This is a genomic window from Marmoricola endophyticus, assembly GCF_014644415.1.
GTDB lineage: Bacteria > Actinomycetota > Actinomycetes > Propionibacteriales > Nocardioidaceae > Marmoricola > Marmoricola endophyticus.
Genome location: NZ_BMKQ01000001.1, coordinates 798,877 through 854,471, shown reverse-complemented (window position 1 = coordinate 854,471; position 55,595 = coordinate 798,877). Strand labels below are relative to the sequence as shown.

The following is a 55,595-nucleotide window of genomic DNA, read 5'->3' as shown; positions in this document are numbered from 1 at the left end:
GAGGTCGCGCTGGCCTCACGTCCCGACCACGTCTCGGCGTACTCGCTGATCGTGGAGGACGGCACCGCGATGGGCCGCCAGGTACGTCGTGGGGAGCTGCCGGCGCCCGACGAGGACGACCTCGCCGACAAGTACCTCGTCGCCGACGACGCACTCGCCGCCGCAGGACTGGGCTGGTACGAGGTCTCGAACTGGTCGACCGGGCCGGGTACGCGCTGCGAGCACAACCGGCTGTACTGGACCGGCGGCGACTGGTGGGGCATCGGGCCGGGCGCCCACTCGCACGTCGCCGGCACCCGCTGGTGGAACCGCAAGCACCCTGCGGCGTACGCCTCCCGCCTCACCGCCGGGCTCTCCCCGGGGCAGGGACGTGAGGTGCTCTCGGCCGAGGACCGCCACGTCGAGCGCGTCCTGCTGGAGGTGCGCCTGGCCGATGGGCTGCCGCTCGACGCCCTCGACGACGCGGAGCGTGGACGCGTTCCCGGACTCGTCGCCGACGGCCTGGCCGAGCCGCGGGAGGACGCGGTCGTCCTGACCCGCCGCGGCCGGCTGCTGGCGGACGGCGTGGTCCGCCGGATCCTCGGCTGACCTGCCGCGGCCCCGTGGTCGCGGTGCCGCGCGGGTGGCGGTGGTCTCGACGTCCCCCCTCGCTTCGCTCGGTTCGGGCTCGACCACCCGTGGGTGGTCGAGCAGCGAGCGCGTCGAGGCCCGGTGGGGTGCGCACCCACCGCGACCACGGCCGTCGCCCTAGGCTGCCCCTCGTGCAGCGACCCGGCGAGACCCTCGACCTGGTCGTGGCCCGCGGTCGTACGTCGATGGGCACCCGGCTGCTGCGGCTGCGGCTGCGGTCCTGGCAGATCGGGCAGTGCGCGGTCGCGGCCGGCGTGGCGTGGTTCGTCGCCCACGACCTGATCGGCCACCCGATGCCGTTCTTCGCGCCGATCGCGGCGGTGGTCGGGCTCGGCACCTCGTACGGCCAACGACTGCGCCGGGTCGGCGAGGTGACCGTCGGCGTCGCTGTGGGGGTGTTCCTCGGCGACCTGCTCTCGCACGCGATCGGCACCGGCTACTGGCAGATCGCGCTGATCGTCGCGCTGTCGATGACCACGGCGCTGCTGCTCGACGCCGGCAACCTGCTGGTCACCCAGGCCGCCGTCCAGTCCGTGGTGGTCAGCGTGCTGTCGGCGAACTCGCAGTACGCCTTCACCCGGTGGCTCGACGCGGTGGTGGGCGGGGTCGTCGCCCTGGTCGCGGCGAGCCTGGTGCCGCGGGCGCCGCTGCGCCGTCCCCGCGAGCAGGCGGCTCTCGTGGTGGACAAGGTGGCCGACCTGCTCCGTGCCACGGGGGACTGCATGGACGACGGCGACGTCGAGCACGCGATGGACGTGCTCGCCGACGCGCGGTCGACGGACCGGTTCGTGCGCGAGCTGCAGTCCGCGGCGGACGAGGGGCTGTCGGTGGTGGCGTCCTCGCCCTTCCGTCGTCGGCACGCGGCCGGCGTACGCCGGATGGCGGACCTGGTGGGTCCGCTGGACAACGCCCTGCGCAACACCCGGGTGCTGGCCCGGCGGGTGGCGATCGCGGCGTACCGGCGCGAGCCGCTGCCGGAGGGCTACCCCCAGCTCGTCCGCGACCTCGCCGCCTGCGCCGACGCGGTGGCCGACGAGCTGCGCGCGGGTCGGCTGGCCGAGGCGGCGCGACCGGGTCTGGTGGCGCTGGGCCACGCGAGCTCGGCGGTCGCCCGGGCGCACGGGCTGTCCGGCGAGGTGGTGCTGGCCCAGGTCCGCTCGGTGATCGCGGACCTGCTCGCGGTCAGCGGGATGGATCCGATGGAGGCGACCGACGCGATCCCGCCGCTGGCCGAGACCTGAGGTCAGGCGGGAGCGCCGAGGCGCGCGGGCAACCGGTCGTAGCCACGCAGGATCCGGGTCGTACGACGCCGCGCGCCCGGCTGCAGCTCGAGGTCGGGGTAGCGGTCGAAAAGCGTCCGCAGCCCGACCTCGCCCTCCATCCGGGCGAGCGCCGCACCGAGGCAGTAGTGGCGGCCCGAGGAGAACGACACGTGGTCGCGGGCGTTCTCGCGGGTGACGTCGAACCGGTCCGCGTCCTCGAACACGTCGGGGTCGCGGTTGGCCCCCGCGAGCATCGTCGTCACCAGCGTGCCCTGACGTACGGGGACGCCGGCGACCTCGGTGTCACGGGCGGCGAGCCGTCCGGTGAGGAGCACCGGCGGGTCCACGCGCAGCGCCTCGTCGGTCGCGTTGGCCCACAGGTCGGGGCGCTCGCGCAGGACCGTCAGCTGGTCGGGGTGGGCGCGCAGCAGCGCGATCGCGTTCCCGAGCAGGTTGACGGTGGTCTCGAACCCGGCGGCCAGGACCAGGCCCGCGGTGGCCTTGAGCTCGCGCATGTCGAGGCCGACCCCGTCGTCCTCGGCGGCCACCAGCCGGCTCATCAGGTCGTCACCGGGGTCGCGGCGCAGCTGCTCGAGGTGGTCCTCGAGGTAGTGGTCGAAGTCGTGCAGGCCCGCCTCGACCCGCCGGAAGCTCGACCAGCCCAGGCCGGTGTCGAGGCTCGGGGCCGCCGCGGCACCGAAGCCGAGCACGCGGTCGCGGTCCCCGGCCGGGACGCCGAGGATCTCGGCGATCACCGTCACCGGCAGCTGCGAGCAGTACGCGTCGACGAGGTCCACCGGCCCGGTGGTGTCGAGCGAGTCCACCAGCTCGTCGGCGATCGCCTGGGTGCGCTCGCGCAGCGCCTCGACCGCGCGGGCGGTGAAGACCCGGGTGACCAGCTTGCGGTAGCGCGTGTGGTCCGGCGGCTCGGTGGCCAGCAGCGACGGCGGCTCGAGCGGCCCGAAGCGGTGCTCGGGGTCCTGCGCCCAGCGGCTCAGGTCGGCGATCCGGCCCTCGCCGGGGTCGAAGATGCCGGTGCGGAAGTCGTTGCTGCTCAGGACCTCCTTGACCACCGGCAGCGAGGCGGTCATGTAGGAGAAGAACCCCTTGTGCACCGCGCCGGAGGCCCGTACCTCGTCGGCCACGTGCCCGACCTCGTCGGGGGTCATGCCCACGGACCCGACCATCAGCCGCCCCTGCAGGTCCCCGCGCCTGGCCGCACGGGTGGCCATCAGGTTCGGCAGCGCGTGGTTGAGCACCCACCGGGTCGGCTGGCGCAGTGGCGCCGCGAGTGAGGAGACCGGACCGCCGGTCGGACGGGTGAGCAGTGCCATCGGGGTGCCTCCGAAGTGCGAGACGTACGTGGTACGCAACCGTACCAGTCGGGTCCGGGTGGCAGGCTGGCCTCATGAGTGAGCAGAGCGCCGCCCCTGTCGTGGTCGTGACCGGAGCGAACGGGCTGGTGGGCGCGCGGACCTGTGCCGCGCTGCTGGCGCACGGAGCCCGGGTGCGGGCGGTGGTCCGCCGGGAGGGCGCGGCCCCGCAGGACGTGAAGGGGATCGAGGAGGTCGTCGGCGACTTCGCCGACTCGTCGTTCGCGGCGCAGGTGGTCCGCGGCGCGGACACCGTGGTCACCACGGTGCACCCGATGGGTTCGGACCGGTCCGCGCAGGAGGAGGTGGGCCTCACGGGCACGACGACCTTCCTGCGTGCCGCGGTCGAGGCCGGCGTCGGACGGCACGTGCACGTCTCCACGGCGGGGGTCTACGTCCGCGATCCCGGGACGGGCGACGTCGACGAGGCGGGCGCGCTCGTGGGGGACGGCGCCGGGACGTACCCCGAGGTCAAGCGGGACGTCGACGCCGCGATCGCCGAGATCGGCGGGATCACCCGGGTGCTGGTCCGTCCGCCCGCGATCCTGGGCGCGGCGGAGTCGTCGGTGTGGAACACGCTGCGGCCCGCCGCACTGCGCGACGACCCCGAGCAGCGCCACGGCATCGCGGACAAGACCTTCGCCTGGGTCCACGTCGATGACCTCGCCGACCTCGTCGCACTCGTCGCCGGCGGTGCGATCGCCGACTCCGAGGACCCGTCCCGCGGTCCGGTCCCCGGTGGGTGCACGCCGGTCAACCTGGCGGGGGAGCCGGCCACCGAGGAGCGCTACCTCCGTACCGTCGCCGACGCCCTCGGCGTCGAGATCACCTGGGACGACGAGCCCGCCTGGACCGGCCAGCTGCTGACCGGTCGTGCGCGCGGGTGGGGCTGGACGCCGCGCGTCACCCTCGACTCGGCGATGGCCGAGCTGGCGTCAGGCGTGCGGGGCGGCCCCGAGGACCGCGAGGGCTGACACCTCAGCTCCGGCGGAAGCGTGCCAGCCACCCGTGCGCCGTGGCCGAGTCGAACGGCGGCTCGCCGGCGCGCATCGCCGCCTCGATGCTGGTGCACGACTCGCGGGCGTGCTCGACCACGTCGATCGGGTAGCCCAGCGTCCGCCGGTGCTCGGCGAACTCGTCCTCGTCGTCGACCCAGATCCGGCCCGTGGTCCCGCGGATGACATCGAGGTCCAGGTCGACGGCGCGCAGCACGGTGTCGGTGAGCCAGTACGACGGCGTGGTGATGTCGACGTACGTCGCGAACGGGCGCCCGGCGTCGGCCACCGGGTCCGCGCCGTAGAACGTCGCCAGCCACCAGTCGTCGTACGGCGCCAGCGTGACGTGGTCGGCCACCGCGGTGATCGCGGCGCCGGGGCGGGTCATGACCGTGCCCTTGCGGATCCCGCACCACACGCCGTGCTCGTCCATCCCGAGCCGGTGGGCGTCCATCTCCCAGTGCGGTGAGTCGGGCCACTTGCGGCACTCGATGCGCACGGGGGTCACGAGGCGCCACGCTACGACGGAGGAGTACCCGGCGGGCGGGTGCCCGGTCGGGCTACCGGTCGGTAATATCCGGCGCATGAGCGATGCCGAGAACGGACCCGCCCCGAGCTTCGACCTGACCGAGGACCAGCAGGAGCTGCGCGGCTGGCTGCACACCTTCGCCGCCGACGTGATCCGTCCCGCGGCCGCGGAGTGGGACGAGAAGGAGGAGTTCCCCTGGCCGGTCCTCGAGGAGGCCGCCAAGGTGGGGATCTACTCGATGGACTTCTTCGCGGCGCAGAGCTTCGACCCCACCGGGCTCGGCATGCCGATCACGATGGAGGAGCTCTTCTGGGGCGATGCCGGCATCGGGCTGGCGGTCGTCGGCTCGACCCTGGCCGCCGCCGGTGTCGCGGCCAACGGCACCCCCGAGCAGGTGGGGGAGTGGGTCCCGGAGATGTTCGGCACCCCGGGCGACCTGCGTACGGCCGCGTTCTGCTCCTCCGAGCCGGACGCGGGCAGCGACGTCGGCGCGATGCGTACCCGGGCGACGTACGACGAGGCGAGCGACGAGTGGGTGCTCAACGGCACCAAGACCTGGGCGACCAACGGCGGGATGGCCGACGTGCACGTGGTCACCGCGGTCGTCGACCCCGAGCTGCGGACCAAGGGTCAGGCCAGCTTCGTCGTCCCGTCCGGCACCGCGGGACTCTCGCAGGGGCAGAAGTTCGCCAAGCACGGCATCCGTGCCTCGCACACCGCCGAGGTGGTGCTGGACGGCGTCCGCGTCCCCGGTCGCTGCCTGCTCGGCGGCAAGGACAAGCTCGACGCCCGCCTGGCGAAGGCCCGCGAGGGCGCGAGCAGCCGTGGCAACGCCTCGATGGCGACCTTCGAGCGGACCCGCCCGGCCGTCGGCGCCCAGGCGGTCGGCATCGCGCGGGCGGCGTACGAGTACGCCCTCGACTACGCCCGGACCCGCGAGCAGTTCGGCAAGCCGATCATCGAGAACCAGGGCATCGCCTTCCAGCTCGCCGACATGGCCACCGCCGTCGAGGCCTCCCGCCTCCTCGTGTGGCGCGCCGCGTGGATGGCGTCGGCCGGCAAGCAGTTCGAGTCCGCCGAGGGCTCGATGTCCAAGCTCTTCGCCGGCGAGACCGCCCGCAAGGTCACCGACCAGGCGATGCAGATCCTCGGCGGCAACGGCTTCACGCGCGAGTACCCCGTCGAGCGGATGGCCCGCGACGCCCGGATCTACACGATCTTCGAGGGCACCTCGGAGATCCAGCGCCTCGTCATCGCCCGCACGATCTCCGGGGCTCCCATCCGCTGACGCCGCTGCAGGTTCCCCACGGTATGCAGGGTCGTTTCGGGTGAAACGGACACGCCGAGACGCTTCCCACGACGAAGTCGCACTTCCCACGGCGTACCCACCGTGGGAAGTGCGACTTCGTCGTGGAGAGGACGGTGCTCAGTCCTCGAGCGGCGCGCCGGCCGCCTTCCAGCGGCGTACGACCTCGTCGCGGTGCTCGGCGTCGGTGACGAGGATGACGTCGAAGGGAACAGCCGGGCGATCCCAGTACTCGCCGAGCTCGATCGGCTCGGCATAGGTGTCGACGGCGGTCTGCAGCAGTTGCACTAGGGCCGACCGCTCGGCGTCTGGCGATTCGTGGTTGTCTTCATCGTCGGTGAGAACCTGCTCAGGGTTCACAATGATCAAGACGTATCCCTTGTCGGTCGGGAGCCAGTCAAGGTCGCACAGGCACTCGTCCAGCGCGGGGTAGTTCTCACCGAAGTAGTCGCCGAACTGGAGCGCGGCCCCGAACTCGTCCATGAGTGCCGGCCAGGCCCGCATCTTGCGTCCACGCAGCTTCCGGACGACGCGTCCTGTGCTCCGCAGCACGTAGTTCCAGTCCAGCTCTTTGGTCAGAACTGCCACGGTGCACCACTCGTCGCGCTCGAGTTTCGACAGCAGCTGCCTCGTCCCGGCGGCGACACGAGCGTCGATCTCCTCGATGCTCTCCGTCATCGGATTCTCACTCCCGTCCTGTAGTGGTCGTCGGTGTACCACAGTGAGCCGTCTGACCCCGTCAGCAACCGGTCCCCAGGGCGGGGGTCCCCGCGCCTCTTCGCTTGAATGTCGTACTCCTTGTAGCTGATCGACTGCCCGTCTGGCTCGAACGCAGGGAACCGAGCCTCGCCGCCCTTCTTGGTGGGCTGATTGGCGTAGACCTTGTTCCCTCTGAACCTCAGCGGTGTCGCACCACCGTGGCGGCTGATGTGGTGCCACGCCTCGAACGCAGCCGGGGGAGGGACGGGGGCATCGCTACGCAGCATGGCGCCCGATCCACGGACGACGACGAGCTCACGCTCAGGCCCGAAGACGTAGTCCGTGGGCCGGTCCCCAAAGCGCACCCGGTACGTCGATTGCGCCACCGGGTTCGCCAACGCCCGGGCAGCGACCTCCTCGGAGGCGAAGACGTACGTCGAGGAGTCGCCGACACGCGTGCCGAGTGCACGGAGCTCACGCGCCTCGCGAAGTCTGCGAGTCGCCGCGACACCGGCAACCAGCCGCTCGATCCCGGCGCCCTCGCGCGCGGCCCCGGCGCCCTTGGTGAGGCCCTGGCCGCCGAGGAACACCTCGAACGCGCTCTCGGTGCCCCGGCCGACGGCACGGCCGTACTCGCCGCGGGCCCAGTCCTCGCGGAACGGGTCGAGGAAGGAGTCGAGGAGCAGGGTGTCGGTGCCGACCGGGTCGCGCAGGTACGTCCAGCCCAGGCGCGCGACGCCCTCGAGGGTGTCGATCGGGTGCCGCAGCACCTCGCCGGTGCCGGTGATGCTGCCGGTGAGCAGGGTGGTGAACTCGTCGAGGCCGCCGAGGACCTGGTACGTCGTGCTTGCGTGCCACTCGCGGTAGTCGTCGTCACCGACCTCGCCGTACGCGTCGCGCATCGCGGCCCAGGCGTCGTCGGTCGTCGCCGTGCCGTCCGAGAAGCGACTGCCGAGGGCACGGAGGGGGGAGCCCAGGGCGGCCGACGCGAGCGCGGCGGCCGGGACCTCGGACCACGCGGGGTCGTAGCCGGTGATCAGGCTGCGGATCTCGCCGACCAGTGCGGCACGCTGCTCGAGGAGCGCGCGTTTGAGCTCGCTGCCGCGCGCCTCGGCGTCCTCGCGGGTACGACGTGCACGTTCCGCGTGGAGCGCGGCGGCAGCGCCGGCGTCGGGGGAGGCCGCCACCTCGGCGGCCGCGGACTCGGCCGCGGCGGCCGAGCGCCGTACCTGCGCGCGCAGGTCGTCCAGCTCGTCCTCGACCCGCCCCCACGCACGGGCGTGCTCGGCGAGGACACCGGCGGCGCGGGTGCCGGAGGACTCGAGGCGGGCGTACTCCGCCTCGACCCCGCGCAGACCGTCGGTGAGTGCGGTGCTGCGCAGGGCCGAGCTCGAGCGCCACAGTGCCGTGATCGCCAGCCGGGATCCCTCGTGGAACCGGGTCGCCTCCGCGCGTGCGGCGGCCGCGACCGAGCCGAGCCGCTCGGCCGCCCCGGCCAGTGCGGCGGGGTCGCCGGGCAGCGGCGCGAGGGCGCCGGTCACCGCCCGTCCGCCCGGTCCAGGTCGTCGCCGATGTGCTCGGCCAGCCACCCGGTGGCGCGCACGTGGGTGGCGAGCGCGTCGGAGAACAGCGACGTCGCCGTGGCGAAGCGGATCAGCTCCTGGGCGAGGTCACCCTCGAGGGCGCTCGCGCAGGCGCGAGCGCAGGCGTCGAGCGACCTCCCGGCCGCGGTCGTGGCGCTCGACACGGCCACGAGCGTGTGCCCTTCCCGTGCCAGTCCTGCGGTCTCGCCACCGACCAGTCCCATGCCGACGATCCTCGTCGGGACGGGCGCCCGGCGGAACCGGGCGGCGGCGATCTGTGGACAACCGCTCGCTACGGCCGCTTCGGCAGCAGCCCGGAGCGCCCGGCGACCTTCACCACGATGTCCTGGTAGCGCGCACCGACGACCTTGGCGAACGTGTGCAGCGCGTGCGCGTCCGCCCCGACGAGGATGCGGGGCTTGTCGGCCAGCACCGCCTTCACGATGATCTCTGCGGCCTTCTCGGGCGTCGTCTTGGCGAGCTTCTCGTCGAAGGTGCTCGCGATGTTGCTCATGCTCTCGCCGGAGGTCGCCCGGCCGTTGCGCGCGATGCCGGTCTTGATGCCGCCGGGGTGCACGCAGGTCACGCCGACCGGGTGCTTGGCCAGGAGCATGTCCTCGCGGACCGACTCGGTGAAGCCGCGGACGGCGTACTTCGCGGCGTTGTACGTCGACTGGCCCGGCATCGAGAGCAGGCCGAACAGCGAGGAGATGTTGACCAGATGCCCGTCGCCGGACTCGATGAGGTGCGGCAGGAACTCCTTGGTGCCGTTGACGACACCCCAGAAGTTGATGCCCATGATCCACTCGAAGCCCTCGTAGTCGATCTCGTCGATCGGGCCGGTGTAGGAGACGCCGGCGTTGTTGACGATCACGTTGACCCGGCCGAACTGCTCCTTGACCGCCGCGGCGTACGACGTGAACGCCTCGCGGTCGGCGACGTCGAGGCGGTCCGAGCGGACCTCGCGCGCACCGGCGGCCTTGACCAGGTCGACGGTCTCGGCCAGACCCTCCTCGTTCACGTCGCTGAGCGCGAGCAGCGCACCGCGCCGGGTCACGTCGAGGGCGAGGGCCCGTCCGATGCCGGAGCCGGCTCCGGTGATGACGACGACCTTGTTGTCGAAGGACTTCATGCGGCGTTCTCCTTGGTGTTCCGGGGGGTGGTGACGTAGGCGTCCTCGTCGAAGCTCGACAGCAGCCGACGGAAGGTGAACGTGGCACGCGGCCACAGCGTCGTGTTGTTGCCGTGCTCGTCGAGGTACCAGCTGGCGCAGCCGCCGGTGTGCCACACCGTCGGCTTCATCCGCCGCTGCATGTCGGCGCTCCACTCGGCGACCTTCTCCGGGCGCGGCTCGACGGCGCCGAGCCGCCGGGCGTCGATGGTGCGCAGGGCGTCGAGGACGTACGCGATCTGGGCCTCGATGACGAACACCATCGAGGTGTGGCCCAACCCGGTGTTGGGACCGACGATCTGGAAGAAGTTCGGGAAGCCGCTGACCGTGGTGCCCTTGTAGGCCCGCATCCCCGCCTCGCCCCAGGCGTCCGCGAGCGTACGACCGTCGCGGCCCTTGATGTGGTGGGCGATCGGCTGGTCGGTGATGGAGAACCCGGTGGCGACGATGAGCACGTCGACGGGGCGCTCGGTGCCGTCCGCGGTGACCACGCCGGTGGGCGTGATCCGCTCGATCCGGTCGGTGACGACGTCGACGTTCGACTGCGCCAGCGCGGGGTAGTACGTGTTCGAGATCAGGATCCGCTTGCAGCCGATCTTGAAGTCGGGGGTCACCGTGGCGCGCAGCTCCGGGTCGGCGATGCCCTTGGCGATGTTGGCCTTGGCGATCTCCTGCACCGGGCGGGCGATCGCCGGCTTCCACGTGAAGGCGGGCACGTACGTCTCCCGGCCCCAGTAGATCGCGGTGCGGTAGAGCTTCTGCAGGCCGGGGACGTACTTCAGCGCGGCCCGCTCGAGGGCGGGGTACGTCCGGTCGTGGCGCGGCATGACCCAGGGCGCGGTCCGCTGGTAGACGTCGAGGTGCCCGACCGTCTTCGCGATCTCGGGCACGATCTGGATCGAGGAGGCTCCGGTGCCGATGATCGCCACCCGCTTGCCGGTCAGGTCGTAGTCGTGGTTCCACCGCGCGGAGTGGAAGGTCTCGCCGGCGAAGTCCTCGATGCCCTCGATGTCGGGCAGCTTGGGGGAGGACAGCCCGCCGGCGCCCGAGACCAGTACGTCGGCGGTGACGGTCCCGGCCGACGTGGTGACGCTCCACCGCTGGTCGGCCTCGTCGTACGCCGCGTCCTCGACGGTGGTGTCGAAGACGAACCGGTCGAGCACCCCGGCCCGCTCCGCGGTCCGGCGGATGTAGGCCTGGATCTCCGGCTGCTGGGAGAACGAGCGCGACCAGTCCTTGTTGGGGGCGAACGAGAACGAGTACAGCTGGCTGGGCACGTCGCAGGCGGCGCCCGGGTACGTGTTGTCGCGCCAGGTGCCGCCGACGTCGGAGCCCTTCTCGACCACGAGGAAGTCGGTCTGGGCGCTCTCCTGCAGCTTGATCGCCATGCCGAGACCGGCGAAGCCGGCGCCGACGACGAGGACCTTCACGTGCTCGGGGAGAGATGTTCCGGAAGTCATGGGACGAACCTAGCGACCGTATTGAACGAGCGTCAATAGCGTTGTTGAACAAAGTTCAGTAGGCTGCGTCACGTGAGCACGGTCGACACCCCGCGGGTACGGATGACCCCCGAGCGCCGCCGCGAGCAGCTGCTCGACCACGGCGTGCGCCTGCTCTCGACCCGGAGCCTGGACGAGCTGTCCATCGAGGCGCTCGCCGAGGAGGCGGGGATCTCGCGCGGGCTGCTCTACCACTACTTCGGCAACAAGCAGGAGTTCCACCGGGCCGTCGTCGCGCGCGCCGTCGACGACCTGGTCGCCGTCACCGCGCCGCGCGAGGGGGAGGACCTGGTCGAGATCCTCACCGAGTCGCTGGAGGCGTACGTCGACTACGTGGTCGCCAACCGCGTCGGGTACGCCTCGCTGGTCCGCACGGCGCACGGCGGCGACGAGCACCTGCGCGAGCTGTACGAGCAGGCGCGCTCCGCGCTCACCGGCCGGATGTTCGAGCGCGCCGGCGAGACCGGCATCCGCTCACTCGGCTACGACGACACCCCCGCCACGCGACTGATGGTCCGCGGCTGGGCCTCGCTGGCCGAGGAGGTCGTCCTCGGCTGGGCGAACGACCCCACGGCGATGAGCAAGGACGACCTGCTCGCCAGCCTCGCCGGCTCCCTCTTCGGCGCCCTCGACGCCGCCACCTGATCCCGCGCGCCCGGGCGGGTCGGGTTTCGACGAGCTCGACCTCCGGTGGTCGCGGTGGTTGCGGTGGTCGAGCCTGTCGAGACCTGGTGGTGCGCGCCGACCGAAACTGTCGGAGGGTCCTGCCAGCCTCCTGGGCATGACCACTTCCCCGATGCTCGACCCCACCCCGGACGCCGCCGCGGCCCGCGCCGACGCCCTCGGCCTCAGTGAGCTGGCGCTGGCGATCCTCGACTTCGAGGGCCGCTGGTGGCAGACCCCCGAGGCCAAGGACCGCCAGATCCGCGAGACGTTCGACCTCACGGCGGTCCGCTACTACCAGCTGCTCAACCGGCTGATCGACCTGCCGACGGCTCGTGAGGCGGCGCCGCTGGTGGTGCTGCGGCTGCGCCGGCTGCGCGCACGTCGCGCGCACGGGCCCGCAGCCCGGCTGGGGTGAAGACCCACACCCGCATCAGCACGAAGCGCATGACGGTGACGAACAGGTTGGCGGCCGTCAGCGCGACCACCTCCACCGTGTGGTGGTCGGTGCCGGTGCGGTCGACCAGCCAGAGGGTGCCGCTGGTGACCCCGAGCCCGGCGGCGAAGATCGCGAACCCCTGCGCCTGGTGACGCAGCCGGTTGCGTGGCCCGCGTACGCCGAACGTGAACCGACGGTTCGCCGCCGTGTTGGCGACGGCCGTGATCACCAGCGCGAGCAGGTTCGCGACCTGCGCCGACGTCCCCTGCCGCATCCAGAGGTAGAGCAGCGCGTACGCCAGCGTGGAGGCGACGCCGATCAGCCCGAAGACCAGCACCTGCATCCGCAGCCGCCCCTGCCCTGCCCGGGCGCTGGCCCGGCCGAGCGCCGCGGCGACCTCCGCGACGGGGATGCGGCCGGTGAGCAGGCCGGTGCCCACCCGGGCGATGCCGCGCAGGTCGTCGTACGCCGTCCGGACGATGTCCACGCGGCTGTCCGGGTCGTCGACCCAGTCGACGGGCACCTCGTGGATGCGCAGGCCGGCACGCTCGGCCAGCACCAGCAGCTCGGTGTCGAAGAACCACGCGTCGTCCTCGACCAGCGGCAGGACCGCCCGGGCCACGTCGGCGCGGATCGCCTTGAAGCCGCACTGCGCGTCGGAGAAGCGGGTGCGCAGGGCACCCTTGACCAGCAGGTTGTACGTCCGCGAGATCAGCTCGCGCTTCGGCCCGCGCACCACCCTCGAGTCGTGGCGCAGCCGACTGCCGATGGCGAGGTCGGAGTGGCCGCTGATCAGCGGTGCCACCAGCGGCAGCAGCGCCTTGAGGTCGGTGGACAGGTCGACGTCCATGTAGGCCAGCACGTGCGCCGGGGACTCGGCCCACACCTGCTTCAGCGCCCGCCCCCGACCCTTCTGCTCCAGGCGACGCACGTGGACGTCGTCGTACTCCTCGGCCAGGCTCCGCGCCACCGCCGGGGTGGCGTCGGTGCTGGCGTTGTCGGCGATCGTGATCCGGAACGAGTACGGCAGCGTCGACAGGTGCTCGTGCAGCCGACGGACGGCCGGGCCGAGGTCGGACTCCTCGTTGTAGACCGGCACCACGACGTCGAGGGTGGTGGACACGTGCGCCTCCGAGGATCCGTCGCGGCCGGGTGCGGTGACCAGGGCGCTCACGAGGTGGCTCCGCTCAGGTCGTAGACGGTCACGCCGTCGACGGTCGTCGCGGTGTAGTTGTCCTCGACCCAGCTGCTGATCGCGCTGCTCGTCGACGACCCGCTGCCGCCCGGACCCCCACCCATGCCGCCTCCGGCGATGAAGTAGTGGATCTCGCCGGCGGCGACGTAGGCCTTGAACTGCGCCAGCGTCGGGTACGGGTCGGTGCCGTTGAAGCCGCCGATCGCCATGACCGGCTCCTCCGAGGCCAGCTGGTAGCCGGAGGCGGAGTTGGAGCCGACGGCAGCCGCGGCCCAGCGGTAGTCGCTCGCGTCGGCCTGCAGCATCGCGGTGATCCGGGTGCTCGAGGTGCTGCCGTTCAGCAGTCCACCGACCCCGCCTGCCCCGCCGCCACCGGTGCGACCCTGCCCCTGGGTGGCGTTGCCGCCCTGGGCCTGGCCGCCGCCGGGCGCCTGCCCCTGCTGCTGACCGCCGGCACGCTGGCCGCCGAAGCCACCCGGCCGTCCCGTGCCGCCCCCACCGGGACCGCCCTGCCCACTGGTCGGGCCCGCGCTGGGGATGGAGCCTTCGTGGCCGGTGGTCGTGGTCTGCACGGCGTACGCCGCGGGGCCGGCGAGAACGGCCAGCAGGCTCAGGCCGGCGATGCCCAGGGCCAGCCGGCGCGGGAGCACCCGAAGGAAGACGATCGCGGCGGCGACGGCCAGCCCGCCGATCAGCACGACCCAGCGCAGCCAGGGAACGAAGTCGGCCGAGCGGCCCAGCAGCGCGAAGGACCAGGCGCTGGTCAGGGCGACCGTGCCGGCGGCCACGGCCAGGACGGCCACCGAGCGGCGGTGCGTCCAGGTCAGCCAGGCTCCGATGCCGACCATGGCGCCGATCATGGGGGCCAGGGCGACCGTGTAGTAGGCGTGGAAGATCCCCGCCATGAAGCTGAAGGTGAGTGCGGTGGTCACCAGCCAGCCGCCCCAGACGAGGACGGAGGCGCGCAGCAGGTCGGTACGCGCGGCCCGGCGGGTCAGCCAGAGCGCGGCGACGAGCGCGATCAGCGCGGCGGGCAGCAGCCAGGCGACCTGGCCGCCGATCTCGGACCCGAAGAGCCGCAGGATCCCGGTCGAGCCCCACATCCCGCCGCCGTTGCCGCCCCCGCCGCCGACTGAGCCGGTCTCGTCACCGGTGATCCGGCCCAGGCCGTTGTAGCCCAGCGTCAGCTCGAGGATCGAGTTGTCCTGCGAACCGCCGATGTAGGGGCGGCTCGCCGCCGGCCACAGCGACACGATCGCGATCCACCAGCCGGCGCCGACGACCATGGCGACGAAGGCGACCAGGAGGTGGCCGATCCGCTTGCGCAGCGGCACGGCGGCCACCACGAGGTAGACCAGCACCAGGGCGGGGAGGATCAAGAACGCCTGGAGCTGCTTGGCGAGGAAGGCCAGGCCGACCAGGGCGCCGGCGAGGGCGAGCCAGCGGACGGGGTGGCCGACGTAGCCACGGGTACCGGTACGACCGGCCTCCAGGGCGCGCAGCGTCGCGTACGCCGCACCGACCAGCAGCAGCGCGAGCATCGCGTCGGGGTTGTTGAACTTGAACATTAGCACCGCGACCGGGGTCAGCGCCATCGTGGCGCCGGCGATCAGACCCGCGGCGGGCGAGCCGGTCCAGCGGCGGACGCCGGCGTAGAGCAGGCCGACCGTGGCCATGCCCTCCAGCGCCTGCGGCAGCAGGATCGCCCAGCCGTGCAGGCCGAAGATCCGGACGCTGAGCGCCATCGGCCACAGGGCGAGCGGCGTCTTGTCGACGGTGATGGCGTTGCTGGCGTCGGAGGAGCCGAAGAAGAACGCCTTCCAGGACTCCGAGCCGGCCTGGACGGCGGCGGAGTAGAAGGAGTTCGCCCAACCGGAGGCGCCCAGGTCCCACAGGTAGAGCAGCGCCGTCAGGGCGAGCAGCCCGAGGAGCGCCGGGCGGACCCAGGCGGGGTCGTCCGGGCGGCCCCGCACCAGGCGGGCGGGGGACGGGCCGACGCGCGGGCGTGTCGCCCGCCGGTCGGCTGACGTCTCGGCAGTCACGTCGTGCGCTCGGAGCGCGGTCGGGGAGGTCATGTCCCTCAATCTCGGCGACCGGGCTGCGAGGAGACCGTGTCACCTCTGTGCCCCACCTGTGAGGGTCGTCGCCCGTCGGTCTCGCCAAGACCGTGCGAAGACGGCACGATACTCGCGAGGCGAGGAGGGCCGATGATCCGACGTACAGGCCGGGCAGTGCTATGCCTTGTCGCGCTGGTCGTGCTCGGTCTCGTGCCGCCCGCGCTCGCCGTGGCCGGCCAGGCGTACGCGTCCTGGGAGCCGATGCGTGGCTCGGCCGGCGACTTCGCGGGAAACGTGCAGCTTTCGCCGAGGTTTCCCGCCGCCTCGTACACCTCGGACTCGCGCGGCGGCCAGGTGGGTGTGCAGAGCGGCTCCAGCACCTGGCTGCCGGACTGGACACCCGTCGGGCAGCGGTACGGCTCGAGCCGTGGGAAGTCCTACCTCAACCTCCGTCCGCGCGCCGACCGCGCGGACGAGCCCTCGACCACGACCTACACCTTCGACCGTGCGACCCCGCAGGGGTGGACCTTCGTGCTCGGCGACGTCGACGCCGACGCCGTGCGGGTCAGCGCGCTCACCGAGGACGGACGCGAGGCCAGCGGCACCCAGCTCGGATTCCGCGGCACCTTCAACTACTGCGGGCAGAACCCTCGGCCGAGCGTCTGCAGGACCCTGCAGAGCGACGAACCGACCTGGAACGGCTCGGCACGGACGCTGACCGGCAACCGTGCCGCTGCGGATACCACCGGGGCGAGCGGGTGGTTCGAGCCGACTGTGCCGCTGCGGACGCTGACGTTCGAGTACACCCGACGCTCGGGCTTTCCCGTCTACCAGACCTGGTTCGCCGTCCGGACCCAGGACCTCGCCGGCACGGTGAGCGACTCCAGCCCGGCCGGCAGCACATGTCCTCTGGGTGGCATCGAGGTCGAGGTGCGCGACGGCACAGGTGCAGTGGTGGCGACGACGCGCACCGCCGACGACGGCACGTACGACGTCGCCGGCCTGCCCGCCGGGCCCGGGTACGCCGTCGCGATCGGCGACGTGCCGCAGGCCTGTCGGATCGACGGGCCGTCCCGGCGCGTCGGGGTCGACCTGTCCGGCGCGGACGGGACCGCCGACTTCGCCGTCCGGGCGCTGGTCCCCGCGGCGATCACGGGCAGGGTCGCCGAGCAGGGCTCGGGCCAGGAGCTGGCCGGCGTCACGGTCACGCTCACGCCGATCGGGGGCGGGACCCCGACGGTCACCACCACAGCCGAGGACGGGACGTACGTCTTCGACGGCAACGACCCCGGTGACTACACGGTGAGCGTGTCGCCACCACCGGGCTACACAGCGGCAGACCCGGCTTCGACCGTGGTATTGGTGCCGCAGGGTGACGACAGCCCGCTCAATGGCAACGACTTTGCGCTCGTGCCCGCCCCGGACGTGTCCGGCACGGTGACGGCGGGAGGCGGACCGGTCGCCGGGGCGGCGGTGCAGCTGACCGGCATGGGCGTCACCGAGCGCGCCGTCACCGACGAGAACGGCGCTTACCGCTTCGAGCGGGTCCCTGCGGGGGGCTACACCGTACGCGTGTCCGACCCGCCCCCTGGCTATCAGGTGCCGGGCCCGCAGACCGTGACGGTCGGCCGTCAGGACCGGGCAGGGGTCGACTTCGCGCTCAGCCGCTTCGGAGCGGTCGGTGGCGTCGTCGCCGGTGAGGGCCCGGTCGCGGGGGCCACGGTGACGGTCACCGGCCCGGACGGCTACCGGCAGAGCAGCAGGACCGATCAGCAGGGCCGGTACTTCGTCGACGGCCTCGGGGCCGGGACGTACGCGATCAGGCTCACCCCTCCCGCCGGGACCACGGCCGCAGTGACGACCCGCGCGGTGACGGTCACGGACGCCGGGGAGGTCTTCGACGGCGAGGACTTCACCGTCACCTGGGTTCGGGACACTCCGAGCCCGACTCCGACTCCGACCCCGGGCCCGGCTCACGGCCAGCGGGCCGGCGGCGCCTTCCTCCGATCGCCGCGAACCTCCGGCACGGTCGGGGCGGGCACGGTCGCGCTGCCCGACACCGGAGGACCGTGGTCCGGCTGGCTCTGGCTCGGCGGCGGGTGCCTGCTCGTGGGAACGCTCGTGATGCGCCGCGCCCGACTGCGACCTCCCGGCCGTCCCTGACCGCAGCGGCTCAGGGCAGACGCAGCGTGAACGTGGTGTCGCTGGGCCGGCTGTCGACCTCGACGGTCCCGCCGTGGGCCTCGGTGATGGCGCGCACCAGGGACAGGCCGAGCCCGGCACCCTCGCCCTGGGCCTCGTCGCGGGTACGCCCCGCGTCGCCGCGGGTGAACCGCTCGAAGGCGCGGTCGGCCAGACCGTCCGGCAGGCCCGGACCGTCGTCGTGGACGCGTACGACCGTGGCCGTGTCGTCCCGCAGCGCGGTGACCGTGATCGTCGTCCCGGCAGGGGTGTGCCGCCGCGCGTTGCCGACGAGGTTGCCGAGCACCTGGTGCAGCCGCAGCTCGTCGCCGGCCACGGTCAGCGGCTCGTCGGGCAGCTCCAGGCGCCAGTCGTGGTCCGGCGCCACCACGCGGGCGTCGACGACCGTCTCCAGCAGCAGGTGGGTCAGGTCCACCTCGGCGCTCTCCAGCGGCCGCCCGGAGTCGAGACGGGCGAGCAGCAGCAGGTCCTCGACGAGGGCGGACATCCGCGTGGCCTCGGTGCCGACCTTGCGCATGGCGGTGTCGAGGGCCGCGGCGTCGTCGGGCGTACGACGGCTCAGCTCGGCGTAGCCGTGGATGGTGGCCAGCGGCGTGCGCAGCTCGTGCGAGGCGTCGGCGACGAACTGGCGTACCCGCTGCTCGCTGCGGTGCCGTTCCGAGAGCGCATCCTCGACGTGGTCGAGCAGGGTGTTCAGGGCGCTGCCGACCTGGCCGACCTCGGTCGTCTCGTCGGTCAGGCGGGCGTCGACGCGGGTCTCGATCACCGCGTCGCCGGAGTCCAGCGGCAGGCCGGTGACGTCGTACGCCGTGGCGGCGACCTGCTGCAGCGGCCGCAGCTGGCGGCGTACGAGGTACGTCGCGGTGCCCGCCGCCAGGAGCGTCCCCGCCAGCGCCAGCAGCAGCGAGAGCAGCAGCAGCCGGTGCGTGGAGGAGTCCAGCTCATCCTCGGGGAGCCCGATCGCCACGAGAGCCCCGTCGCTGCTCCCGCCGTCGGTGAGCAGGACGAGGACGCGGTAGTCGCCGCGCCCGTCCAGCGAGACCGTCGTCGGGCGGCCGGGGGAGACGTCCGCGAGGCGCTGCATCGACGCGCGGGAGACCGAGTCGAGCGGCCCGCCCGACTCGGGCACGACGCCCGAACGACTGTCGCTCGAGCCCGAGGCGGAGCCGTCGTCGATGACGGCGAGCAGGGTGCCGGGGCTGAACGGCCGTCGGAAGCCGTCGGGCGGCTCGCCGCCGAAGCCCCGACCGGGATCGCCCCCGCTCCCCGTGCTGGGCCCGCCTCGCGCCGCCCGCTGGGCGACGTCGACCAGCTGCTGGTCCAGCCGCGAGGTGAGGTAGCGGCTCATCACCAGCGACGTGACCAGGGCGACCAGCACCAGTACCACCGCCACCAGGCCGACCACCGTCATCGTCAGCCGGGCCGCGAGGGTGCGGGGGAGTCGGTCCCTCAGGTGCGCCCGCATGCTCACTCCGCGGGCTTGAGGACGTACCCGGCCCCGCGCATCGTGTGGATCATCGGCGCGTGGCCGGCGTCGACCTTCTTGCGCAGGTACGAGATGTAGAGCTCGACGATGTTGGCCTGCCCGCCGAAGTCGTACGACCAGACCCGGTCGAGGATCTGGGCCTTGCTCAGCACCCGCTTCGGGTTGCGCATCAGGTAGCGCAGCAGCTCGAACTCCGTCGCGGTGAGCGTGACCTCGGTCCCGGCGCGTCGTACCTCGTGGGAGTCCTCGTCGAGCGTGAGGTCGCCGACGGTGAGCAGGTTGTCCTCGTTCTCGACGAGCGCGCCGGTGCGCCGCATCAGCCCGCGCAGCCGGGCGACGACCTCCTCGAGGCTGAACGGCTTGGTGACGTAGTCGTCCCCGCCCGCCGTCAGGCCCGCGATCCGGTCCTCGACCGAGTCGCGTGCGGTGAGGAAGAGGACGGGGACGTCGTCGCGCTGCTCGCGCAGCTTGTGCAGGACGCTCATCCCGTCGGTGTCGGGGAGCATCACGTCGAGCACGACGGCGTCCGGCCGCTGCGCCTTCGCCGCCGCGACCGCCTTGCCGCCGGTCCCGGCGACGTCGACGTCCCAGCCCTCGTACCGCAGCGCCATCCGCAGCAGCTCGGCGATGTTCGGCTCGTCGTCGACCACGAGCACGCGCAGCGGAGACCCGTCGGGCCGGGTGAGCGGAGGCAGGTTCGTCGCAGGCACGGCACCACTGTGACCCACCTGTGTGCGTTCGTGCTGTGCCGCTCCTGTGCGGTTCCTGTGAGGTACGCCGACCGAGGGTGCGGTGGGTGCGGTGGGTGCGGTGGGTGCGCGGGTGGCGGTGGTCTCGACGTCCTCCCTCGCTGCGCTCGGTTCGGGCTCGACCACCTTCCGACAGGTGGTCTCGAGGTCCCTTCGACGCGCTCCTTCGTCGCTGCTCAGGACATCGCCTCCCTCGCTGCGCTCGGTTCGGGCTCGACCACCTCTCCGCCGTGAGCGTGGGAGGGCCCACGGAGGTGGTCGAGCAGCGAGGGAGCGCCAGCGACTGAGCGCGTCGAGACCCGGCGAGGCGCGCACCGACCTCGGCCACAGTCGCAGCCGCCCCAGAGGGACCGCACAGCCTGCCCACAGGTGCGCGACCCACGGTGTGCGGCATGGACGAGAACACCACCTCCTCCCGGACCTGGCGCGAGAAGGTCTGGGCCCTGCGGGTCACCATCGCGGCCTCGCTCGCCGCCGTCATCGTCGGCGGTGGCGCAGGCGCGGCCCTGGCCGTCGCGTCGAACGGCGCCGACTCCGGGCGCGGCGGGCCCGGCGGCTTCGGCCGCCACGGCGGCCCTCCCGGCATGAACGGCATGCCCGGCATGACCGGTCAGCGCAACGGACAGGGCCAGCAGGGCCAGGGCCAGGGCGGGCCGGGTGGCGGCACGCCGGGGGCGCCGAGTGCCGGCGTACCCGGCAACAACGGCCAGTCCACGCCGCCGAGCGGCACGAGCCGCCGCTCGGACCGCACCACGTGAGACCGTACGTGAGGAGCGGGCGTCGGCTCACTATCGTGGAGCCGTGACCAAGGCGCTGCTGCTCGAGAACATCCACCCCTCCGCGACCGAGACGTTCGCCCGCTACGGGATCGACGTCGAGACCGTCTCCCACGCGCTGGGCGAGGACGCCCTCATCGAGGCGGTCCAGGGCTTCGACGTCCTCGGCATCCGGTCGAACACCAACCTCACCCAGAAGGTCCTCGACCACACCCCGGACCTCCTCGCGGTGGGCGCCTTCTGCATCGGTACGAACCAGATCGACCTGCCGGCGACGACGAAGCGCGGGATCGGTGCGTTCAACGCGCCGTACTCCAACACCCGCAGCGTGGTCGAGCTGGTCATCGGCGAGATCATCTCGCTGGCTCGGCGGCTCCCGGAGAAGACCGAGAACATGCACGCGGGCGTCTGGGACAAGTCGGCCAAGGGCAGCCACGAGATCCGCGGTCGGGTGCTCGGGATCGTCGGGTACGGCAACATCGGCTCGCAGCTGTCCGTGGTCGCCGAGGCGGTGGGACTGCGGGTCATCTACTTCGACACCAACGACCGGCTCGCGCACGGCAACGCCGAGCGGGTGAACAGCCTCGAGGAGCTGCTGGGCCGCGCGGACGTCGTCACCCTCCACGTCGACGGCCGACCGGGCAACGCCGGCCTGTTCGGTGACGAGCAGTTCCGCCAGATGAAGCCGCGCTCGATGTTCATCAACGCCTCGCGCGGCATGGTCGTCGACGACCAGGCGCTGCGCGAGCACATCGAGTCCGGCCACCTCGCCGGCGCCGCCCTGGACGTGTTCCCCGTCGAGCCGAAGGCGCAGGGCGAGCCGTTCGAGTCGGTGCTGCGCGGCCTGCCCAACGTGATCCTCACCCCGCACGTGGGCGGCTCGACCCAGGAGGCGCAGGAGGAGATCGGCCGGTTCGTGGCCGGCAAGCTGTCGTCGTACCTCCAGGAGGGCAGCACCGCGAACTCCGTCACCCTCCCCGAGCTCCAGCCGGCGCCGCTGGAGAGCCACTTCCGGATCGCGCACCTGCACGTCAACGTCCCCGGCGTGCTCGCGGAGATCAACCGCGTGCTGCTGGAGGAGAACGTCAACGTCGTCTCGCAGAACCTGGCGACCCAGGGGGAGCAGGGGTACGCGGTCACCGATGTCGCCGGCAACGTCGACGACGCCGTGGTGGAGAAGCTGCGCGCGATGTCGCAGACCATCTGGCTGCGGACCTACGCCGGCTGATGGCCGGCGTGCCGGGCTTCACCGGCTGGCTCGGTGTGGTGCTGCAGAGTCCGGACCCCCGCGGACTCGCTCGGTTCTACGAGCGGCTGCTGGGGTGGGGGATCGCCACCGACGAGCCGACGTGGGTCACGATGCAGATGCACGACGGGGACGGACGACCGTTGCCTGCGAACCTCGCCTTCCAGCTCGACGAGGCGTACGAGCCGCCGACCTGGCCCAGCAGCCCGGGTGAGCAGCAGATGCAGCTCCACCTCGACGTCGAGGTCACCGACGTCGCGACGGCCACGCAGTCGGCGCTCGACCTCGGAGCGAGACTTCACGAGCACCAGCCGCAGGACGACGTCCGCGTGCTGCTCGATCCGGACGGGCACGTGCTCTGCTTGTACGCGAACGGTTGATCAGCCGCTGCGCGTGTTGGTCGAGCCCGTGAGGTCGGTGGTGCCGTCCCTCGTGAGACGAGAGCCGTCAACGTCATACGAATTGGGCGCTGGGGCGACCAGCTCGCATGACGTCCCGCGCGTGCTCAGGACGCGTCGAGGCGCGCCAATTCGTCGGCGCTCAGCTTCAGGTCAGCGGCGGCGGCGGAGTCGCTGACCGACTGCGGCCGCTTGGCGCCGGGGATGGGGATGACGCACGGCGACTGGGCGAGCTCCCAGGCCAGGGCGACTTGCTGCGGGCTGACCCCGCGGGAGGAGGCGACCTCGGCGAACGCGGGGTTGTCGGACCCCAGACCCTTCGCGCTGCTCAGGCCACCGAGCGGGCTCCACGGCAGGAACGCCAGCCCCAGCTCCTCGCACACCTCGATCTCCGGTGCGCTGGAGCGGAAGGCGGGGGAGAACTGGTTCTGCACGCTGACCAGCGCGCTGCCGAGCACGTCGTGCGCCGCCCGGATCTGGTCCGGGTCCGCGTTGGACAGCCCGATCCGGGCGACCCGGCCCGAGTCGTGGATCTCCTTGAGCGTGCCGATCACCTCGGCGTACGGCACGTCCGGGTCCGGGCGGTGGTGCTGCCACAGCGCGATCCGGTCGACGCCGAGCCGCTGCAGGCTGCCCACGACCGCCTCGCGCAGGTGCTCCGGCGAGGAGTCGGTGTCCCACCCGCCGTCGTCGGTCCGCACGTGCCCGCCCTTGGTGGCCAGCAGGACCTGGTCGCGCACGCCGAGCTCGTCGAGCAGCCCGGCGATCAGGCGCTCGTTGGCGCCCATCGCGTCCGGGCCCAGGTCGCCGTGGCCGTAGGCGTCGGCGGTGTCGAAGAGCGTCACCCCCGCGTCGAGGGCGGCGGTGATCGTCGCCTTGAGCTGCTCGCGCGGAGCCGCGCCGTCCTGGTCGAAGGTCATCAGGCCGAGCCCGATCGCGCCGACGGAGGTGGTGCCGATGCTGCGTGTCTGCATGAGGGGGCGATACCCGTACGAGGGCTGTGCATGCGGTCGGTGGGTCCGTGGTGGTGGTCTCGACGTCCTCGCTCGCTGCGCTCGCTTCGGGCTCGACCACCTAGGTCGCGTTGGGCTCGACCACCTGGGCTGGGTCGGGCTCGACCACCTGGGCTGGGTCGGGCTCGACCACCTGGGTCGCGTTGGGCTCGACCACCGTGGGCTGGTTCGCCATGAGCAGGTGGTTGAGCAGCGAGCGCCAGCGAGCGCGTCGAAACCACCCCGACGGCGTGCGGCAGAATGGATCGCGCTGTGCAGATCACCTTCCCGCCCGACCTCCCGGTCTCCGAGCGCCGCGACGACATCGCCGCCGCGATCCGGGACCACCAGGTGGTCGTCGTGGCGGGGGAGACCGGCTCGGGGAAGACCACCCAGCTGCCGAAGATCTGCCTGGAGCTGGGCCGCGGGAGCGACGGGAAGCTGATCGGGCACACCCAGCCGCGGCGGATCGCGGCGCGCAGCGTGGCCGAGCGGATCGCCTCGGAGCTGGGCACCGAGCTGGGCGAGGAGGTCGGCTACCAGGTCCGGTTCACCGATCGCACGTCCGCGGCCAGCCGGGTCAAGCTGATGACCGACGGCATCCTGCTGGCGGAGCTGCAGCACGACAGGGAGCTGCGCAAGTACGACACGATCATCATCGACGAGGCGCACGAGCGCAGCCTCAACATCGACTTCATCCTGGGCTACCTCGCGCAGCTCCTCCCGCGCCGCCCGGACCTCAAGGTCGTCATCACCTCCGCCACCATCGAGACCGACCGCTTCGCGCGGCACTTCGCCGGCACCGACGGCGAGCCGGCCCCGGTGATCGAGGTGTCGGGGCGGACGTACCCGGTCGAGGTCCGCTACCGGCCGCTGGTCCAGGAGGACGAGGCGGACGAGGAGGGCGAGACCGTCGTCCGCGACCAGACCGAGGCGATCGTCGACGCCGTACGCGAGCTGGGCCGCGAGGGGGACGGTGACGTGCTCGTCTTCCTGCCCGGCGAGCGCGAGATCCGCGACACCGCCGACGTGCTCGGCAGCCTCGCCACGGAGCCGCGCTCGCGCGGCGGCGGCTTCGAGGTGCTCCAGCTGTTCTCCCGGCTCTCCGCGGCCGAGCAGCACAAGGTGTTCAGCACCGGCGGGCGCCGGCGCGTCGTCCTCGCGACCAACGTCGCAGAGACCTCGCTGACCGTCCCCGGCATCCGGTACGTCGTCGACACCGGCCTGGCGCGCATCTCGCGCTACTCCCTGCGCACCAAGGTGCAGCGCCTGCCGATCGAGCCGGTCAGCCAGGCGAGCGCCGCCCAGCGAGCCGGTCGCTGCGGGCGCGTGGCGGACGGGATCTGCATCCGGCTGTACTCGGAGGAGGACTTCGAGGGCCGGCCCGCGTTCACCGACCCCGAGATCCTGCGCACCAACCTGGCCAGCGTCATCCTCCAGATGACCTCCCTCGGGCTCGGCGACGTCGAGCGGTTCGGCTTCGTCGACCCGCCCGACGCGCGCAACGTGCGCGCCGGCGTGCAGCTCCTCGAGGAGCTCGGGGCGCTGCGTACCGGCAGGTCCCGCAGGGGTGGCCGGCTGACCGGCACCGGCCGCCGGCTGGCGCGGCTCCCGGTCGACCCGCGACTGGGCCGGATGATCCTCGAGGCCGACCGGCTGGGCTGCCTGCGCGAGGTGCTCGTGGTGACCGCCGCGCTGTCCATCCAGGACCCGCGCGAGCGGCCCGTCGACGCGCAAGCGCGTGCCGACCAGCTGCACGCACGCTTCCGCGACCCGACCAGCGACTTCCTGGGCTGGCTGAACCTCTGGCGCTACCTGCGCGAGCAGCAGGGGGAGAAGGGGTCCAGCGCCTTCCGCCGGATGTGCCGCGAGGAGCACCTCAACCACCTCCGCGTCCGCGAGTGGCAGGAGCTGGAGTCCCAGCTGCGCCAGATCGCCAAGGGCATCGGGATGAAGCCGGGGCGCCCCGCGTGGGAGGACGACCGGGAGATCGACGGCGACCGTCTCCACCAGGCTCTGCTGTCCGGACTGCTCTCCCAGATCGGGCTCAAGGAGGTGCAGGACAAGAAGCAGGCCCAGCGCGGGCGGCGGCCGCTCACCGAGTACCTCGGTGCCCGCGGCACCCGCTTCGCGATCTTCCCCGGCTCCGGGCTGGCCAAGAAGCAGCCCGACCTCGTGATGTCCGCCGAGCTGGTCGAGACCTCGCGCCTGTTCGCCCGCCAGAACGCGGCGATCCAGCCCGAGTGGGCCGAGCGCCTCGGCGCGCACCTGGTGAAGCGGACGTACGCCGAGCCGCACTGGTCGGCCAGGCGCGCCCAGGTGATGGCCCGTGAGCGCGTGACGCTGTACGGGGTGCCCCTCGTCGCCGACCGCCTGGTCGGTCTCGGCAAGCACGACCCGGAGCTCGCGCGCGAGATGTTCATCCGTCACGCGCTCGTGCAGGGGGAGTGGCACAGCCGGCAGCGGTTCCTCGTGGACAACCGGCGTCTCCTCGAGGAGGCGGAGGAGCTCGAGCACCGTGCCCGGCGTCGGGGGATCGTGGTCGACGAGCAGACCCTCTTCGACTTCTACGACGCCCGCGTCGGCGCCGAGGTGGTGTCCGGCGCCCACTTCGACACCTGGTGGAAGGCCGAGCGCCGCGAGCACCCCGACCTGCTCACCTTCGACCCCGCGATGCTCGTCCACGACGGCGCCGAGGTGGATGCGGGCGCCTACCCCGACACCTGGCAGGAGGGGGCGCTCGACCTGCAGGTCGGGTACGCCTTCGAGCCGGGTGCCGATCACGACGGGGTGACCGTCGACGTCCCCGTCGCGACGCTCAACCAGGTCGGCCCCGCGCCGTTCACCTGGCAGGTCCCGGGCCTGCGGCACGAGCTCGTCGTCGCGCTGCTGCGCAGCCTGCCCAAGCCGCTGCGCGTCCACTTCGTGCCCGCCCCGGACGTCGCACGAGAGTTCCTGGCCACCGTGCCGGTCGGCGAGGAGCCGCTCACCGAGGCGCTGAGCCGGCACCTGCGGGCGAGGACCGGCGTCCACGTCCCACCCGAGGCGTGGGACTGGGACAAGGTCCCCGCGCACCTGCGCGTCCGCTTCCGCGTCCTCGACGCCGACGGGTCGGTCGTCGCGCAGGGCCGCGACCTGGTGGCGCTGGCCGCCCCGCTGCGTCCGAGCTTCGACGCCGCCGTCGCCCAGGCCGCCGAGGCCTCCGGTCTCGCGCGCACCGGCGAGACCGCCTGGGTCTTCGACACGATCGAGGAGTCCTTCACCCAGGTCCGCGCGGGTCACGAGGTGCAGGGCTTCCCCGCGCTCGACGACGAGGGTGACAGCGTCGGACTGGTCGTGGCCGGCACAGCGGAGGAGCAGGAGGCACGGCACCGTCTGGGCGTACGACGTCTGCTCGCGCTGCAGGTGCCGAGCCCCGCCCGGCGCATCGTCGACGGCCTCGACAACGCGGGCAAGCTGGGGCTCGCGGGGTCGCCGTACCCCTCGGTCGCCGCGCTCGTCGACGACTGCGTCCTCGCCGCGCTCGGCGACCTCGTCGACGCGCAGGAGCCGGTCCGCACCGAGGCGGCGTACGAGGAGCTGCGCCGTCGCGCCGCCGCCGAGGTCGGGCAGCGCAGTGACGAGGTGGTGGCCCGCGTCCGCGACCTGCTGGTCCGCTGGCGCGAGACCGACAAGGCGCTGAGCGGGCGGGTGGAGCTGCCGATGCTGCCGGCCCGCAACGACATGGCCGCCCAGCTCGCCGATCTCGTGCACGAGGGCTTCGTCGCAGGTGCCGGGACCACGGCGCTGCAGAGCTACCCGCGCTACCTCACCGCGCTGCGCGAGCGTCTCGACCGGCTCGCCGGGGACGTCGACCGGGACCGGCAGCTGATGGATCAGGTCGTCCCGCTCCAGGAGGCCTGGCAGCACCGGGTCGACGCGCTCCCGCCCGGCACCCCGCCCGGACGGGCGCTCCGCGAGGTGCGCTGGCTGCTGCAGGAGTACCGCGTCAGCCTGTGGGCCCAGCGCCTCGGCACCGCCCAGCCGGTCTCGGACGCGCGGATCCGCAAGGCGCTGGACTAGAAGGAGGGCGCCGGGCGGGGAGCGCCTCACGGCGCGTGGCCGCTCGTAGCGGCTTCATGTTGGGACCCGGGGCTGCCACCGCCCGGCGCACTCTCGATTTTACAAGCCGGGCAAGGACCGCGCGACTACCCGAGGCGTCCCTCCAGCTCCAGGTGTCCGGCCCGCTCCAGCTCGTCGGCCGTCGCCGCGAGCCGTGCGCCGTCGTCTCCCTCACGGCCGCCCGCGGTCACCCGTGCGAACGCCGCCGCCCGGAACAGCACGTCGGCGAAGTCGCCGCGTACGACACCACCGAGCACCTCGTCGAGCAGCAGACGTACCTCGTCGGGACCGGGCGGGTCGGGCACGCCGGCGACGACCTCGGCGACCGGGCGGTGGGCCCGGCCGGCGGCGAACTCGCGGGCGGCGCCGACCGGGTCGGCGTACACCCAGGTCCGCAGCGCGAAGAGTCGCCACAGTGCCCCCGCCACGCTGTCGGACGGTGAGGTCGACCACAGCTCGGCCAGGGCGTCGAGGCCCTCGGTCTCGGCGAGGTGCACGACGCGGTCCGCGAGACCGGGGTCCTCGCCGCTGCCGTGCACCCCTCGGACCAGTGCCGTCGCCGCCTGCTCGGCGGCCGTGCGCAGGTCGGCGGGGTCCGGCCCACCCTCGATCGCGTCGAAGTGTGCGGCGCCGGGGAGCGTCGGGCGGTGGAAGCGGCCAGGGCCGGGATCGGTGGAGGACATCGCCCGCCAGCCTAGGACCGCGCCGGAGGCACTGGGGCAGCCCGATATCGTGGCCGCGGCATCGGGACAACGGGAGGGGCAGCAATGCGTACGCGGCGGTGGCAGGCCGGCATGAGGGTCGCGGTGGCGACGGCGACGGCCGGACTGGTCTGCATCGGAGCGGCCGCCTGCACGCCCGACGGGCAGACGCCCGCCCCGGCGTCCTCGGCGCCGGCGGGACCGGCGCAGGTCACGCTCGCGGTCTACGGGCCGGACGCCGTCAACTCCGCCTACACCCGGGCGGCGGCGGCCTTCAGCGCCGAGCACCCCGAGGTCTCGGTGAGCGTCAAGCCGTACGCCTCCCGGGAGCAGGCGCTCGCCGCGGCCGACCGGGACGAGGGCGCGCCCGACATCTTCCTCGCCGACCACGACGACCTGGACCAGCTCCTCGCGAACGACCGGACCCAGCCGGTCTCGGAGATGCTCACCGAGCGCAACATCGACCTCGGTGACAACTACCAGCGCATCGGTGTCGAGGACTTCAGCCGCGACAACGCGCTGCAGTGCATGCCGGCGGAGGTCTCGCCGACGGTCGTCTACTACAACGCAGGGCTGGTACGACTCTCCGCGCTGCGCCCGCCGGGTGACCCGGCCCCGAACTCCGACAGCGGCTGGCGCTTCAACGACTTCGTCACCGCGATCCAGCAGGCCTCGGCACGGGGCGGCGACGTGCGCGGGTTCGCGCTGCCGCCGCGGGTGGAGAGCCTGGCCCCCTTCCTGTTCAGCGGGGGGAGCACGGTGGTCGACGACGCCGACGACCCCACGCGGCTCGAGCTCTCCGAGGGCTCGGGGCTGAGCGTCATGAAGCGGGTCCTCCCGGTGCTCCGGAACCCGAGCCAGACCGTCACCTCCGCGCAGCTGGCGGAGAAGTCGGCGGTCCAGCGCTTCAAGGACGGCGAGCTGGCGATGATCGCGGGCCAGCGGGACCTCGTCCCGCAGCTGCGGGCCACCAAGGGCCTCAGCTTCGGCGTCATGCCGATCCCGCGGGTGGGGTCCACCGCGACGACGGGGACCGTGACCGGCTTCTGCGTGTCGCGCGGAGCGACCGAGGACAAGCAGAAGGCCACGGCCGTCGGCGACCTGCTCGCCTACCTCGTCGGTGACGACGCATCGACCCGGGTCGCGGCGACGGGGTACGTCGTCCCCGCCAACCTCACGGCCCTGAACTCCGACGAGTTCACCCAGTCCGACCTCGACCCGCTCGGCGGCGACACCGTGTTCTCCAACTCGGTGCGCTACATCCAGGAGCTGCCCAGCACGCAGGAGTTCCCGACGGCGCTCGCCGCGGCCGACCGGGTGCTGCGGCCGCTGTTCAACGAGTCGGTCTCCGGGCCGCTGGACGAGGACCAGCTGCAGCAGCGGCTGCTCGCCGTCGACCAGGCCGCGCAGCGCGTGCTCGCCCCCGCGAGCCTCACGCCCACGCCGAGCCCGAGTGCGAAGGACACCCCGAGCATCTCGCCGACGGGCAACTAGGGCATGTCTCTCAATTAAGTGGCCTGCTGCGCGCCGCCCATCACGCGCGCTGGCGGCGTTGCCGTCACTGCACAGACGCCCGGTATGCGTGCGTTCCGGCGCCTTGCCAGCGCACGCGCTGGACGACGCTCGACACGACCAGAATTGAGAGACACGCCCTAGGGCCGGGCCCTACTCCGTGGTGGTCGGTTCCTCGGGCTCGGGAGGCGCCGGGCGCAGGATCGCCTCGCGGAGGATCGGTCCGACCAGGGCGATCTGCCAGGGACGCGCGTCCCGTGCGGCCAGCTGCTCGGCCAGCGCGGCGTCGAGGTCGGCCTCGGTACCGGCCGACGGGGGCTGCCACAGGGTCCGTCGTACGACGTCGGGGGTCATCAGGTTCTCCACCGGTACGGAGAGGTCCTCGCCCAGCGCGGCGATCGCCGGACGGGCGGTCGCCAGCCGAGCCGCCGCCTCGGGGTCGCGGTCCGACCAGGCACGCGGCGGCGGCGGACCGTCGGAGCGCAGCGAGGTCGGGGGCAGGTCGGACTCGGGCAGGTCACGGGCCCGCTGGAGGGCCGCGACCCAGCGGTTGGCGTAGCGGTCCGCCCCTCGGCCGTGGAAGCCGCGCAGCGCGCGGAGGCTCCCGCGGTCGGCGGGCATCGCCGTCGCGGCGGCCACGATCGAGGCGTCGGGGATGATCCGGCCCGGGGTGACGTCGCGCTCCTGGGCGATCGCGTTGCGCTCCTCCCACAGCTCACGGACGGCGGCGATCGAGCGTCGGCCGCGGACCTTGTGCATCCCGGAGGTACGACGCCACGGGTCGGTCCGCGGGACCGGACGGTGCGCCAGGGTGTGCGCGAACTCCTCCTGCGCCCACTGCGCCTTGCCGGCCTCCTCGAGCTCGGCGGCCAGCCGGTGGCGGATCTCGACGAGCACCTCGACGTCGAGCGCGGCGTACTCCAGCCAGGACTCGGGCAGCGGCCTGGTCGACCAGTCCGCCGCGGAGTGCTCCTTGCGCATCCGCCGCTCGCACAGGGCCTCGACCAGGGCGGCCAGACCGACGCGGGGATAGCCCAGCAGCCTCGCGGCCAGCTCGGTGTCGAACAGCGACGGGGGTTCCAGGCCGATCTCGCGCAGGCAGGGCAGGTCCTGGCTGGCGGCGTGCAGGACCCACTCGGCCTCGCCCATCACCTGCTGGAGCGGGGCGAGCTCGGCGGTCTCGAAGGCGATGGGGTCGACCAGCCAGGTCGTCGATCCCGCGCGACGCAGCTGGACGAGGTAGGCGCGCGCCGACCAGCGGTAGCCGGACGCACGCTCGGCGTCGACGGCGATCGGGCCGGTGCCCGCCGTCAGGTCGGCGACCGCCTCGGCGAGGGCCGCCACGCTCTCGACCGGCGCGGGGAGGCCGTCGGCGAGCTCGAGGAGCGGGAGCTGTGGCTCCTCCGCGGTGTCAGGGGTCTCGTCCGGAGCGTCCGGGGTCGCGTGCGTCGGGTCCGGCATCAGCCTCGGCCGCGCTGACCCCGGCGTGTGGGCAGGGTGGCGACGCCTTCAGGCAGCGGCTCCATGCCGGCTGCCGCGCAGAGCAGGTCGCCCCACGCCTCGGCGTGCGCGGCGATGTCACCGCTCGTGAGGGCCTCGCCGTCGGTGGCGACGGGGGACCAGGACGCCCGGATCTCCAGCTGGGCCGTCGGGCCCTCCGGGGCCAGGCCGCCGAAGCTCTCGGAGGCCACGGAGGTCACCGTCCCCGACGGGGCCGCCATCGCAGCGCCGCGGGCCTCGAGCGCCTCGAGCAGCCAGGACCAGCCGACCTCCGCCAGCGCCTCGTCGCGCACCTGCTCGGGGTCGACCTCGGCGCGCGCGTAGGCCACGCAGCGGAAGGTGCCCTCCCACGCGTCCTGCCCGTCCGGGTCGTGCAGCAGCACCAGGCGTCCGCCGCCGACCTCCACGTCGTCGAGGGAGACGTCGGCGGCCAGCGCGCAGGAGTACGGCGCGATGCGCTGCGGCGCCGGCATCTCCTCCACCAGCACCTGCGGACGGAACCGTGCCGCTCGCAGTCCCGCGACGGCGGCACGGAACTCCTGGGGCGGCTCCGGCTCGTCGAGCCGCGTCTCCTGGCGTGCGGGCATGGGGTCACAGTAGGTCGGTACCGCGGTGGGTGACCTCCCGACGCGCCGCCGTGACCTGCGAGTATTGAGCGGTGACGACCACCCCCGGGACGCCTGCCCCTCCTGCCCCGCACCCCGGCCTGGCGCAGTCGTCGTACCTCCTCGCCACGCGCGGCGAGGAGGTCCCGCACCCGCCGGTCTGGTTCATGCGGCAGGCGGGTCGCTCGCTGCCCGAGTACCGCGCGCTGCGCGAGGGGACCACGATGCTCGAGTCGTGCATGCGCCCGGAGCTGGTCGTGGAGATCACCCTGCAGCCGGTGCGGCGCTACGGGGTCGACGCGGCGATCTTCTTCTCCGACATCGTGCTCCCGCTCAAGGCGGTCGGGCTCGACGTCGACATCAGGCCCGGCGTCGGACCCGTCGTGGAGCGGCCGGTGCGTACGCTCGCCGACGTCGAGGCGATCCCCGACCTCGAGCCCGGGCACGTCGACTTCGTCGCCGAGTCCGTACGCACGCTGGTGGCCGAGCTGGGGGCGACCCCGCTGATCGGGTTCGCCGGGGCACCGTTCACGGTGGCGTCGTACCTCGTCGAGGGCGGCCCCTCGAAGGAGCACGCACGCACCAAGGCGCTCATGCACGGCGTGCCCGAGGTCTGGGACGCGCTGATGCGCAAGATCGCCGACCAGGCGGCGACGTACCTCGAGGTGCAGGTCGGTGCCGGCGCGAGCGCCGTGCAGCTGTTCGACTCCTGGGCGGGCTACCTCGACCCGACCGACTACGCGACGCTCGTGATGCCGTACTCCGCGCAGGTGCTCGACCGCGTCGGTGCGCTCGGCGTGCCCCGCACGCACTTCGGTGTGGGAACCGGCGAGCTGCTCGGCCTGATGGGCGAGGCCGGTGCCGACGTCGTCGGCGTCGACTGGCGGGTCCCGCTCGCCGACGGCGTACGTCGCGTCGGCGGCCGGGCGGTGCAGGGCAACCTCGACCCCGCGCTGGTGTTCGCGCCGACGGAGGTCATGACGGCCAAGGCGGCCGAGGTGCTGCGGGCGGGACGGACGGCGCCCGGGCACGTCTTCAACCTCGGCCACGGCGTGCTGCCCGACACCGACCCCGACCAGCTGGCGCGCCTGACGGACTTCGTGCACGCCTGGACGCCGGAGTCGTGACGGCGGCCCCGCGACCGCGCGTCGCCGTCGTCGGCGGCGGGATCGCGGGCGCAGCGGTGGCGCACCGGGTCACCGCCGAGCGGCCGGACGCCGACGTCGTGGTCCTCGAGGCGGCATTGCGGACCGGCGGCAAGCTCGCGACCGCCGAGGTCGCCGGCGTGAGCACCGACACCGGGGCGGAGGCCTTCCTCGCCCGGCGGCCGGAGGCCGTCTCGCTCGCGCAGGAGGTGGGGCTCGCCGAGGACGTGGTGCACCCCGAGCCCGTCTCGGCCCGGCTGTGGTCGCGCGGCACGCTGGCGCCCCTCCCGCGCAGCCTGATGGGTGTGCCGCCCGACGTCGAGGTGCTGGCCGGGCTGCTCTCCGAGGAGGGACTGGCCCGCGCCCGCGAGGACGCGACCGCTCCGCCCGTCGTGCTCGAGGGCGATGTCAGCGTCGGCGACCTGGTCGCCGACCGGATGGGGGAGGAGGTCGTGCAGCGGCTGGTCGAGCCGATGCTCGGCGGGGTGTACGCCGGCCACGCCCACCGCCTCTCCGCCCGCGCCGCCGTCGCCGGGCTGGTCGCGAAGCTGGACGGCACCCGCACCCTCGGCCAGGCCGTCGCGGCGGCGATGCCGGCGCCCGGCGCCGCACCCGGTCCGCCGGTCTTCGCAGGTCTCGTCGGCGGCGTGGGGCGGTTGCCCGGGGCGGTCCTGGCGGCGAGCGGGGCACGCGTACGGACCGGCGTCACCGTGCGTGGGCTGGAGCGGAGGCCGGCAGGGTGGCGCCTGGTCGCCGGTCCGGTGCCCGAGCCCGAGGTGCTCGACGTCGACGCCGTCGTGCTCGCGCTCCCGGCCGCCCCTGCGGCGCGGCTGCTCGACGGTCCCGTACCCCTGGCCGCGGCCGAGCTCACGGGCATCGAGACCGCGTCGATGGCCGTGGTCACCCTCGCCTTCCGTGCGGACGAGGTGTCGGACGGCGTCGCCGCCGGCTCGGGGTTCCTGGTGCCGCCGGTCGAGGGAAGGGCGGTCAAGGGCGCCACGTTCTCGTTCGCCAAGTGGGCCTGGGTGCGCGAGGCCGGTGCCGGGGTCCTCGTGCTGCGCTGCTCGATGGGGCGCCACCGCGAGGAGCAGGTCCTGCAGCGCACCGACGAGGAGCTGGTCGCCCTCGCGCGCGCCGACCTCGCCGCCGCCGTCGGCCTGGCCTCGCAGCCGGTCGACTCGCACGTGCAGCGCTGGGGCGGCGGCCTGCCGCAGTACGCCGTCGGGCACCTCGACCGCGTCGCCCGGATCCGCCGCGCCGTGGCGCGCGTCCCCGCGCTGGCCGTGTGCGGGGCGTCGTACGACGGTGTCGGCGTGCCGGCGGTCATCGGGTCCGCGGAGGCCGCCGCCGAGGCGGTGCTGGCCGCGCTGCAGGCGCGCGACACAATGGCGCCATGAGTGAGGCAGGACGTCGGGCACGGGAGATCAACGAGGACATCCGCTACGCGATGTGGTCGGTGTTCCGGCTGCGGGACCTGGTCGGGGACGCCGACCGGGCAGCCGAGACCGCCGAGCTGACCGGGTTCCTCGACGGACTCGACGCCGAGGGCGTGGTGGTGCGCGGTCTGTACGACGTCTCCGGCCTGCGCGCCGACGCCGACGTCATGGTGTGGTGGCACGCCGAGACCTCCGAGCAGCTGCAGGAGGCGTACCACGGCCTGCGGCGCACGACCTTCGGCCGCCGCCTCGAGCCGGTCTGGTCCCAGGTCGCCCTGCACCGTCCGGCCGAGTTCAACAAGTCGCACGTGCCGGCCTTCCTCGCCGACGAGGAGCCGAAGGCGCACATCTGCGTCTACCCGTTCGTGCGCTCGTACGAGTGGTACCTCCTCGAGGACGAGCAGCGTCGCGCCATGCTCGCCGAGCACGGGATGATGGCGCGCGACTACAAGGACGTGCGGGCCAACACGGTCGCCTCGTTCGCCCTGGGCGACTACGAGTGGATCCTCGCCTTCGAGGCCGACGAGCTCTACCGCATCGTCGACCTGATGCGGCACCTGCGCGGCTCCGAGGCGCGGCGCCACGTGCGCGAGGAGGTGCCCTTCTACACCGGGCGCCGGATCGCGCCCGCGGACCTGCTGGCCGTGCTGCCGTGAGCGCCGCGCTGCCCGACTACACCGAGTACGACACCCGGCTCGCGGCGTACGCGATCGTCAGCCGCGGCGAGGGCGAGGACCGACAGGTGCTGCTCGCGCTGTGGAACGAGCCCGACCGGCCGCGCTGGACCCTGCCGGGCGGTGGGGTCGAGCTGGCCGAGTCGGTCGAGGAGGGCGTGGTCAGGGAGGTCCGCGAGGAGACCGGCTACGTGGTTGTCGTGGACCGTCTGCTCGGTATCGGCACCGCGACGTTCTCCGCCGCACGGCGCATGCGCGACACCGACCGGCCGATGAAGGCGGTCCGCGTCTTCTACGCCGTCTCGATCGTCGGCGGCGCACTGGCCGCCGAGGTCGACGGGACCACCGACGAGGCCCGCTGGTTCACCCTCGACGAGGTCGCGGACCTGCCGCGCACCGGGCAGGTCGACGAGGCGATCGCGCTCTGGCGCCAAGCCCGCTGAGGCGCGCCTCGCCCGTCGATTGCCCTACTTCTCGGTGGGCTTCAGCGTCATCGAGACCGAGTTGATGCAGTAGCGCTGGCCGGTGGGGGTGCCGAACCCGTCCGGGAAGACGTGGCCGAGGTGCGAGCCGCAGCTCTGGCAGAGCACCTCGACGCGCTTCATGCCGAGGGAGTTGTCCTCGCGCTCGATCACCGCGGCGTCCTCCGGCGCGTAGAACGACGGCCAGCCGCAGCCGGAGTGGAACTTGGTCTCGGAGCGGAACAGCTCGGCGCCGCAGGCCTTGCAGGAGTAGACGCCCTCGGTCTCGGTGTCGGTGTACTCGCCGACGAAGGCCCGCTCCGTGCCCGCCTTGCGGAGGACGTCGTACTCCTCCGGGGTGAGCTGCTCGCGCCACTCGGCGTCGGACTTGGACACGGCGTAGGACTGCTCGTTCTGCTCGGTGGTCATGTCGGGGTCAACCACCCGACCCCCGGTCACATTCCTGACCAGCCGCTGCCACAGTGAGGTCATGAGCACGACCACCTCCACCCAGATCCGTCTGCGCGAGCGCCCCGTCGGGGAGCCGACCGCCGACACCTTCGAGACCACGACCGTAGACCTCCCCGAGCCGGCAGACGGAGAGGTCCTGCTGCAGATCGACCACCTCTCGCTCGACCCGTACATGCGCGGTCGCCTCTCCGAGGCCGAGTCGTACGCCGAGCCGCTCGCCGTCGGCGACGTGGTGATGGGTGGCACGGTCGGCACGGTCCTGGCGAGCCGGCACCCGGACCTCGCAGAGGGCGACCAGGTGCTGTCGTACTCCGGCTGGCAGACCCACGCCGTCGAGCCCGGCAGGGCCGTGCGCAAGCTCGACACCGGCGCCAACCCGGCATCCACCGCGCTCGGCGTGCTCGGGATGCCCGGCTTCACGGCGTACGCCGGCCTGCTCCAGATCGGTCGGCCGCAGCCGGGCGAGACCGTCGTGGTGGCCGCGGCGATGGGACCGGTGGGCTCCGCGGTCGGCCAGATCGCCAAGCTGAAGGGCGCACGCGCCGTCGGGATCGCCGGTGGGCCGGACAAGGCCCGCGCGCTGACCGAGGAGATGGGCTTCGACGTCGGCCTGGACCACCGGGCCGACGACTTCCGCGAGCAGCTGGCCTCAGCCGTGCCCGACGGCATCGACGTCTACTTCGAGAACGTGGCCGGTCCGGTGCTCGACGCCGTACGACGCCACCTCAACCTGTACGCCCGGGTTCCCGTCTGCGGGCTGGTGGCGAACTACAACGCCACCGCCGCCCCGGAGGGACCCGACACGCTGCCCGGCTTCCTCGGTCAGATCCTCACCAAGAGCCTGACCGTGCGCGGGTTCATCCAGACCGAGTTCGTCAAGGACCACTACGCGGACTTCCTCGCCGAGATGGGCCAGTGGGTCGCGCAGGGCAAGGTGCGCTACCGCGAGGACGTCGTCGAGGGCCTCGAGAACGCGCCCGAGGCCTTCGCCGGGATGCTGCGCGGCGCCAACACGGGCAAGCTGCTGGTCAAGGTGTCCTGAGGCCGACGGCGGTGAGGGGCTCCTGCCCGAGGGTCCTCTCGCCGCCGTGGCGTGACGTGGGTTACGGTCCTCTACCGGTACGGGCAGCGTCGCCCGTGGGGGAGGAGGCCGGCTGTGACCGGTAGCAAGTGGGGAGACCTGTCCGCGGAGTTCCTCGGGACGATGGTCCTGATCCTCTTCGGCTGCGGCGTCGTCGCGCAGGTGGTGACCGGCGGTGACGCGCAGGTCGGCGGCGACCACGACTCCATCGCCTGGGCGTGGGGATTCGGGGTCACGTTCGGCATCTACATCTCGGCTCGGCTCAGCGGCGCGCACCTCAACCCGGCGGTGACGCTCGCGCTGGCGGTCTTCCGCGGCTTCGAGTGGCGGCGGGTCGCGCCGTACTGCTTGGCGCAGCTGCTCGGCGCGTTCGTCGCCGCGATCATCGTGCGGTTCGTGTACGCCGACCAGATCGCCAACGTCGACCCGAGCCACACCGGTGACACGCAGGGGATCTTCTCGACCTCGCCCGGGCCCGGCGTCTCGATCCTCACCGCCTTCGCCGACCAGGTGGTCGGCACCGCGATCCTCGTCGCGGTGATCCTGGCGCTGACGACGGCCACGAACAACCCGCCGATGGCCAACATCGGGCCGCTGTTCGTCGGCTTCCTCGTCGTCGCCATCGGCATGGCCTGGGGCACCAACGCCGGCTACGCGATCAACCCGGCCCGCGACCTGGGCCCGCGCCTGGCCTCGCTGATGACGGGCTACGGCAACGCGTTGAACGTCGCCGGCGGTGACACCCTCTACTTCTGGCTGCCGATCGTCGCGCCGCTCGTCGGCGGGCTGGTCGGTGGCGCAGTGTTCAAGTACCTCATCGAGATCCACCTGCCCTCGGACCCGGAGGACGTCACCGTCGCCGAGCCGGTCGGGCGCACCCCCTGATCCACCCGCCCACCACGACTCGAGCAACCCGAGGAGCCACACATGGCCGAGAAGACGTACGTCGGCGCCATCGACCAGGGCACCACCAGCACCCGCTTCATGATCTTCGACCACGACGGCGCCGAGGTGGCCCGTCACCAGCTCGAGCACGAGCAGATCCTGCCGAAGGCGGGCTGGGTCGAGCACGACGCGGAGGAGATCTGGCAGCGCACCCAGGAGGTGCTGAAGGGAGCCCTGGACAAGGCCGGTCTGGGTGCCGACGACCTGGCCGCCATCGGGATCACCAACCAGCGCGAGACGACGGTGGTCTGGGACAAGCGCACGGGCAAGCCGTACTGCCACGCGATCGTCTGGCAGGACACCCGCACCGACAAGATCGCCAAGGCGCTGACCGACGCCGGCCACGACGAGCTGATCAAGCACCGCGCCGGGCTGCCGCCCGCGGCGTACTTCTCCGGCGGCAAGCTCAAGTGGATCCTCGAGAACGTCGACGGCGTCCGCGAGGACGCCGAGGCCGGGCACGCCATCTTCGGCAACACCGACGCGTGGCTGATCTGGAACCTCACCGGGGGGACCGACGGCGGCCTGCACGTCACCGACGTCACCAACGCCAGCCGCACGATGCTGATGGACCTGGAGACCCTCGACTGGGACGACGAGCTCCTCGCCCTCTTCGACGTCCCCCGCTCGATGCTGCCGGAGATCCGCTCCTCCTCCGAGGTGTACGGCGAGACCGTCGCGGACGGCCCGCTCGGCGGTGCGGTGCCGGTGGCCGGCGACCTCGGCGACCAGCACGCGGCGCTGTTCGGGCAGGCGTGCTTCGAGCCCGGGCTGTGCAAGAACACCTACGGGACCGGCAACTTCCTCGTCCTCAACACCGGCACCGAGATCGTCCGCTCGGAGAACGGCCTGCTCACCACGCTGGGCTACAAGCTCGGCGACCAGCCGGCGGTGTACGCGCTGGAGGGATCGATCGCGGTCACCGGGTCGGCGATCCAGTGGCTGCGCGACCAGCTCGGCGTGATCAAGGCCGCCGCGGAGTCCGAGACCCTCGCGGCCTCGGTCGACGACAACGGCGGGGTCTACTTCGTCCCGGCGTTCTCCGGGCTGTTCGCGCCGTACTGGCGTCCCGACGCGCGGGGCGCCGTCGTGGGTCTCTCGCGCTACAACACGATCGCGCACATCGCGCGGGCTGCCCTGGAGGCGGTCTGCTACCAGTCCAAGGACGTCGTCGACGCGATGGTCGCCGACGCCGGGCTGGAGCTCGAGGCGCTGCGCGTCGACGGCGGCATCACCGCCAACGAGCTGTGCATGCAGATCCAGGCCGACGTCCTCGGCGTCTCGGTGAGCAAGCCGGTCGTGGCCGAGACGACCGCGCTCGGAGCGGCGTACGCCGCCGGCCTCGCGGTCGGCTTCTGGTCCGGCACCGACGAGCTGGTGGCGAACTGGGCCGAGGACAAGCGGTGGGAGCCGCAGACCGACGACGCGGCCCGCGAGGCGGGGTACGCCGGGTGGCGCAAGGCCATCGAGCGGACCCTGGACTGGGTCGAGGTCTGAGCCCACCGGAGTGCCGGTCGCAGTCCAACCGGGAACGGCGTCCACCCTCTCGGGCCCTCCTCGCCGGAACGTGTTGTCGTCGGCGGGGGACAGGTGTTTACTGCCCGGTAACCCAAGTGCCGAGTGTGCTCCCAGGAGGTCGACGTGGCGTTGATGGACCGGGTCACCTCGCGTCTGCCCAAGGACAAGCTCTGGGAGGGGGTCCGTTTCGCCGGTCGGCAGCTGACCACCCCATTGCTGCCCGACGACTACCTCGCGATGCTCAACCCGCGCTGGACGGCACGGGAGGTGAGGGGCGAGATCGTCGAGGTCAAGCCCGAGACCGACGACGCGGCGACCGTGGTGATCCGCCCCGGCTGGGGCTGGAGCTTCGACCACGCGCCGGGGCAGTACATCGGCATCGGGATCCAGGTCGAGGGCAAGTTCCACTGGCGCTCGTACTCGCTGAGCAGCGCGCCGGAGCGGTCGGGGCGCACCGTGTCGATCACCGTGCGCGCGATGCCCGAGGGGTTCCTCTCCGACCACCTCGTCAACGGTGTGCCGCCGGGTACGATCATCCGTCTGGGGCTGCCGTCGGGTGACTTCGTGCTGCCCGACCCGCCGCCCGCCAAGCTGCTGTTCCTCGTCGGCGGCTCGGGCATCACCCCGGTGATGGCCATGCTGCGGACGATGGACCGGCGCGGCACCATGCCCGACGTCGTGCTGTCGTACTCCTCGACCACCCACGACCGGATGATCTTCCGCGAGGAGATCGAGGAGCTGGCGGCCAAGAACGACGGGTTGACGCTGCATCCACGCGCCACCGACGACGACGGGATGCTCGAGCTCGACAAGCACCTCGACGACCTGTGCGGTGACTGGCGCGAGCGGGAGGTCTGGGCCTGCGGCCCCGGCCCGATGCTCGACGCCACCGAGGAGTTCTGGCAGCAGGCCGGCCTCGAGGACCGGCTGCACCTCGAGCGGTTCTCGCTCAACCTCACCGGGGACGGTGGCGAGGGCGGCACGATCACGTTCCAGAACTCCGGCAAGACCGCCGAGGTCGACGGCGCCACCACGGTGCTCGAGGCCGGGGAGGAGGCGGGCATCGGCATGCCGTACGGCTGCCGTACCGGCATCTGCCACACCTGCACCGTGACCATGATCGACGGCACGGTCCGCGACCTGCGCAACGGCGACGAGTTCGACCAGCCGAACGAGAACATCCAGACCTGCGTGACCGTCCCCGTGGGGGACTGCACGCTCAACATCTGAACCGACCCGCTGGTCGAGCAGCGAGCTCTGCGAGCGCGACGAGACCGAGGAACCAAGGAAAGGGCACACCATGGCGATCGCCGACGTGCAGGAGTACACCCACCTCACCGACGAGGAGGTCGAGCAGCTCGGGCGCGAGCTCGACGAGCTCCGTGCGCAGGTGGAGGAGAGCCGCAGCGACCACGACGCGGCGTACATCTACACCATGATCAAGATCCAGCGCCGGCTCGCGGCCGCGGGGCGCGCCACGATGGTGGCCTCGGCGTGGAACCGGAGGACCCGCGTCCCCGGCACGATCCTGGGCGGGACGATGCTCGGGCTGGCCAAGATCCTCGAGAACATGGAGATCGGCCACAACGTCATGCACGGCCAGTGGGACTGGATGAACGACCCCGAGGTCCACTCCAGCAACTGGGAGTGGGACACCGCCCAGCCCGCCGAGCAGTGGAAGCACTCGCACAACTACGTGCACCACCAGTTCACCAACGTGCTCGGCTACGACAACGACATCGGCTACGGCATCCTGCGGATGGCGCGCGAGCAGAAGTGGAACCCCTTCAACCTCGGGCAGCCGGTCTACAACGCCATGCTCGCGGCGCTGTTCCAGTGGGGTGTGGCCCTTCACGACCTCGACATCGAGGCCATCCGCAAGATGGAGAAGGACCCGAAGGTCATGAAGAAGCAGCTCAAGCAGATCTGGCGCAAGGGACGTCGCCAGGCCGCGAAGGACTACCTCTTCTTCCCGCTGCTCAGCGGCCCCGCCTTCGCCACCACGGCGGCGGGCAACGCCTACGCCAACGTCATGCGCAACCTGTGGGCGTACGTCATCATCTTCTGCGGCCACTTCCCTGACGGGGCGCTGCACTTCACCGAGGAGGAGGTGGAGAACGAGTCGCGCGCCGAGTGGTACCTGCGCCAGATGCTCGGCTCGGCCAACTTCGAGGGCGGCCCGCTGCTGCACATCATGAGCGGCAACCTCGGCTACCAGATCGAGCACCACCTCTACCCGGACCTGCCCTCGAACCGCTACGCCGAGATCTCGGTGCGGGTCAAGGAGCTGTGCGCGAAGTACGAGCTGCCGTACACGATCGGGCCGCTGCACAAGCAGTACGGCCAAGCGCTGCGGACGATCATGAAGCTCTCGCTGCCCAACCGGTTCACGGAGTCCAACCGCTCCTACGACCGCGAGGTCGTCGAGCAGGAGGTCCCGCGCGGCCGCAAGACCGACGCACAGCTCGGTTCGCGCCGGCTCGAGACGGGCAGCTACTCGGCCCGCGCGACCGCCTGAGGAGCAGCTCCTTGATCGGCACCACGGGCATCGACGAGCGGCCCCGGGACCCCGAGAACGGGGCCCCGGTGCCGTTCGTCTGCGAGTACGACGACGGCCGCGCCTCGGTGCGGCTGCTGAACAAGAAGCGCGTCACCCAGTGCGCGCTCTCACGCATCTGCGGGGTCTGCGGGGACTCCCTCGGGCGACCCGTCGCGTTCGTCGGCCCGCTCGCGGAGGCCAACCGCGAGGCGTTCCACTTCCCGCCGGTGCACGTGGAGTGCGGTCGGGCTCTGGTCGCGACGACCGGGGACGCCCCGTACGGCGTGCTCGGACAGGACGACGCCACGGCCTCGTGGGTGATGGTGACGACCGGCGGGTTCGACCACGACCGGCCCCAGCCCGGTGAGCTGGACCGGCGTCCGACGTTCCGGCCGAACTCCGTGCTGGAGACCGTTCCGCTCTGAGCCGCCGCTAGAAGTCCGTGGTGTTCCACGGCGCAGGGCCGGCGTGGTCGGCCATCGCGGCGAACCGTTCGACCGCGGGACCGGTGATCCGACCGGCCGCGGCGAGCTCGGTGACGGTGCGGTCGCCGAGGTAGACCGCCGCCAGCGTCTCGACGTCGAGACGGACGTCCGGCTCGTCGGCCACGGGCGTCACCGTGGCCGTACCCGACCGCGTGCACACGCGGAGGCGGCCCGCGGCCAGGTCCAGTCGGTCCTCGACGTCGAGCACGACCTCGCCGTCCTCGCGCCAGGGTCGTGCGCCGAGCGCCGCGACCGGGTCGAGCACGCGCAGCCACAGCTGGTCCCTGACCCGCTCGGTGCGCACCACGCGGTGGTCCGCCAGCGCGACGTCGAGCAGGTCGTCGACCCGGATCGTCGCGGTGGCGTGGTGGACGAGGTCGAGGCGCGCGACGAACTCCCACAGCTGCAGGTAGCCCGCGTCGTCGGTCGCCGCCAGCTGCTGGACGTGGGCCATCCCGCCCGGCCGGTCGTCGAGGTCCTTCGGGACGAAGCGGACGTAGCCGCTGGGGGAGCCCGCGTCGTCGAGGAGGACCGCGACCCGGGCGCGGCGCTCGGGACCGTCGGTGTCCCAGTCGAGGCGGCCGGAGTCCCCGGCGGCGTAGAAGCTCGGCTTGGCCACGGCGCCTCGCGTACGGGCGAGCACCGCCTGGTCGACGGCGCGCACCGCGTCGTACGCGGTCGTCGGGTCGAGCACCTCGATCGTCCCGGCGACCCCCGGTCGACGCAGCGCGAACCGGGGCCCGGTGTCGACCTGCACGCGGCGTTCGCGGGTGGCCGCGGCGAAGCCGTACCGACCGTAGATCGTGGCCTCGCTGGCGGTCAGCGCCGCCAGCGGCAGGCCGCGGGCGGCGGCCTCGGACAGGTCCTCGGTCATCAGTCGTCGCAGGAGGCCGCGGCGGCGGTGGGTCGGCTCGACGGTGACGTCGCTGACCAGGTGCAGCGGCAGCGTCCGTCCCGCACCGACGTTGATCTCCCCGCGCCAGGAGGAGTAGGTCGCCACCGGCGCCCCAGCCGGGCGCAGCGTGCCGGAGTCGTCGTACGCGGCGCGGAGCAGGGCGTCGTCGGCGCGGCACCCGTCGAGCCAGACCGCGCGCTGGCTCTCACTCATCCGGCCCGAGAAGAAGGCCTGGGCGAAGCAGTCGGCGTACCCCGCCAGCAGCGCCTGCGACTCCTCGTCGTCGGTGTGCGGGTCGAGCGTCTCGAAGCGCAGCTGCTCCTCGGTCACGGCCGCACGCTAACGCACGTCATGTGCTGCAGCGGTCGCTCTGGCAGCCGCTCCAGCACACGACTCCTCGGATCCTGGGTAACCTCGAGCAGGTGCCCCGCCTGCTCCCGCCGCTGCTCGCTGCCGCCCTGCTGCTCGCCGGGTGCTCGTCAGGCAGTGGCGACGCCGGCGCCGAGCGCTCGACGACGCCGTCACCGTCCTCCCGACCGTCGGAGCGCCCGTCGGACCGCCCGTCAGGTGGGGCCGGCAGCGGCCGCGACGCGGTGTGCGCCAAGGTGCGGGCCGGCATCAACGCCTTCAACGCCGGCGACCTGCAGGACACGGTTGTGGAGTTCAAGGAGGCGGTACCGCTGGCGGAGGCGGCGCGCAGGAAGGACTCCTCGCGCGAGGCGCGGCTGCTGCTGCGCGCGGTGCGCTACTACGCCGCCCTGCCCGCCAACGACTACCCGGAGGCATCCGCGAGCTCGCTGGAGTTCCAGCGCTGGAAGGCGGTCACCCTCGGGCTGTGCGCTCCCGGTCAGGACGACCTGTCGCCGGGACCCGACCAGCAGGACCCGGCCATCCCCGCCTGACGGTGGTCGAGCGCCGGCGCGGTGTCCTGAGCCTGTCGCAGGGAGCGCGTCGAGACCCGGCGAGGTGTCCGCGGCCTTAGCCTTGTTCGCATGGCGAAGGCCGCGGAGGTGCAGGCCGGTGAGCGGCTCGTCCGGGTGTCCAGCCCCGACCGGGTGATCTACGAGGCGACCGAGCGCACGCCAGAGGTCACCAAGCTGATGGTGTGCGACTACGTCGCCTCGGTCGGCGAGGGCCTGATGCGCGCGCTGCGCGGGCGCCCCACGGCGCTCGAGCGGTGGCCCTCCGGGGTGCGCGAGGGGATGCGACTGGCGGTCGGCCCGCAGGACAGGGGGGCCGACGGGTTCTACCAGAAGCGGGTCCCCAAGGGAGCGCCCGACTACCTGGAGACGGTGCGGGTGACGTTCCCCTCCGGGCGGACCGCCGAGGAGATCTGTCCGCACGAGATCGCGGTGCCGGTGTGGTGCGCGCAGATGGGCACCCTGGTCTTCCACCCCTGGCCGGTCCGCGACGACGACGTGGACCACCCCGACGAGCTGCGCATCGACCTCGACCCGCAACCGGGGACGTCGTTCGCCGACGCCGTACGGGTGGCCGGGGTCGCGCGCGAGCTGCTGGAGGAGCTGGGGATGCGCGGCTTCGTCAAGACCTCGGGCAACCGGGGGGTGCACGTGTTCGTCCGCATCGAGCCGCGCTGGGAGTTCACCGACCTGCGGCACGCGGCGATCGGGTTCGGGCGCGAGCTGGCCCGTCGCGACGACCAGGTCACCGTCGCGTGGTGGAAGGAGGAGCGGGGGACGAGGATCTTCGTGGACTACAACCAGAACAACCGCGACCGCACGATCGCGTCGGCGTACTCGCTGCGCCCGCTGCCGGGTGCGCCGGTCTCCACGCCGCTCACCTGGGACGATCTCGCGATCCTCGAGGACCCGCGCGAGCTGAACCTGTTCACCGTCCCGGAACGCCTCGCCGCCGGTGACCCCTGGGCGGGCATCGAGGACGTGGCGTACTCCCTCGACCCGCTGCTGGAGCTGTGGGAGACGCTCCCCGGCGGCGAGCTGAACTTCCCGCCGGACTACCCGAAGATGCCTGGCGAGCCTCCGCGGGTCCAGCCGTCGAAGAAGGTCGCCGCGCACTGGGACGAGGCCGGGAACCGCCTCGACGTCTAGGCGAGGCCTGGGGACGACAGCACGCCCCGGGCGCGGTGCCCGGGGCGTGCTGCGCTGCTCGGAGCCGCTCGGCTCAGGCGGCCTCGAGGACCTCCGCGGGAGCGTCCGGCGCCTCGACGGTGCGCGCGGACCGCACCGCGCGTACGTGCAACGCGGTCGCGGTCAGCAGCGTGAGCGCGGCGAACACGGCCGCCGCGGTGAACCCTCCCCGCATGCCCGGGACGACCTGGCCGGGGACGGCGCCGGCGGCGTACACCGACGCGATCACCGCGATCCCGACCGCGCTGCCCAGCTGCTGCGTGGTCTGCAGCAGCCCGGAGGCGGAGCCGGCGTGCTCGGGAGCGACGCCGCCGAGCACGAGGGAGGTGATCGGCATGAAGCACAGCGACATGGACAGACCGATGAGCAGCATGGGCCCGAAGATCCCGACCGCGTACGAGCTCGTCGTGCCGACCTCCGCCAGCCAGAGGTACGACGTCACCAGCCCGGCGGCGCCGACCATCAGCGGCCGCGCCGCCCCGAAGCGGGCGACCACGCGCGGTGAGAAGCGCGACATGACGAGCACCGTCAGCGACAGCGGGAGGAAGGCCAGTCCGGACGCCATCGGCCCGAAGCCCAGCGAACCCTGCACCAGCTGGACGACGAGGTAGAACATCGAGAGCTGACCACCGACGACCAGCGCCATCGCCACGAGGGCGCCGACGCGGTTGCGGTCGCGGAGCAGGGTCGGCTCGACGAGGGGGTGGGCGACCCGGCGCTCGGTGAGCACGAGCCCAGCCAGCAGCAGCGCGCCGACGACGAGGCCGCCGATCGTGCGTGCCGAGGTCCAGCCGTGCTCGGGTGCGCCGATCAGGGACCACACGACCGCGATCGCTCCGCCGGTGGCCGTGATCGCGCCGACGACGTCGAAGCGACCGCGCTGCGGCTCGGTCTCGGTGACGAAGCGACGGACCAGGGCCAGCACGGCGAGACCGATCGGCACGTTGATGACCATGGTCCAGCGCCACGACCCGAGATCGGTCAGCGCGCCGCCGAGGATCAGGCCGAGCGAGAGCCCGCCCGAGGACACGGCACCGAACAGTGCCAGGGCACGCAGCCGTCCGGACTCGTCCCTGGCGCTCGTGGTGAGCAGGGCGAGCGTGCTCGGTGCGGCCAGCGCGGCGCCGACCCCCTGGAGCGCACGGAACGTGATCAGGTCCGCGGGGGTCTGGGCGATCGCCGCGAGTGCGGAGGCGGCGACGAAGATCCACAGCCCGACGGTGAAGGCGCGGCGGCGTCCGATGGCGTCGCCGATGCGTCCGCCGAGGACGAGCAGGCCGCCGAAGGCGAGGGCGTACGCGTTGAGCACCCAGGACAGCGACGCCGGGCCGAAGCCCAGGTCGGTGGCGATCCGGGGCAGCGCGACGTTCACGACGGTGGTGTCCAGCACGAGCATCAGCTGGGCGCTGAGCACGAGCGCGATGGCGATGCCGGCGCGCCGGGCGTCGATCCAGCCGCTCATCGGGCACCCTGCCCGAGGCTCGACACGGCGCGGGAGAGACGACGGGCGGGGCGGTCGTCGCCTCGCATGGGCGGGTGGGGGGTCCGGCGGATGACGGTGATCGGCTCGCTGCGCAGCGCGCGGGCCGCGGCGAGGTCCTCGACGACGGCGTTCCGGCGCGAGACGGGGCCGGGGAGGTGGAGTGAGGTGGCAGGCATGGCGTGGTCCTGTTCTTCTCGACAGGAGAGCGGTACTCTCGATCCGGAGGAGTTCTCCGGTTCCTCCAGAACAGTACCGGAGACAGTCTCCGTTTAGCAAGAGTGAGGTGGATCATGCGTGCCGACGCCCAGCGCAACCGCGACAAGATCGTGGAGACCGCGCGCGAAGTCTTCCGGGACCACGGGTACGACGCCTCTCTCGACCTCGTCGCGAAGCAGGCCGGGGTCGGCGCGGGCACGCTCTACCGGCACTTCCCGACGCGCGAGACCCTGCTCGACGCGGTCATGCAGAGCTGGGTCGACCGGGTCGACGACACCGTCGGCAAGGCGCTGGCCCGCGAGGGCTCACCCCGTGAGGTGCTCGTCGGCTGGTTCACCGACTACGTCAGCCTGATCAGCCTGCACAAGGGCGGCCCGGCCAAGCTCACCTGCGCGATGGGCGACGAGGCGTCCCCGATCCGCACCAAGTGCCAGGCGCTCTCCGCGGCGATGACCCGCTTCCTGGCCGACCTCGACTCCGACGGAGCGCTCCGGGCCGACGTCGACCCGCTCGAGGTCTGTCGGCTCGTCGGGGGAGTGGCGACCGTGGCCGACCAGGGCGAGCTGGCCGCCAGCGTCGTACGCCCCATGCTCGAGGTCGTCGCGGACGGGCTGCTCGCCAGCCGCTGACGGCGACTGGGTGGCGGGAGCTCCCGGTCAGGAGCGCAGGTGCCGCACCCGGTCCCAGCCGGGGTCCAGGGAGCTCTCCACCCGTGCTCGACCCTCGCCCCACGTCGACGCCGTGCGTCGTACGACCTCGAGAGCCTTCGTCGCGTCGTCGAGGTAGAGGTGCACGAGCCTCGTGCCCGCGCAGGACTGGTGCGCGACGACGGCGCCCGAGGTGCCGAGGGCCTCGGTCAGCCCGTCCTCGATCTCGCGCAGGGAGTCCAGCGACGCCCCGGTCGGGAAGCCGTCCGGCGAGCGCTCGCGGTACGGGAGGGTGACGGCGGCGTAGCGCGTCAGCTGTGCTGCCGTGAGGGGGTGCAGCGGCGTCTGGGCCGAGGCGATCAGTGGTCCGTCGGCGGTCTCGCCGCGCAGCAGCGTCCACGTCGGGCGGCCGTCGGCGTCCACGTGTGCCGAGCGCCGGTCGTCGACGGCGGCCCGCAGCGCCGCGAGTCCGAAGCCGTCCGGCGGCCGCACGTCGGTCGCCTCGATCGTGCCGAGCCACAGCTCGACGTCGTTCTCGCCGAGGGCACCGTCGAGCACGAGGTAGGTCACTCGTTCGCGGACGGTCTCGTCGAGGCCGGTGAAGGCGGGGTGGAAGACCGCGACGTCGAACCGGCTTCCCGAGGAACGAGCGCTGACCAGCACGTCGCCGAGATCGAGCTCGGGTCCGCCGTCGATGCTCAGCGTCCCCGAGCCCGGGGTGGGGTCGGGCGGCCGGTGATCGGTGAACGACCAGGTCGGGTCCGGCTCCGGCGCGGCCAGGAGCCACCGGCGCGCCGGGGCGCGCAGCTCGGGGTCGCCTTCGGGGGAGAGGGCGAGGACGTACGCCGAGAGCTCACCCGGACCCACCTCCCACGCGAGTCCGGGGTGGAGGGCGTGGACCGCGGTGGTGAGCGCGTCGAACGCCTGGCCGGGCTGCTCCCCACCGACGGCGGTGGTGACCAGGGCACGCCCGCGCTCGCTCCACCACGCCCAGAAGTCGTCCGGGTCGCCCGGCACGGGCCGCCCGGTTCCTCTCGGGCGCGAGCGGAAGATGCCCATCAGTAGCCGGTGACGCCCTCGTCGCCGTAGCGCTCGGCCTGCTGGTCGAAGGTCTCCCGCTCGAGCAGGTGCAGGACGGGCACGTCGAGGCGACGCTCGGCGCGCGAGGCCCAGTCGACGTGGAAGAACTCCTTCACCACGTGCGGCGAGGTGAGCACGATGACCTCGGCCGCCTCGACCTCGTTGGCCTTCGTCGCCAGAGCGTCGATCGGGTCGACGGTCACCAGGTCGCCGTCCGCGGTGACCCCGTCGGCGCCCCTCAGCGCGGCGACGGTCTCGTCCAGCACCCGGCGCGCCTCGGCCTCGACGCCCTGCTGGAGGTCGGCGACGTCCTCGGGGCGGTAGACCGCGCTCGGCGTCACCGGCTCCGCCGGCGACCCGAGGGCGCCGACCGCGCCCTCCACGCGCGCGGCGGCGTCGTCGACGGGGAGCAGGACGTGATACGCGACGGGGTCGGGCAGCTCGGTGTGCAGGCTGCGGACCTGGCGCACGTCGAGCTCGGAGAGCCCGGTCTCGATCAGCAGGACGACGTCGTAGGTGCTCACGGGACCGAACCTATCCCCGGCCCCCGCCGAGCACCGCGCCCAGGTCGTACGACACCGGCTCCTCGAGCTGGTCGTACCCGCACGACTCCGGGTCGCGGTCGGGCCGCCAGCGCTTGAACTGCGCGGTGTGCCGGAAGCGACGGCCCTCCATGTGGTCGTAGCCGACCTCCAGCACACGCTCGGGGCGCAGCGCGGTGAACGAGAGGTCCTTGCCCGCGCTCCAGCGGCTCTGCGTCCCGGGCACCCGGTCGGGGTTGGCGGTCAGGAACTCCTGCCACGCACCCCACGGGTGCTCGGAGATCGGGCACTCCAGCGGGTGCAGCTCCTCGACCAGCTCGGCTCGCCGTGCCTCCGTGAAGCTGGCCGAGACCCCGATGTGCTGCAGCGAGCCCGCATCGTCGTACAGGCCGAGGAGCAGGGAGCCGAGGAGCGGGCGCTCGGGCGTGGAGGTCTTGTGCAGCCGGTAGCCGGCCACCACGACGTCCGCCGTGCGCTTGTGCTTGACCTTGAGCATCGCGCGGGCGTTGGGCTGGTACGTCGAGGCCAGCGGCTTGGCGACCACGCCGTCCAGCCCGGCGCCCTCGAACTGCTCGAACCAGGTCTGCGCCTCCTCGGGGTCGGTGGTGACGCGAGTCAGGTGGCACGGGCCGTCCAGCCCCGCCAGCGCCTCCTCGAGGGCGGCGCGGCGCTCGGCGAGCGGGCGGTCGACGTACGAGGTGTCGCCGAGGGCGAGCAGGTCGAAGGCGACGTACGACGCGGGCGTCTCCCGGGAGAGCATCTCGACCCGCGAGGCCGCCGGGTGGATCCGCTCCTGCAGCACCTCGAACTCCAGGCGGCCGTCGCGCGCCACGAGGATCTCGCCGTCGAGCACGCAGCGCTCCGGCAGCTGGTCCTTGACGGCCTCGACGACCTCGGGGAAGTAGCGGGTCAGCGGCTTGGTGTTGCGCGAGGCCAGCTCCACCTCGTCGCCGTCGCGGAAGACCAGGCAGCGGAAGCCGTCCCACTTCGGCTCGAAGAGCAGTCCGCCGTCGTGCGTCGCGGGATCGGGGATCCCCGGGCTCGGCTTGGCCAGCATCGGTTTGACCGGCGGCATGACGGGCAGATCCATGGCCCGAGCCTAGGTCCGGGGCGTGGCGCGGTGGTGGTTTCGACGCGATGCCCTGAGACAGGCTCAGGGCATCGCGCTGGCGCTCCTGCTCGACCGCCTCCGGGGTGGTCGAGCCCGACTGAGAGCCAGCGAAGGAGGACGTCGAGACCACGACCCGCCCGCCGTGTACGACCGGCTACGCGCGGCCGGTCTCCTCGGTGAGGGCGCGCAGCTCGGTGGCGAGCCTTTCGGTGAGCGCACCGGGCTGCATCCGCCAGCGCCAGCCGCCCTCGACACCGGGGGTGTTCATCCGCGCCTCGCTGCCGAGGCGCAGCAGGTCCTGCGCCTGGGTCATCGCCAGCTCGGCGGGGCTGCGCCAGGCCAGCTCGACAAGGCTCCACGCGGGATCGTCCGGGTCCACACCCAGTCGCCGCGCCGTGCGGCGCCGCTTCCTCGGCAGGTCCGCCCACCACCCGACCGTGGTGTCGTTGTCGTGGGTCGCGGTGTAGACGACCTGGTGCTCGACGAGGTTGGCCACCTCGTGCGGGCTGTCCCCGGGGTCCTTCGCGGCTCCCGGCTCGAAGCCGAACTGCAGCACCGCCATCCCCGGGTAGCCCAGCGCGTCGCGCAGGTCGAGCACCGGCTGGTCGATGTCGCCGAGGTCCTCGGCGAGGACGGGCAAGGGACCGAGCTCCGTCGTCGCGGCGTCGAAGAGCGCGCGTCCCGGTCCGGGCTCCCAGGTCCCGTTCATCGCGGTCTCCTCGTCCGCCGGCACCGCCCAGTACGCGGCGAACCCCCGGAAGTGGTCCAGCCGGACCAGGTCGAACAGCGCGAACGTCCGGCGCAGCCGCTCGACCCACCAGCGGTAGTCCTGCGCCTCCAGCACGTCCCAGCGGTAGAGCGGGTTGCCCCACAGCTGCCCGGTCTCGGCGTACGCGTCCGGCGGCACGCCGGCGACGGCCGAGGTGTCGAAGATCGCCGGCCACGCCCGCTCGTCCGCCCCGTCGGGCGCGACGTAGATCGGGACGTCGCCCATCAGGCGTACGCCCCGCTCGGCGGCGTAGTCGCGCAGCGCGCCCCACTCGCGGTCGAAGCGGACCTGGGCGCGGACGTCACCGCCGTACGACGTCCAGGAGTCCAGCCAGTAGCCCTCGCGCTCGGCGAAGGCGGCCACCTCCTCGTCGGTGACCGGAGCGTCCGGGTGCTCGAGCAGAGCAGGGGAGCAGGCGAAGGCCGAGGGCGACTTGTACGGCGACCCGGCCTCGTCGGGCACCGAGAGTGGGAGCAGTTGCCACACCGACTGGCCGGCCGCCGCCAGCCAGTCCACGAACGCCCGAGCGGAGTCACCGAGCCGCCCCTCGGGCAAGGAGGTGACGTGGAGCTGGACGCCGCTGCGACGAGGGGAGCTCACCGCGCCAGCCCGCCAGCAGCGAGCAGCGCGAACGACACCAGCCAGTGCGTCGCCATGAAGTCGCCCTCGTCGACGGCGGCCAGCGCGCTCGCCTCCTGCTCGTCGGCGGCGGCGAGGACGCGTGCGCTCCGCTCGTCGGGGAGTACGTCCGCCAGCGTGCGCAGCTGCCAGGATCGGCTCAGCGCCAGCCCGATCAGGTGGGCACCCTTGCCGTCGGTCGGGTCGCTCACCTGCGGCACGGTGAGCAGGGGGTCGTCCGGCAGGCCCAGCCTGGGGAGGAACCGTCCCAGCCAGTCCTCGACGTCCAGCACGCGGTGCACCAGCGCGGCCTCGGTCAGCGACGGGGAGAGGAAGTCCGACGGGCCGGGCTCGTACGCCACCGGCGCGTCGCGGTCGTCGACGTAGAGCCGGTGCGCGGTCACCTCGACCAGGTCGGCCAGGTCAGCCCGCCCGACGTCCAGCGCGGAGGAGTGCAGCAGCGTGAGCGCGAACGCGAGGTTCGCGTGCTCGCCGGACCGGTTCGGCGTGCCCAGCGTGGGCAGCCAGGCGCGGGCGAGGTCCGCGACCGCGTCGAGCAGGGGTGCGGTCTCGTCGGCCCACCGGCCGGTGACGGCGCAGGTCGCGGTCAGCCGTGCGGCCCACGCCCAGCCGTAGGGGCGCTCGAAGCTCGGTCGCTGCCGCAGGTACGCCGCCTCCGCCGCCACGTGCGACGCCGTCAGGCGCTCCTCGAGCAGCGCCTCCAGGGCAGGGTCCTCGACGCCCTCGGCCAGCAGCGTGAGGCCCGACCAGACCATGTGCACCGACGAGTGCCAGTCGAAGCTGCCGTGGAACGCGGGGTGCAGCCGCGACGGCGTGACGTCGACGTCGTCGGCGGACAGCGAGACGTGCTGGGTCGCGTACGGGTAGGGCGTGGTGAGCACCGTGTGCACGGTGCGTGCCCAGGTCTGCTCGCGGGTGTCGGTCATCGACGGGCTCCTCAGTGGGGGAAGGCGAAGGCGTACATGATCACGACGTTGGCCACCCACAGCAGCGCCGCCGAGGGCAGCTGCGCCTTGATCGGGCCGTAGGTGTCCTTGAGCTCGAGCAGCGCCGCCGGGACGAGGTTGAAGTTCGCGGCCATCGGCGTGACCAGCGTGCCGCAGAACCCCGCCAGCATGCCGATCGCGAAGACGGCCGCGGGGTTGCCGTCGTACGCCTGCACGAGGACCGGCCAGCCGACCGCGGCCGTCATCACGGGGAACGCGGCGAACGCGTTGCCCATGATGATCGTGAACACCGCCATACCCAGGCAGTAGACGACCACGCTGAGCAGCAGCACGTGGTCGGGCAGGACCGCGTCGGTGATCCGCCCGACGGCGGTGCCGACACCGGCCGTGGTGAACAGCAGGCCGAGCGTGGCGAGGAACTGCGGCAGGACCGCCGCCCACCCGATCTGCCCCAGCAACCGGCTGCCCTCGCGCAGCGGCGTGACCGGGTTCGGCACCCGGAACATCGCCATGCCGACGCCCAGGGCCACCACCGCGGCGACACCGAGCCCGATCACGGTCTCCGAGCCCTCCGCCAGCAGCGGCTGCCCGCCGACGTCGACCAGCTTGAGGGCGGACCCGAAGATCACGGCGACCAGCGGGATCACCAGCGCCGGGACGAAGAGCCGGTTGCCGTAGCGCCGCGCGAGGCTCTCGCGGGCCTCGTCGTCGGTCGTGGTGTCGCTCCCGCGGCTCGGGAAGCCGAGCGCGACGAGCACGACCACGGCCAGCACCGCGAGCCCCTCGACGAAGGCGCTGGCGGTGCCGGCGGCGACGTACGTCCCGTAGACGAAGGCGAAGGCCAGCAGCGCCCAGAACGCGGCGCTGCCGTACCGCTTCGGGTCGCCTGCGTCGGTGAGCCGGACGACGGCGACGGCGGCGAAGAACGCGGCCACCAGCCAGTAGACGAACTCCGCGGTGATCATCGGCCCGCCCCCAGGTCGGCGGTGGCCATCGCGGTCAGTCGCCGGTCGAGCCGCACCATCCGCCAGCCGTGGATGACGAACGCGCAGACGGCGCTCGGGATCGCCCACACGGCGACGTCGAGGGCGTCGAGCTTCAGCCCGTACGTCGTGTCGACGAAGCCGGTGATCAGCAGGATCGAGCCGACCGCGACGAAGATGTCCTCACCGAAGAACGCGCCCACATTGTCGGCGCTGGCGGCGTACGAGCGGATCCGCTCGCGCATGGTCTGCGTCAGCTCCCCGTGGGCCCGCTCGGCGGCGGCCTCCGACATCGGCGCCACGATCGGGCGTACCGCCTGGGCGTGGCCGCCGACGGCCAGCAGGCCGAGGGCGGCGGTGGCCTGCCGGATCAGCAGGTACGACGCCAGCAGCCGCCCGGTGGTCAGCCGGGCCAGGCGCCCGATCAGCCGCCGGGCCTGGTGCTGCAGGCCGAAGCGCTCGACCAGCCCGATCACCGGCAGCACGAAGATGAACACCGTCACCGAGCGAGACCCGGCGAAGCCGGAGCCGAAGGCCTCGACGATCTCCACCGGTCCGAGCCCGGCGACCAGTCCGGCGACGATGCCCGAGACGGTCACCACCACGAGAGCGTTGAGGCGCAGGGCGAACCCCACGACGATGACCGCGACGGCGAGGAGGACCCACATCCTCCTATCCTCACCCCATGGCCGCCGCTGCAGTCCAACCCTCCGGTCCGATCTCCGACCTGCTCCGCCTGCCCGGCGGTCCGGTCGACCTCCGCGCGATCGACCCGCACGGCAAGCCGGGCTTCGACGGCAAGAAGAAGGACGGCAAGAAGGCGCTCCCCGCGATGGGGGAGGAGCTGTTCGACCTGCAGGAGCGGCTCTACGCCGGCGGGTACGTCGAGGACGGTCGGCGGATCCTGCTGGTGCTGCAGGGGATGGACACCTCCGGCAAGGGCGGTGTCCTCAAGCACACCGCCGGGCTGTTCGACCCCAACGGGCTGCGGATCCACAGCTTCAAGGCGCCGACCGACGAGGAGCGCGCCCACGACTTCCTCTGGCGCATCGAGAAGGAGGTGCCGCCCGCGGGCAAGGTCGGCGTCTTCGACCGCTCGCACTACGAGGACGTGCTGATCGGACGGGTCCGCTCGCTGGCGCCCGCGGAGGAGATCGAGCGCCGTTACGACGCGATCAACGACTTCGAGGCCGGGCTCGCTGCCGAGGGCGTCACGATCCTCAAGTGCATGCTGCACATCAGCGCCGACAAGCAGCGCGAGCGGCTGCTGGCCCGGCTCGACGACCCCACCAAGCAGTGGAAGTTCAATCCCGGTGACGTCGACGAGCGGGCGCTCTGGCCGGCGTACCGCGAGGCGTACGAGATCGCGCTGGAGCGCTGCCACACCGGCGTGGCGCCGTGGTACGTGGTCCCGTCGGACCGCAAGTGGTACCGCAACTGGGCGATCGGCTCGCTGCTGCTCGAGACGCTGCGGGGCATGGACCTGTCCTGGCCCGAGCCCGACTACGACGTCGACGAGCAGCGGCAGCGACTCCTCGACGAGACGCCGCCCGGATGAGCCTGCAGAGCGTCCGCGCCACGCGGTTCGTCGCGCCGCTGCGCGAGGGCGGCTCGCTGCCGGGGATCGTCGAGGCCGACGACCTGGGGACGTACGTCGCGAAGTTCCGGGGCGCCGGCCAGGGGCTGAACGTGCTGGTCGCCGAGGTCGTGGTCGCCGGGCTGGCGCGTGCGCTGGGGCTGGACACGCCGCG

The 55,595-nt window shown here is 72.7% G+C and carries 52 protein-coding genes and 1 pseudogene (2 of these 53 only partly in view); 27 read left to right on the top strand and 26 right to left on the bottom strand.

The window, feature by feature from the left end; all coding sequences use genetic code 11:
- Both hemW and IEX42_RS04165 read left to right on the top strand, forming a co-directional pair.
- A protein-coding gene (gene hemW, locus IEX42_RS04170; RefSeq protein WP_229660581.1) for a radical SAM family heme chaperone HemW crosses the window boundary here: on the top strand, positions 1-588 show its 3' end. The gene continues 624 nt to the left of window position 1, outside the view; the window shows 588 of its 1,212 coding nt (coding positions 625-1,212); its start codon lies off the left edge, out of view; the stop codon is at positions 586-588.
- Between the two features lie 173 nt (positions 589-761).
- Complete coding sequence (locus tag IEX42_RS04165; RefSeq protein ID WP_229660580.1) at positions 762-1,871, top strand: FUSC family protein; 1,110 nt, start codon at positions 762-764, stop codon at positions 1,869-1,871.
- Positions 1,872-1,873: 2 nt separating this feature from the next.
- Here IEX42_RS04165 and IEX42_RS04160 read toward each other — a convergent pair whose 3' ends face one another.
- Positions 1,874-3,226 (bottom strand): cytochrome P450, encoded by a 1,353-nt coding sequence (locus IEX42_RS04160; protein ID WP_188778489.1) that lies wholly within the window; start codon positions 3,224-3,226, stop codon positions 1,874-1,876.
- 74 nt (positions 3,227-3,300) lie between these two features.
- On the opposite strand from IEX42_RS04160, the gene IEX42_RS04155 reads away from it, so the two are divergent.
- Positions 3,301-4,239 carry an NAD-dependent epimerase/dehydratase family protein gene (locus tag IEX42_RS04155; RefSeq protein WP_188778487.1) on the top strand — a complete coding sequence of 313 codons (939 nt, stop codon included), beginning with the start codon at positions 3,301-3,303 and terminating at the stop codon, positions 4,237-4,239.
- 4 nt (positions 4,240-4,243) lie between these two features.
- Here the strand turns inward: IEX42_RS04155 and IEX42_RS04150 are convergent, their stop codons facing one another.
- The gene (locus IEX42_RS04150; RefSeq protein ID WP_188778485.1) at positions 4,244-4,768 is read right to left on the bottom strand and encodes a DUF402 domain-containing protein; all 525 of its coding nucleotides are present in this window, start codon (positions 4,766-4,768) and stop codon (positions 4,244-4,246) included.
- A 76-nt stretch (positions 4,769-4,844) separates the two neighbouring features.
- On the opposite strand from IEX42_RS04150, the gene IEX42_RS04145 reads away from it, so the two are divergent.
- Positions 4,845-6,077, top strand: coding sequence for an acyl-CoA dehydrogenase family protein (locus IEX42_RS04145; RefSeq protein WP_188778483.1), 1,233 nt, complete (start codon positions 4,845-4,847; stop codon positions 6,075-6,077).
- Positions 6,078-6,215: 138 nt separating this feature from the next.
- Here IEX42_RS04145 and IEX42_RS04140 read toward each other — a convergent pair whose 3' ends face one another.
- The 5 genes from IEX42_RS04140 to IEX42_RS04120 all read right to left on the bottom strand — a co-directional run bounded on the left by IEX42_RS04140 (position 6,216) and on the right by IEX42_RS04120 (position 11,008).
- The gene (locus IEX42_RS04140; protein WP_188778482.1) at positions 6,216-6,773 is read right to left on the bottom strand and encodes a barstar family protein; all 558 of its coding nucleotides are present in this window, start codon (positions 6,771-6,773) and stop codon (positions 6,216-6,218) included.
- Complete coding sequence (locus tag IEX42_RS04135) at positions 6,770-8,335, bottom strand: ribonuclease domain-containing protein (protein WP_188778480.1); 1,566 nt, start codon at positions 8,333-8,335, stop codon at positions 6,770-6,772. Before IEX42_RS04135 ends, IEX42_RS04140 begins: the two co-directional genes overlap by 4 nt.
- On the bottom strand, positions 8,332-8,601 hold the full coding sequence (locus IEX42_RS04130) for a hypothetical protein (RefSeq protein ID WP_188778478.1): 270 nt from the start codon (positions 8,599-8,601) through the stop codon (positions 8,332-8,334). The genes IEX42_RS04135 and IEX42_RS04130 overlap by 4 nt, the downstream gene beginning before the upstream one ends.
- A gap of 68 nt (positions 8,602-8,669) precedes the next feature.
- Positions 8,670-9,509 carry an SDR family NAD(P)-dependent oxidoreductase gene (locus tag IEX42_RS04125; protein WP_188778476.1) on the bottom strand — a complete coding sequence of 280 codons (840 nt, stop codon included), beginning with the start codon at positions 9,507-9,509 and terminating at the stop codon, positions 8,670-8,672.
- Positions 9,506-11,008, bottom strand: coding sequence for a flavin-containing monooxygenase (locus IEX42_RS04120; protein WP_188778474.1), 1,503 nt, complete (start codon positions 11,006-11,008; stop codon positions 9,506-9,508). Before IEX42_RS04120 ends, IEX42_RS04125 begins: the two co-directional genes overlap by 4 nt.
- 72 nt (positions 11,009-11,080) lie before the next feature.
- On the opposite strand from IEX42_RS04120, the gene IEX42_RS04115 reads away from it, so the two are divergent.
- Positions 11,081-11,692 (top strand): TetR/AcrR family transcriptional regulator, encoded by a 612-nt coding sequence (locus IEX42_RS04115; protein WP_229660579.1) that lies wholly within the window; start codon positions 11,081-11,083, stop codon positions 11,690-11,692.
- Between the two features lie 136 nt (positions 11,693-11,828).
- Entirely contained in the window at positions 11,829-12,128 is a 300-nt protein-coding gene (locus tag IEX42_RS04110; RefSeq protein ID WP_188778472.1) for a DUF3263 domain-containing protein, read from the top strand.
- On the opposite strand, the gene IEX42_RS04105 is transcribed toward IEX42_RS04110, so the two are convergent.
- Complete coding sequence (locus IEX42_RS04105) at positions 12,016-13,323, bottom strand: bifunctional glycosyltransferase family 2/GtrA family protein (RefSeq protein WP_188778470.1); 1,308 nt, start codon at positions 13,321-13,323, stop codon at positions 12,016-12,018. The two genes, IEX42_RS04110 and IEX42_RS04105, sit on opposite strands and share 113 nt — an antisense overlap.
- The gene (locus IEX42_RS04100; RefSeq protein ID WP_188778468.1) at positions 13,320-15,419 is read right to left on the bottom strand and encodes a mannosyltransferase YkcB-related protein; all 2,100 of its coding nucleotides are present in this window, start codon (positions 15,417-15,419) and stop codon (positions 13,320-13,322) included. The genes IEX42_RS04105 and IEX42_RS04100 overlap by 4 nt, the downstream gene beginning before the upstream one ends.
- Before the next feature lie 132 nt (positions 15,420-15,551).
- Between IEX42_RS04100 and IEX42_RS04095 the strand changes: the two genes are divergently transcribed.
- Positions 15,552-17,564: an MSCRAMM family protein gene (locus IEX42_RS04095; protein ID WP_188778465.1), complete on the top strand. Its 2,013-nt coding sequence runs from the start codon at positions 15,552-15,554 to the stop codon at positions 17,562-17,564.
- Positions 17,565-17,574: 10 nt separating this feature from the next.
- On the opposite strand, the gene IEX42_RS04090 is transcribed toward IEX42_RS04095, so the two are convergent.
- Together IEX42_RS04090 and IEX42_RS04085 are read right to left on the bottom strand one after the other, a co-directional pair.
- Positions 17,575-19,068, bottom strand: coding sequence for a sensor histidine kinase (locus tag IEX42_RS04090; RefSeq protein ID WP_188778463.1), 1,494 nt, complete (start codon positions 19,066-19,068; stop codon positions 17,575-17,577).
- Positions 19,069-19,070: 2 nt separating this feature from the next.
- Positions 19,071-19,799 (bottom strand): response regulator transcription factor, encoded by a 729-nt coding sequence (locus tag IEX42_RS04085; RefSeq protein ID WP_188778462.1) that lies wholly within the window; start codon positions 19,797-19,799, stop codon positions 19,071-19,073.
- A gap of 431 nt (positions 19,800-20,230) precedes the next feature.
- Here IEX42_RS04085 and IEX42_RS04080 point away from each other — a divergent pair, with 431 nt between their 5' ends.
- The 3 genes from IEX42_RS04080 to IEX42_RS04070 are packed head-to-tail and all read left to right on the top strand — an operon-like array spanning position 20,231 to position 22,240.
- Complete coding sequence (locus tag IEX42_RS04080; RefSeq protein WP_188778460.1) at positions 20,231-20,596, top strand: hypothetical protein; 366 nt, start codon at positions 20,231-20,233, stop codon at positions 20,594-20,596.
- A 43-nt stretch (positions 20,597-20,639) separates the two neighbouring features.
- Positions 20,640-21,842 carry a phosphoglycerate dehydrogenase gene (gene serA, locus IEX42_RS04075; protein WP_188778458.1) on the top strand — a complete coding sequence of 401 codons (1,203 nt, stop codon included), beginning with the start codon at positions 20,640-20,642 and terminating at the stop codon, positions 21,840-21,842.
- Positions 21,842-22,240, top strand: coding sequence for a VOC family protein (locus IEX42_RS04070; protein ID WP_188778457.1), 399 nt, complete (start codon positions 21,842-21,844; stop codon positions 22,238-22,240). The genes serA and IEX42_RS04070 overlap by 1 nt, the downstream gene beginning before the upstream one ends.
- 125 nt (positions 22,241-22,365) lie before the next feature.
- Here IEX42_RS04070 and IEX42_RS04065 read toward each other — a convergent pair whose 3' ends face one another.
- A complete protein-coding gene (locus IEX42_RS04065; protein WP_188778455.1) occupies positions 22,366-23,232 on the bottom strand; it encodes an aldo/keto reductase in 867 nt (288 codons plus the stop codon).
- Positions 23,233-23,511: 279 nt separating this feature from the next.
- Between IEX42_RS04065 and hrpA the strand changes: the two genes are divergently transcribed.
- The gene (hrpA, locus tag IEX42_RS04060; RefSeq protein ID WP_188778453.1) at positions 23,512-27,312 is read left to right on the top strand and encodes an ATP-dependent RNA helicase HrpA; all 3,801 of its coding nucleotides are present in this window, start codon (positions 23,512-23,514) and stop codon (positions 27,310-27,312) included.
- Between the two features lie 125 nt (positions 27,313-27,437).
- Here hrpA and IEX42_RS04055 read toward each other — a convergent pair whose 3' ends face one another.
- Complete coding sequence (locus IEX42_RS04055) at positions 27,438-28,034, bottom strand: hypothetical protein (RefSeq protein ID WP_229660578.1); 597 nt, start codon at positions 28,032-28,034, stop codon at positions 27,438-27,440.
- An 84-nt stretch (positions 28,035-28,118) separates the two neighbouring features.
- Here IEX42_RS04055 and IEX42_RS04050 point away from each other — a divergent pair, with 84 nt between their 5' ends.
- Positions 28,119-29,546, top strand: coding sequence for an ABC transporter substrate-binding protein (locus IEX42_RS04050; RefSeq protein ID WP_188778451.1), 1,428 nt, complete (start codon positions 28,119-28,121; stop codon positions 29,544-29,546).
- Positions 29,547-29,717: 171 nt separating this feature from the next.
- Here the strand turns inward: IEX42_RS04050 and IEX42_RS04045 are convergent, their stop codons facing one another.
- Together IEX42_RS04045 and IEX42_RS04040 are read right to left on the bottom strand one after the other, a co-directional pair.
- Complete coding sequence (locus IEX42_RS04045) at positions 29,718-31,025, bottom strand: ribonuclease D (RefSeq protein ID WP_188778449.1); 1,308 nt, start codon at positions 31,023-31,025, stop codon at positions 29,718-29,720.
- Complete coding sequence (locus IEX42_RS04040) at positions 31,025-31,651, bottom strand: DUF3000 domain-containing protein (protein WP_188778448.1); 627 nt, start codon at positions 31,649-31,651, stop codon at positions 31,025-31,027. The genes IEX42_RS04045 and IEX42_RS04040 overlap by 1 nt, the downstream gene beginning before the upstream one ends.
- Before the next feature lie 71 nt (positions 31,652-31,722).
- On the opposite strand from IEX42_RS04040, the gene hemE reads away from it, so the two are divergent.
- From hemE to IEX42_RS04020, 4 genes are read left to right on the top strand one after another with little or no spacing between them, the layout of a single operon-like run.
- The gene (hemE, locus tag IEX42_RS04035; protein WP_229660577.1) at positions 31,723-32,796 is read left to right on the top strand and encodes a uroporphyrinogen decarboxylase; all 1,074 of its coding nucleotides are present in this window, start codon (positions 31,723-31,725) and stop codon (positions 32,794-32,796) included.
- The gene (gene hemG, locus IEX42_RS04030) at positions 32,793-34,211 is read left to right on the top strand and encodes a protoporphyrinogen oxidase (RefSeq protein WP_188778444.1); all 1,419 of its coding nucleotides are present in this window, start codon (positions 32,793-32,795) and stop codon (positions 34,209-34,211) included. The genes hemE and hemG overlap by 4 nt, the downstream gene beginning before the upstream one ends.
- Complete coding sequence (gene hemQ, locus IEX42_RS04025) at positions 34,208-34,906, top strand: hydrogen peroxide-dependent heme synthase (RefSeq protein ID WP_188778443.1); 699 nt, start codon at positions 34,208-34,210, stop codon at positions 34,904-34,906. Before hemG ends, hemQ begins: the two co-directional genes overlap by 4 nt.
- Positions 34,903-35,367 (top strand): NUDIX hydrolase, encoded by a 465-nt coding sequence (locus IEX42_RS04020; protein ID WP_188778441.1) that lies wholly within the window; start codon positions 34,903-34,905, stop codon positions 35,365-35,367. The genes hemQ and IEX42_RS04020 overlap by 4 nt, the downstream gene beginning before the upstream one ends.
- 24 nt (positions 35,368-35,391) lie before the next feature.
- Here the strand turns inward: IEX42_RS04020 and msrB are convergent, their stop codons facing one another.
- Complete coding sequence (msrB, locus tag IEX42_RS04015) at positions 35,392-35,814, bottom strand: peptide-methionine (R)-S-oxide reductase MsrB (protein WP_188778439.1); 423 nt, start codon at positions 35,812-35,814, stop codon at positions 35,392-35,394.
- A 61-nt stretch (positions 35,815-35,875) separates the two neighbouring features.
- On the opposite strand from msrB, the gene curA reads away from it, so the two are divergent.
- From curA to IEX42_RS03985, 6 genes are all read left to right on the top strand, one after another.
- Positions 35,876-36,898 (top strand): NADPH-dependent curcumin/dihydrocurcumin reductase, encoded by a 1,023-nt coding sequence (gene curA, locus IEX42_RS04010; protein WP_188778437.1) that lies wholly within the window; start codon positions 35,876-35,878, stop codon positions 36,896-36,898.
- Between the two features lie 114 nt (positions 36,899-37,012).
- Positions 37,013-37,822 (top strand): MIP/aquaporin family protein, encoded by an 810-nt coding sequence (locus IEX42_RS04005; protein ID WP_229660576.1) that lies wholly within the window; start codon positions 37,013-37,015, stop codon positions 37,820-37,822.
- A 42-nt stretch (positions 37,823-37,864) separates the two neighbouring features.
- Positions 37,865-39,379 carry a glycerol kinase GlpK gene (glpK, locus tag IEX42_RS04000; RefSeq protein ID WP_188778436.1) on the top strand — a complete coding sequence of 505 codons (1,515 nt, stop codon included), beginning with the start codon at positions 37,865-37,867 and terminating at the stop codon, positions 39,377-39,379.
- 153 nt (positions 39,380-39,532) lie between these two features.
- Positions 39,533-40,630, top strand: a complete 1,098-nt coding sequence (locus tag IEX42_RS03995) for a ferredoxin reductase (RefSeq protein WP_188780886.1) — start codon at positions 39,533-39,535, stop codon at positions 40,628-40,630.
- A 70-nt stretch (positions 40,631-40,700) separates the two neighbouring features.
- Positions 40,701-41,918, top strand: a complete 1,218-nt coding sequence (locus IEX42_RS03990; protein ID WP_188778434.1) for a fatty acid desaturase family protein — start codon at positions 40,701-40,703, stop codon at positions 41,916-41,918.
- Positions 41,919-41,929: 11 nt separating this feature from the next.
- Positions 41,930-42,364, top strand: a complete 435-nt coding sequence (locus IEX42_RS03985; protein WP_188778432.1) for a hypothetical protein — start codon at positions 41,930-41,932, stop codon at positions 42,362-42,364.
- 7 nt (positions 42,365-42,371) lie between these two features.
- Here the strand turns inward: IEX42_RS03985 and IEX42_RS03980 are convergent, their stop codons facing one another.
- Positions 42,372-43,649 (bottom strand): GNAT family N-acetyltransferase, encoded by a 1,278-nt coding sequence (locus IEX42_RS03980; RefSeq protein ID WP_188778431.1) that lies wholly within the window; start codon positions 43,647-43,649, stop codon positions 42,372-42,374.
- 92 nt (positions 43,650-43,741) lie between these two features.
- On the opposite strand from IEX42_RS03980, the gene IEX42_RS03975 reads away from it, so the two are divergent.
- Complete coding sequence (locus tag IEX42_RS03975; RefSeq protein ID WP_188778429.1) at positions 43,742-44,221, top strand: hypothetical protein; 480 nt, start codon at positions 43,742-43,744, stop codon at positions 44,219-44,221.
- A gap of 90 nt (positions 44,222-44,311) precedes the next feature.
- Positions 44,312-45,388 (top strand): DNA polymerase domain-containing protein, encoded by a 1,077-nt coding sequence (locus IEX42_RS03970; RefSeq protein WP_188778428.1) that lies wholly within the window; start codon positions 44,312-44,314, stop codon positions 45,386-45,388.
- A gap of 73 nt (positions 45,389-45,461) precedes the next feature.
- Here the strand turns inward: IEX42_RS03970 and IEX42_RS03965 are convergent, their stop codons facing one another.
- Positions 45,462-46,889, bottom strand: coding sequence for an MFS transporter (locus tag IEX42_RS03965; RefSeq protein WP_188778426.1), 1,428 nt, complete (start codon positions 46,887-46,889; stop codon positions 45,462-45,464).
- Positions 46,886-47,086: a hypothetical protein gene (locus tag IEX42_RS03960; protein WP_188778424.1), complete on the bottom strand. Its 201-nt coding sequence runs from the start codon at positions 47,084-47,086 to the stop codon at positions 46,886-46,888. The genes IEX42_RS03965 and IEX42_RS03960 overlap by 4 nt, the downstream gene beginning before the upstream one ends.
- Before the next feature lie 114 nt (positions 47,087-47,200).
- Here IEX42_RS03960 and IEX42_RS03955 point away from each other — a divergent pair, with 114 nt between their 5' ends.
- The gene (locus IEX42_RS03955; protein WP_188778422.1) at positions 47,201-47,755 is read left to right on the top strand and encodes a TetR/AcrR family transcriptional regulator; all 555 of its coding nucleotides are present in this window, start codon (positions 47,201-47,203) and stop codon (positions 47,753-47,755) included.
- 27 nt (positions 47,756-47,782) lie between these two features.
- On the opposite strand, the gene IEX42_RS03950 is transcribed toward IEX42_RS03955, so the two are convergent.
- The 7 genes and pseudogenes from IEX42_RS03950 to IEX42_RS03920 all read right to left on the bottom strand — a co-directional run.
- Positions 47,783-48,790: a DUF695 domain-containing protein gene (locus tag IEX42_RS03950; protein ID WP_188778420.1), complete on the bottom strand. Its 1,008-nt coding sequence runs from the start codon at positions 48,788-48,790 to the stop codon at positions 47,783-47,785.
- 41 nt (positions 48,791-48,831) lie between these two features.
- On the bottom strand, positions 48,832-49,377 hold the full coding sequence (locus IEX42_RS03945; RefSeq protein ID WP_229660575.1) for a hypothetical protein: 546 nt from the start codon (positions 49,375-49,377) through the stop codon (positions 48,832-48,834).
- A gap of 10 nt (positions 49,378-49,387) precedes the next feature.
- A complete protein-coding gene (locus IEX42_RS03940; protein ID WP_188778418.1) occupies positions 49,388-50,485 on the bottom strand; it encodes an ATP-dependent DNA ligase in 1,098 nt (365 codons plus the stop codon).
- Positions 50,486-50,660: 175 nt separating this feature from the next.
- On the bottom strand, positions 50,661-51,875 hold the full coding sequence (locus IEX42_RS03935; protein ID WP_188778416.1) for a 4-alpha-glucanotransferase: 1,215 nt from the start codon (positions 51,873-51,875) through the stop codon (positions 50,661-50,663).
- A complete protein-coding gene (locus IEX42_RS03930) occupies positions 51,872-52,840 on the bottom strand; it encodes a DUF2891 family protein (RefSeq protein WP_188778414.1) in 969 nt (322 codons plus the stop codon). Before IEX42_RS03930 ends, IEX42_RS03935 begins: the two co-directional genes overlap by 4 nt.
- Before the next feature lie 11 nt (positions 52,841-52,851).
- Positions 52,852-53,826, bottom strand: coding sequence for a DUF979 domain-containing protein (locus IEX42_RS03925; RefSeq protein ID WP_188778412.1), 975 nt, complete (start codon positions 53,824-53,826; stop codon positions 52,852-52,854).
- Between the two features lie 23 nt (positions 53,827-53,849).
- A pseudogene (locus IEX42_RS03920) lies at positions 53,850-54,512 on the bottom strand (DUF969 domain-containing protein); the annotation flags it as partial.
- 17 nt (positions 54,513-54,529) lie between these two features.
- Here IEX42_RS03920 and IEX42_RS03915 point away from each other — a divergent pair.
- Entirely contained in the window at positions 54,530-55,402 is an 873-nt protein-coding gene (locus tag IEX42_RS03915) for a PPK2 family polyphosphate kinase (protein ID WP_188778407.1), read from the top strand.
- Positions 55,399-55,595: the 5' end (the start) of a HipA family kinase gene (locus IEX42_RS03910; RefSeq protein ID WP_188778406.1), read on the top strand. 574 nt of this gene lie beyond the right edge of the window; only the first 197 of its 771 coding nucleotides appear in the window; its start codon is at positions 55,399-55,401; its stop codon lies off the right edge, out of view. The genes IEX42_RS03915 and IEX42_RS03910 overlap by 4 nt, the downstream gene beginning before the upstream one ends.

What these genes read in the sequence shown, in the direction of transcription:
- IEX42_RS04160 (WP_188778489.1), bottom strand. Translation starts at nt 3,226, where the DNA reads ATGGCACTGCTCACCCGTCCGACCGGCGGTCCGGTCTCCTCACTCGCG.
- IEX42_RS04155 (WP_188778487.1), top strand. Translation starts at nt 3,301, where the DNA reads ATGAGTGAGCAGAGCGCCGCCCCTGTCGTGGTCGTGACCGGAGCGAAC.
- IEX42_RS04145 (WP_188778483.1), top strand. Translation starts at nt 4,845, where the DNA reads ATGAGCGATGCCGAGAACGGACCCGCCCCGAGCTTCGACCTGACCGAG.
- IEX42_RS04140 (WP_188778482.1), bottom strand. Translation starts at nt 6,773, where the DNA reads ATGACGGAGAGCATCGAGGAGATCGACGCTCGTGTCGCCGCCGGGACG.
- IEX42_RS04130 (WP_188778478.1), bottom strand. Translation starts at nt 8,601, where the DNA reads ATGGGACTGGTCGGTGGCGAGACCGCAGGACTGGCACGGGAAGGGCAC.
- IEX42_RS04125 (WP_188778476.1), bottom strand. Translation starts at nt 9,509, where the DNA reads ATGAAGTCCTTCGACAACAAGGTCGTCGTCATCACCGGAGCCGGCTCC.
- IEX42_RS04120 (WP_188778474.1), bottom strand. Translation starts at nt 11,008, where the DNA reads ATGACTTCCGGAACATCTCTCCCCGAGCACGTGAAGGTCCTCGTCGTC.
- IEX42_RS04110 (WP_188778472.1), top strand. Translation starts at nt 11,829, where the DNA reads ATGACCACTTCCCCGATGCTCGACCCCACCCCGGACGCCGCCGCGGCC.
- IEX42_RS04100 (WP_188778468.1), bottom strand. Translation starts at nt 15,419, where the DNA reads ATGACCTCCCCGACCGCGCTCCGAGCGCACGACGTGACTGCCGAGACG.
- IEX42_RS04095 (WP_188778465.1), top strand. Translation starts at nt 15,552, where the DNA reads ATGATCCGACGTACAGGCCGGGCAGTGCTATGCCTTGTCGCGCTGGTC.
- IEX42_RS04090 (WP_188778463.1), bottom strand. Translation starts at nt 19,068, where the DNA reads ATGCGGGCGCACCTGAGGGACCGACTCCCCCGCACCCTCGCGGCCCGG.
- IEX42_RS04080 (WP_188778460.1), top strand. Translation starts at nt 20,231, where the DNA reads ATGGACGAGAACACCACCTCCTCCCGGACCTGGCGCGAGAAGGTCTGG.
- IEX42_RS04070 (WP_188778457.1), top strand. Translation starts at nt 21,842, where the DNA reads ATGGCCGGCGTGCCGGGCTTCACCGGCTGGCTCGGTGTGGTGCTGCAG.
- IEX42_RS04065 (WP_188778455.1), bottom strand. Translation starts at nt 23,232, where the DNA reads ATGCAGACACGCAGCATCGGCACCACCTCCGTCGGCGCGATCGGGCTC.
- hrpA (WP_188778453.1), top strand. Translation starts at nt 23,512, where the DNA reads ATGGATCGCGCTGTGCAGATCACCTTCCCGCCCGACCTCCCGGTCTCC.
- IEX42_RS04055 (WP_229660578.1), bottom strand. Translation starts at nt 28,034, where the DNA reads ATGTCCTCCACCGATCCCGGCCCTGGCCGCTTCCACCGCCCGACGCTC.
- IEX42_RS04050 (WP_188778451.1), top strand. Translation starts at nt 28,119, where the DNA reads ATGCGTACGCGGCGGTGGCAGGCCGGCATGAGGGTCGCGGTGGCGACG.
- IEX42_RS04045 (WP_188778449.1), bottom strand. Translation starts at nt 31,025, where the DNA reads ATGCCGGACCCGACGCACGCGACCCCGGACGCTCCGGACGAGACCCCT.
- IEX42_RS04040 (WP_188778448.1), bottom strand. Translation starts at nt 31,651, where the DNA reads ATGCCCGCACGCCAGGAGACGCGGCTCGACGAGCCGGAGCCGCCCCAG.
- hemQ (WP_188778443.1), top strand. Translation starts at nt 34,208, where the DNA reads ATGAGTGAGGCAGGACGTCGGGCACGGGAGATCAACGAGGACATCCGC.
- msrB (WP_188778439.1), bottom strand. Translation starts at nt 35,814, where the DNA reads ATGACCACCGAGCAGAACGAGCAGTCCTACGCCGTGTCCAAGTCCGAC.
- curA (WP_188778437.1), top strand. Translation starts at nt 35,876, where the DNA reads ATGAGCACGACCACCTCCACCCAGATCCGTCTGCGCGAGCGCCCCGTC.
- glpK (WP_188778436.1), top strand. Translation starts at nt 37,865, where the DNA reads ATGGCCGAGAAGACGTACGTCGGCGCCATCGACCAGGGCACCACCAGC.
- IEX42_RS03995 (WP_188780886.1), top strand. Translation starts at nt 39,533, where the DNA reads ATGGACCGGGTCACCTCGCGTCTGCCCAAGGACAAGCTCTGGGAGGGG.
- IEX42_RS03990 (WP_188778434.1), top strand. Translation starts at nt 40,701, where the DNA reads ATGGCGATCGCCGACGTGCAGGAGTACACCCACCTCACCGACGAGGAG.
- IEX42_RS03970 (WP_188778428.1), top strand. Translation starts at nt 44,312, where the DNA reads ATGGCGAAGGCCGCGGAGGTGCAGGCCGGTGAGCGGCTCGTCCGGGTG.
- IEX42_RS03965 (WP_188778426.1), bottom strand. Translation starts at nt 46,889, where the DNA reads ATGAGCGGCTGGATCGACGCCCGGCGCGCCGGCATCGCCATCGCGCTC.
- IEX42_RS03960 (WP_188778424.1), bottom strand. Translation starts at nt 47,086, where the DNA reads ATGCCTGCCACCTCACTCCACCTCCCCGGCCCCGTCTCGCGCCGGAAC.
- IEX42_RS03955 (WP_188778422.1), top strand. Translation starts at nt 47,201, where the DNA reads ATGCGTGCCGACGCCCAGCGCAACCGCGACAAGATCGTGGAGACCGCG.
- IEX42_RS03940 (WP_188778418.1), bottom strand. Translation starts at nt 50,485, where the DNA reads ATGGATCTGCCCGTCATGCCGCCGGTCAAACCGATGCTGGCCAAGCCG.
- IEX42_RS03930 (WP_188778414.1), bottom strand. Translation starts at nt 52,840, where the DNA reads ATGACCGACACCCGCGAGCAGACCTGGGCACGCACCGTGCACACGGTG.
- IEX42_RS03925 (WP_188778412.1), bottom strand. Translation starts at nt 53,826, where the DNA reads ATGATCACCGCGGAGTTCGTCTACTGGCTGGTGGCCGCGTTCTTCGCC.
- IEX42_RS03915 (WP_188778407.1), top strand. Translation starts at nt 54,530, where the DNA reads ATGGCCGCCGCTGCAGTCCAACCCTCCGGTCCGATCTCCGACCTGCTC.